At 42.8% G+C, this 54,743-nt stretch carries 57 protein-coding genes, 2 tRNA genes and 2 pseudogenes (1 of these 61 only partly in view); 25 read left to right on the top strand and 36 right to left on the bottom strand.

Translation table 11 applies throughout. The annotated features are described in order from the left end of the window. The 14 genes from NT178_11660 to NT178_11595 all read right to left on the bottom strand — a co-directional run. On the bottom strand, positions 1–724 hold a 724-nt coding region (locus tag NT178_11660; protein ID MCX5813183.1), incomplete at its 3' end, for a class II glutamine amidotransferase. Between the two features lie 122 nt (positions 725–846). Next, positions 847–1,152, bottom strand: coding sequence for a hypothetical protein (locus tag NT178_11655; GenBank protein ID MCX5813182.1), 306 nt, complete (start codon positions 1,150–1,152; stop codon positions 847–849). Positions 1,153–1,164: 12 nt separating this feature from the next. Continuing rightward, positions 1,165–1,488: a hypothetical protein gene (locus tag NT178_11650; protein ID MCX5813181.1), complete on the bottom strand. Its 324-nt coding sequence runs from the start codon at positions 1,486–1,488 to the stop codon at positions 1,165–1,167. A gap of 216 nt (positions 1,489–1,704) precedes the next feature. Next, the gene (locus NT178_11645; GenBank protein ID MCX5813180.1) at positions 1,705–2,055 is read right to left on the bottom strand and encodes a hypothetical protein; all 351 of its coding nucleotides are present in this window, start codon (positions 2,053–2,055) and stop codon (positions 1,705–1,707) included. A 173-nt stretch (positions 2,056–2,228) separates the two neighbouring features. After that, the gene (locus NT178_11640; protein MCX5813179.1) at positions 2,229–2,567 is read right to left on the bottom strand and encodes a P-II family nitrogen regulator; all 339 of its coding nucleotides are present in this window, start codon (positions 2,565–2,567) and stop codon (positions 2,229–2,231) included. 67 nt (positions 2,568–2,634) lie between these two features. After that, positions 2,635–4,512 (bottom strand): amino acid permease, encoded by a 1,878-nt coding sequence (locus tag NT178_11635; protein MCX5813178.1) that lies wholly within the window; start codon positions 4,510–4,512, stop codon positions 2,635–2,637. Next, the gene (locus NT178_11630) at positions 4,505–4,684 is read right to left on the bottom strand and encodes a hypothetical protein (protein ID MCX5813177.1); all 180 of its coding nucleotides are present in this window, start codon (positions 4,682–4,684) and stop codon (positions 4,505–4,507) included. The genes NT178_11635 and NT178_11630 overlap by 8 nt, the downstream gene beginning before the upstream one ends. Before the next feature lie 149 nt (positions 4,685–4,833). Further along, positions 4,834–5,736, bottom strand: coding sequence for a hypothetical protein (locus NT178_11625; protein ID MCX5813176.1), 903 nt, complete (start codon positions 5,734–5,736; stop codon positions 4,834–4,836). Between the two features lie 420 nt (positions 5,737–6,156). Further along, positions 6,157–6,927, bottom strand: a complete 771-nt coding sequence (locus tag NT178_11620) for a hypothetical protein (protein ID MCX5813175.1) — start codon at positions 6,925–6,927, stop codon at positions 6,157–6,159. Between the two features lie 182 nt (positions 6,928–7,109). Beyond that, positions 7,110–8,654 (bottom strand): sigma 54-interacting transcriptional regulator, encoded by a 1,545-nt coding sequence (locus tag NT178_11615; GenBank protein ID MCX5813174.1) that lies wholly within the window; start codon positions 8,652–8,654, stop codon positions 7,110–7,112. Between the two features lie 194 nt (positions 8,655–8,848). Beyond that, positions 8,849–9,370: a sigma-70 family RNA polymerase sigma factor gene (locus NT178_11610; protein ID MCX5813173.1), complete on the bottom strand. Its 522-nt coding sequence runs from the start codon at positions 9,368–9,370 to the stop codon at positions 8,849–8,851. Between the two features lie 3 nt (positions 9,371–9,373). Further along, positions 9,374–11,080 (bottom strand): NAD+ synthase, encoded by a 1,707-nt coding sequence (locus tag NT178_11605; GenBank protein ID MCX5813172.1) that lies wholly within the window; start codon positions 11,078–11,080, stop codon positions 9,374–9,376. Positions 11,081–11,279: 199 nt separating this feature from the next. Further along, positions 11,280–12,512, bottom strand: a complete 1,233-nt coding sequence (locus NT178_11600; GenBank protein ID MCX5813171.1) for a GAF domain-containing protein — start codon at positions 12,510–12,512, stop codon at positions 11,280–11,282. A gap of 38 nt (positions 12,513–12,550) precedes the next feature. After that, on the bottom strand, positions 12,551–13,558 hold the full coding sequence (locus NT178_11595; GenBank protein MCX5813170.1) for an NrpR regulatory domain-containing protein: 1,008 nt from the start codon (positions 13,556–13,558) through the stop codon (positions 12,551–12,553). A 298-nt stretch (positions 13,559–13,856) separates the two neighbouring features. Here NT178_11595 and NT178_11590 point away from each other — a divergent pair, with 298 nt between their 5' ends. Next, positions 13,857–15,530, top strand: a complete 1,674-nt coding sequence (locus NT178_11590; GenBank protein ID MCX5813169.1) for a glutamate synthase-related protein — start codon at positions 13,857–13,859, stop codon at positions 15,528–15,530. Between the two features lie 128 nt (positions 15,531–15,658). On the opposite strand, the gene NT178_11585 is transcribed toward NT178_11590, so the two are convergent. After that, a complete protein-coding gene (locus tag NT178_11585; protein MCX5813168.1) occupies positions 15,659–16,057 on the bottom strand; it encodes a hypothetical protein in 399 nt (132 codons plus the stop codon). A 150-nt stretch (positions 16,058–16,207) separates the two neighbouring features. Here NT178_11585 and NT178_11580 point away from each other — a divergent pair, with 150 nt between their 5' ends. Continuing rightward, entirely contained in the window at positions 16,208–17,308 is a 1,101-nt protein-coding gene (locus NT178_11580; protein ID MCX5813167.1) for a DUF748 domain-containing protein, read from the top strand. 115 nt (positions 17,309–17,423) lie between these two features. Continuing rightward, positions 17,424–18,605, top strand: coding sequence for an aminotransferase class I/II-fold pyridoxal phosphate-dependent enzyme (locus NT178_11575; protein MCX5813166.1), 1,182 nt, complete (start codon positions 17,424–17,426; stop codon positions 18,603–18,605). 4 nt (positions 18,606–18,609) lie between these two features. On the opposite strand, the gene NT178_11570 is transcribed toward NT178_11575, so the two are convergent. From NT178_11570 to NT178_11555, 4 genes are all read right to left on the bottom strand, one after another. Next, positions 18,610–18,735 (bottom strand): hypothetical protein, encoded by a 126-nt coding sequence (locus NT178_11570; protein ID MCX5813165.1) that lies wholly within the window; start codon positions 18,733–18,735, stop codon positions 18,610–18,612. Between the two features lie 29 nt (positions 18,736–18,764). Next, a complete protein-coding gene (locus NT178_11565; GenBank protein ID MCX5813164.1) occupies positions 18,765–19,112 on the bottom strand; it encodes a cyclic nucleotide-binding domain-containing protein in 348 nt (115 codons plus the stop codon). Positions 19,113–19,285: 173 nt separating this feature from the next. After that, on the bottom strand, positions 19,286–20,182 hold the full coding sequence (locus tag NT178_11560) for a YihY/virulence factor BrkB family protein (GenBank protein ID MCX5813163.1): 897 nt from the start codon (positions 20,180–20,182) through the stop codon (positions 19,286–19,288). A gap of 209 nt (positions 20,183–20,391) precedes the next feature. After that, positions 20,392–21,162 carry a Sir2 family NAD-dependent protein deacetylase gene (locus tag NT178_11555; GenBank protein MCX5813162.1) on the bottom strand — a complete coding sequence of 257 codons (771 nt, stop codon included), beginning with the start codon at positions 21,160–21,162 and terminating at the stop codon, positions 20,392–20,394. Between the two features lie 481 nt (positions 21,163–21,643). On the opposite strand from NT178_11555, the gene NT178_11550 reads away from it, so the two are divergent. Continuing rightward, positions 21,644–23,227, top strand: a complete 1,584-nt coding sequence (locus NT178_11550) for a GNAT family N-acetyltransferase (protein MCX5813161.1) — start codon at positions 21,644–21,646, stop codon at positions 23,225–23,227. Here the strand turns inward: NT178_11550 and NT178_11545 are convergent. From NT178_11545 to NT178_11530, 4 genes and pseudogenes are all read right to left on the bottom strand, one after another. Then, on the bottom strand, positions 23,199–23,417 hold the full coding sequence (locus tag NT178_11545) for a hypothetical protein (GenBank protein MCX5813160.1): 219 nt from the start codon (positions 23,415–23,417) through the stop codon (positions 23,199–23,201). The genes NT178_11550 and NT178_11545 overlap by 29 nt on opposite strands. A 173-nt stretch (positions 23,418–23,590) precedes the next feature. Then, a complete protein-coding gene (locus tag NT178_11540; protein MCX5813159.1) occupies positions 23,591–23,971 on the bottom strand; it encodes a hypothetical protein in 381 nt (126 codons plus the stop codon). Between the two features lie 13 nt (positions 23,972–23,984). Continuing rightward, positions 23,985–24,068 (bottom strand): annotated as a pseudogene (locus NT178_11535) (prepilin-type N-terminal cleavage/methylation domain-containing protein). Positions 24,069–24,330: 262 nt separating this feature from the next. Further along, positions 24,331–25,125, bottom strand: coding sequence for an acyltransferase (locus NT178_11530; protein MCX5813158.1), 795 nt, complete (start codon positions 25,123–25,125; stop codon positions 24,331–24,333). 177 nt (positions 25,126–25,302) lie between these two features. Here NT178_11530 and NT178_11525 point away from each other — a divergent pair. The 6 genes from NT178_11525 to NT178_11500 all read left to right on the top strand — a co-directional run bounded on the left by NT178_11525 (position 25,303) and on the right by NT178_11500 (position 31,363). Beyond that, a tRNA-Phe gene (locus NT178_11525) sits at positions 25,303–25,375 on the top strand. A gap of 342 nt (positions 25,376–25,717) precedes the next feature. Further along, positions 25,718–26,626, top strand: a complete 909-nt coding sequence (locus NT178_11520) for a cysteine synthase family protein (protein MCX5813157.1) — start codon at positions 25,718–25,720, stop codon at positions 26,624–26,626. A 650-nt stretch (positions 26,627–27,276) separates the two neighbouring features. Further along, the gene (locus tag NT178_11515; protein MCX5813156.1) at positions 27,277–27,531 is read left to right on the top strand and encodes a hypothetical protein; all 255 of its coding nucleotides are present in this window, start codon (positions 27,277–27,279) and stop codon (positions 27,529–27,531) included. A 29-nt stretch (positions 27,532–27,560) separates the two neighbouring features. Next, positions 27,561–29,657 (top strand): glutamine synthetase III, encoded by a 2,097-nt coding sequence (locus NT178_11510; GenBank protein MCX5813155.1) that lies wholly within the window; start codon positions 27,561–27,563, stop codon positions 29,655–29,657. A gap of 620 nt (positions 29,658–30,277) precedes the next feature. Next, on the top strand, positions 30,278–30,463 hold the full coding sequence (locus tag NT178_11505; GenBank protein MCX5813154.1) for a 2-hydroxymuconate tautomerase family protein: 186 nt from the start codon (positions 30,278–30,280) through the stop codon (positions 30,461–30,463). A 390-nt stretch (positions 30,464–30,853) separates the two neighbouring features. Then, the gene (locus NT178_11500; protein ID MCX5813153.1) at positions 30,854–31,363 is read left to right on the top strand and encodes a hypothetical protein; all 510 of its coding nucleotides are present in this window, start codon (positions 30,854–30,856) and stop codon (positions 31,361–31,363) included. A 421-nt stretch (positions 31,364–31,784) separates the two neighbouring features. On the opposite strand, the gene NT178_11495 is transcribed toward NT178_11500, so the two are convergent. The 6 genes from NT178_11495 to NT178_11470 all read right to left on the bottom strand — a co-directional run bounded on the left by NT178_11495 (position 31,785) and on the right by NT178_11470 (position 37,776). Further along, positions 31,785–32,735 carry a ParB/RepB/Spo0J family partition protein gene (locus NT178_11495; protein MCX5813152.1) on the bottom strand — a complete coding sequence of 317 codons (951 nt, stop codon included), beginning with the start codon at positions 32,733–32,735 and terminating at the stop codon, positions 31,785–31,787. Between the two features lie 292 nt (positions 32,736–33,027). Further along, positions 33,028–34,020, bottom strand: coding sequence for an NrpR regulatory domain-containing protein (locus NT178_11490; protein ID MCX5813151.1), 993 nt, complete (start codon positions 34,018–34,020; stop codon positions 33,028–33,030). A 1-nt stretch (position 34,021) separates the two neighbouring features. Then, positions 34,022–35,377 (bottom strand): NADP-specific glutamate dehydrogenase, encoded by a 1,356-nt coding sequence (gene gdhA / locus NT178_11485; GenBank protein MCX5813150.1) that lies wholly within the window; start codon positions 35,375–35,377, stop codon positions 34,022–34,024. Positions 35,378–35,392: 15 nt separating this feature from the next. Next, complete coding sequence (locus tag NT178_11480) at positions 35,393–35,659, bottom strand: hypothetical protein (protein ID MCX5813149.1); 267 nt, start codon at positions 35,657–35,659, stop codon at positions 35,393–35,395. Between the two features lie 151 nt (positions 35,660–35,810). Beyond that, positions 35,811–36,485 carry a response regulator transcription factor gene (locus NT178_11475; GenBank protein MCX5813148.1) on the bottom strand — a complete coding sequence of 225 codons (675 nt, stop codon included), beginning with the start codon at positions 36,483–36,485 and terminating at the stop codon, positions 35,811–35,813. Then, the gene (locus tag NT178_11470) at positions 36,466–37,776 is read right to left on the bottom strand and encodes a sensor histidine kinase (GenBank protein ID MCX5813147.1); all 1,311 of its coding nucleotides are present in this window, start codon (positions 37,774–37,776) and stop codon (positions 36,466–36,468) included. Before NT178_11470 ends, NT178_11475 begins: the two co-directional genes overlap by 20 nt. On the opposite strand from NT178_11470, the gene nudC reads away from it, so the two are divergent. Further along, positions 37,775–38,605 (top strand): NAD(+) diphosphatase, encoded by an 831-nt coding sequence (gene nudC, locus NT178_11465; GenBank protein ID MCX5813146.1) that lies wholly within the window; start codon positions 37,775–37,777, stop codon positions 38,603–38,605. The genes NT178_11470 and nudC overlap by 2 nt on opposite strands. Before the next feature lies 1 nt (position 38,606). Here the strand turns inward: nudC and NT178_11460 are convergent. Continuing rightward, positions 38,607–38,691: transfer RNA gene (locus NT178_11460), tRNA-Leu, on the bottom strand. A gap of 47 nt (positions 38,692–38,738) precedes the next feature. Between NT178_11460 and NT178_11455 the strand changes: the two genes are divergently transcribed. The 12 genes and pseudogenes from NT178_11455 (at position 38,739) to NT178_11400 (ending at position 48,279) form a co-directional block, all read left to right on the top strand. Beyond that, on the top strand, positions 38,739–39,668 hold the full coding sequence (locus NT178_11455) for a bifunctional riboflavin kinase/FAD synthetase (protein MCX5813145.1): 930 nt from the start codon (positions 38,739–38,741) through the stop codon (positions 39,666–39,668). Between the two features lie 45 nt (positions 39,669–39,713). Continuing rightward, positions 39,714–40,223, top strand: coding sequence for a putative metallopeptidase (locus tag NT178_11450; GenBank protein MCX5813144.1), 510 nt, complete (start codon positions 39,714–39,716; stop codon positions 40,221–40,223). 161 nt (positions 40,224–40,384) lie between these two features. Further along, positions 40,385–41,221 carry a fructose-bisphosphate aldolase gene (locus tag NT178_11445; GenBank protein MCX5813143.1) on the top strand — a complete coding sequence of 279 codons (837 nt, stop codon included), beginning with the start codon at positions 40,385–40,387 and terminating at the stop codon, positions 41,219–41,221. Positions 41,222–41,281: 60 nt separating this feature from the next. Further along, positions 41,282–41,689: an archease gene (locus NT178_11440; GenBank protein ID MCX5813142.1), complete on the top strand. Its 408-nt coding sequence runs from the start codon at positions 41,282–41,284 to the stop codon at positions 41,687–41,689. Positions 41,690–41,839: 150 nt separating this feature from the next. Next, positions 41,840–43,240 (top strand): annotated as a pseudogene (locus tag NT178_11435) (RtcB family protein). 137 nt (positions 43,241–43,377) lie between these two features. Further along, complete coding sequence (locus NT178_11430) at positions 43,378–43,908, top strand: cob(I)yrinic acid a,c-diamide adenosyltransferase (protein MCX5813141.1); 531 nt, start codon at positions 43,378–43,380, stop codon at positions 43,906–43,908. 254 nt (positions 43,909–44,162) lie between these two features. Further along, positions 44,163–44,885: an orotidine-5'-phosphate decarboxylase gene (gene pyrF, locus NT178_11425; GenBank protein ID MCX5813140.1), complete on the top strand. Its 723-nt coding sequence runs from the start codon at positions 44,163–44,165 to the stop codon at positions 44,883–44,885. Next, a complete protein-coding gene (gene rlmB / locus NT178_11420) occupies positions 44,842–45,603 on the top strand; it encodes a 23S rRNA (guanosine(2251)-2'-O)-methyltransferase RlmB (GenBank protein ID MCX5813139.1) in 762 nt (253 codons plus the stop codon). Before pyrF ends, rlmB begins: the two co-directional genes overlap by 44 nt. Positions 45,604–45,617: 14 nt before the next feature. Next, positions 45,618–46,418: an ATP-dependent sacrificial sulfur transferase LarE gene (larE, locus tag NT178_11415; protein ID MCX5813138.1), complete on the top strand. Its 801-nt coding sequence runs from the start codon at positions 45,618–45,620 to the stop codon at positions 46,416–46,418. A 121-nt stretch (positions 46,419–46,539) separates the two neighbouring features. Beyond that, complete coding sequence (locus NT178_11410; GenBank protein ID MCX5813137.1) at positions 46,540–47,754, top strand: MFS transporter; 1,215 nt, start codon at positions 46,540–46,542, stop codon at positions 47,752–47,754. Further along, a complete protein-coding gene (locus NT178_11405; protein ID MCX5813136.1) occupies positions 47,744–47,959 on the top strand; it encodes a hypothetical protein in 216 nt (71 codons plus the stop codon). The genes NT178_11410 and NT178_11405 overlap by 11 nt, the downstream gene beginning before the upstream one ends. Continuing rightward, on the top strand, positions 47,938–48,279 hold the full coding sequence (locus NT178_11400; protein ID MCX5813135.1) for a hypothetical protein: 342 nt from the start codon (positions 47,938–47,940) through the stop codon (positions 48,277–48,279). The genes NT178_11405 and NT178_11400 overlap by 22 nt, the downstream gene beginning before the upstream one ends. 23 nt (positions 48,280–48,302) lie before the next feature. Here NT178_11400 and NT178_11395 read toward each other — a convergent pair whose 3' ends face one another. Both NT178_11395 and NT178_11390 read right to left on the bottom strand, forming a co-directional pair. Further along, positions 48,303–48,719, bottom strand: coding sequence for a hypothetical protein (locus NT178_11395; GenBank protein MCX5813134.1), 417 nt, complete (start codon positions 48,717–48,719; stop codon positions 48,303–48,305). Between the two features lie 114 nt (positions 48,720–48,833). After that, positions 48,834–49,088, bottom strand: a complete 255-nt coding sequence (locus NT178_11390) for a hypothetical protein (GenBank protein MCX5813133.1) — start codon at positions 49,086–49,088, stop codon at positions 48,834–48,836. 359 nt (positions 49,089–49,447) lie between these two features. Here NT178_11390 and NT178_11385 point away from each other — a divergent pair, with 359 nt between their 5' ends. Beyond that, the gene (locus tag NT178_11385) at positions 49,448–50,170 is read left to right on the top strand and encodes a hypothetical protein (protein ID MCX5813132.1); all 723 of its coding nucleotides are present in this window, start codon (positions 49,448–49,450) and stop codon (positions 50,168–50,170) included. Between the two features lie 54 nt (positions 50,171–50,224). On the opposite strand, the gene NT178_11380 is transcribed toward NT178_11385, so the two are convergent. From NT178_11380 to mltG, 4 genes are all read right to left on the bottom strand, one after another. Further along, entirely contained in the window at positions 50,225–50,731 is a 507-nt protein-coding gene (locus NT178_11380; GenBank protein MCX5813131.1) for a PilZ domain-containing protein, read from the bottom strand. A gap of 429 nt (positions 50,732–51,160) precedes the next feature. Then, positions 51,161–51,574: a Zn-ribbon domain-containing OB-fold protein gene (locus NT178_11375; GenBank protein ID MCX5813130.1), complete on the bottom strand. Its 414-nt coding sequence runs from the start codon at positions 51,572–51,574 to the stop codon at positions 51,161–51,163. Between the two features lie 4 nt (positions 51,575–51,578). After that, complete coding sequence (locus tag NT178_11370) at positions 51,579–52,760, bottom strand: acetyl-CoA acetyltransferase (protein ID MCX5813129.1); 1,182 nt, start codon at positions 52,758–52,760, stop codon at positions 51,579–51,581. A gap of 17 nt (positions 52,761–52,777) precedes the next feature. Beyond that, positions 52,778–53,782, bottom strand: coding sequence for an endolytic transglycosylase MltG (gene mltG, locus NT178_11365; GenBank protein MCX5813128.1), 1,005 nt, complete (start codon positions 53,780–53,782; stop codon positions 52,778–52,780). 247 nt (positions 53,783–54,029) lie between these two features. Between mltG and NT178_11360 the strand changes: the two genes are divergently transcribed. Beyond that, positions 54,030–54,743, top strand: partial view of a hypothetical protein gene (locus NT178_11360; protein ID MCX5813127.1) — the 5' portion only. The gene runs 261 nt beyond the window's last position; the window shows 714 of its 975 coding nt (coding positions 1–714); the start codon lies at positions 54,030–54,032; its stop codon lies beyond the right edge, outside the window.

The following is a 54,743-nucleotide window of genomic DNA, read 5'->3' as shown; positions in this document are numbered from 1 at the left end:
CAAGACATTCAACGATACAGGGGTGAGGATCAGGGGAGGCAAAAGAAATTGTCCTTATGTCCTTTCCATCAATCACTACCATTTGACCGGGTTCGACGTCCCCTATCCATTCGAACTGGCTGTGAAAAGCGCATGTTTCAGAGGCTATCGCCCATGTGTAATCACCTTCCTCGCCTCTTCTCGCGATGGAAAGAGGTCTAAACCCGAAGGGGTCCCGGGCAGCAATAAGACTCCCGTTATGGAGGATTATGATGCTGAAGGCTGCCTGTCGGCCCAGAAAGCTCAGTGTCTTCTCCATTTTTTCAAGCAGGTCCGCACCTTCTGTTCGGGCAATCATTTGCAGGATCACCTCAGTGTCTGTCTCCGTCTGGAAGAGACCGCCTAGTTCCTCCATCAACTGCCTGTATTGGGGAATATGACCATTATGGACGAGAGCGATCTTTTCTTTCTTGAAGCTTCCCACTATGGGCTGGCTATTTCTTTCGCTTGCTTCCCCTGAAGTGGAATAACGTACCTCTCCAATTGCCACAGAGCCAGGATGGAATCGAGTGAGTAGGGAAGACTGAAAAATTGATCCCAAGCCTCTCGCCTCCGAGAAGGAACCATCTCGCTTACCGGAAACAATACCCCAGCTTTCTTGCCCTCTGTGTGAGAGATTCTCAAGACCGGTCCTCACTTCGACAAAAGCATTACCCTTACCAATAAACCCGAAGATTCCGCTCATTATACCTCCCTGAGTCTTACAGCCTCCAGCCATTTGGACCGACAAGGTCAGGCTGGCTATCTTAAAGAATATATAATATACTACAAACGAAAACAAAATTGTTGTCATTTACCGGGAGGTGGTCATATTCGTTCCTTCAGACACATTTTTTTAAGGCTTTTTTTCAAGACATTGCTCCCCAAACCCCAACTACGTCTGCGGGTTCTGTCCGTCAGCCGCGCCCTATGAATCGAACGTCTCGGCAGAAGGCTGAAAACGTGCAGGAGTGGCGTTGCAAGCATTACCTCACGTTCTATATCCTTGCCAAGGCCCTCATTACCGGTCATCTCCTCGATATCGATCCCGATGATGGCTGTCAATAGGATCTTCTCTTTTGGAAACTTGCCATAACCACCTTCGGGCTGGTATTTTTCCGTGAGCTCTTTCAATGTGCTTCCAGCCTACATCCTGTTTCCGAACTGGATGATCATAGCCCCGCCAATGATGATGACTAACCCGGCCCAGGTCGCGGTTGGTATGTTCTCCTTGAACACAAATCGTCCGAACAATACGCTTACGAGTGCAAAGATAGCAATATAGACACCGAGCAGTTTAGAAAAATCCCATTTCACGGTATTGACAACCACTCCGTAACAGCCCAATATAACACATCCTATAACAACGATTGTAAGCCTGCGCCCGCGAAGCCCTTTCCTGATAACAGCGTCGCCCCCTACTTCCAGGATCGCCGAGAGGATGAAGATAAGCCAGGTAAAGTATGTCATATGAAACTCCCTTAGGACAAATTATTTAGAGTTGATGCTTCTATGGAACGCACATTTGGATAGCCTCAGTTCATGCTCTGAAGGATTCTGTTCCATATTCATAGTCCTTGTATTTGGTTCACATGTGACGCTTGCTAAACTGGTTTATTTGTCCCCGGTCGACAGTGGCCTCTTTTTTGTTGGGTGGTCATTGTTCATGACCGGGGCTATGGTTTGTCAAATAGCTGCCAGACTCTTTTCCTTTTTTCTGATGCCCCTCACGTCTTCAAGGGAATAGATGAATATCTTCTCGCCTCCATACAGGATGCCCTCCGCGTTCTCTTCTATGGCAGCCAATATTCTTTCCAGGTCATTTTCGGCCACATCCAATTCAATCTTTGTTTTGGCAAGGAACACCGGCTCATACTTGCTTTCATACTTGCCACCTCTACAGTACCCAATGTACCCAGCCTGACCATCGTTTTTGTGTACTTTTGATACTGTCATTTTAGTAATACCTAATCCTGCTAATACCTTCTTTACATTATTGACCTTAAACGAAGAAACGACTATCTCAACCTTTTTCATCTTATGCTCCTTTCTTGCTTTTCCTTTGTGTTAGGAAAACGGTATTAATCCTCCGGCCACCAGTGTGCGGAGTAAGGAATCTCGTCATTGAGATGCCATCATTGACAGCCGGAGGTTGTGATGATCTGTCAAATTGCCGCTGCGGCCGGGATAACCGGCCGCAGCTCTAATCATTATCCGATGGTCTTTTCCCATGCTTTATTGCTGATACGCACAGTGTCAGTAATGTCGTAAATGAAAATTCTGCCGTCTCCTGCTTTTTCAGTTGTAGCAGCCTCACATATGGCCTTGGCTATCTTGTCCACATCTTCATCATTGGCCACAATTTCAAGCTTCGCTTTGGTCAGCAATGCGGTTTTATATTTTTTTCCGCGAAAATCCTGTTCAATACCCTTTTGTTTTCCCTGGCCTTCTATTTCACTAAACATAAGACCCGGACAGCCGACCTTTTCTAAAGCAGCGTATACATCGCCTACTTTAGCGGGACGTATTATGGCTTCGATCTTTTTCATTGCATCCTCCTTAAGAAACATAGTTGTCTATTATCCATTCTCATCAATTGCTGCCTTTGAGATTTCGCTATGGCATAACCGCTTCAATCCCTCGTTCGCCTGTGCGTATCCGCATGGCTTCCGATGCATCGAATACGAATATCTTGCCGTCGCCTACGCTGCCGGTACGGGCTGCTTCCCCCATAATGTCCATGACGGCCTGAACATCCCATTCCCTTACCAGGACATCGACCTTTATTTTAGGAACAAAGGTGATCTGGTCACCCTCAGGACCGCCATTATCCGCACGGCCTTTTTGCCTGCCGAAGCCCTTTACTTTAGTCACGGTCATTCCCATGATGTAGTCTTCTTCTTTGAGAGCATCGACAACTATATTGAGCTGCTCAGGTCTGATCGTGCCGGATACCATCTTGAAGCGGTAAGTCTTCCGGACTGTGGTCATGGCAACATAAATTAAGGCGATAATGGCCCAGCCGCCGGCGATCATGAAACATATCTTTGCCTCTGCCTTTGCGTCGGCATTGCCGGTGGTATAGAGATAAAGGATTGCTCCAACCATCAGCGCGTTGACAATGACACCCACCGAGGGTATAACAGCGTGTTTTAAGGCGTTGAAATCTGACCTTCCCTTAAAGGCAACGATCGTCCAGATACATGTCAGACCATAGAGAATGAAAGTCCCAAGGTTCGAAGCAAGGGCAATGCCCGTTAAGCCCACGACACTCTGTACACCCACAACACCAATGATGGAGACGGCAATTATCAGGGCTACTAATGCCATATGGGGTGTTCTGAACTCAGGATGGATAAAACTTAATCCGGAGGGTAGTTCCCGGTCATCTGCCATACCGGCGGTAATCCTCATAGCCGTATTCATGGCGCTCAGTGTCGTACCAATAATTGCGATAGCCACGGTAACGGCCATAGTGATCATGAGACCGAAACCTATTCCCGGTACAATACTGTCGCCCAGAAGTTTCACCAGGTCTCCAAGAGGAGCGCTCGATGCCGCAGCGGCTGCCAAGCCCACGGTAGTGACCTTGCCGGTAACATTCACCAGTTTATCGCTTATCATGTAGCCTGCGGCGAAATACTGTAAAAGGTAGGCGAAAACCCCCTGAACGAGAAGTGAAATAATAATTGCCTTCGGGATGACTTTGCCGGGATTCTTCGTTTCCGCGGAAAGCGCCGTGCAGCTCTCAAATCCGACGAGGATCAATATAGCTATAGTCGACTGGACTACTATACCGGTCAACGCATGAGGCTTAATTATGTCAAGTCCCCCTGAGAACGCCCATTGGGCGATATGCTGCGGGTTGCCGACCCGGTACCAGATAGCCAAACCACTGAAGACAATCAGGGTAGCCCACTGAATTATGTTGATCCCGATAGAAGTCATTGTCGACCCAGTTACTCCACGGTACGCAATGTAGCCCGTGATGATCGTGAAGACCACACAAATGATGGCCTGGTTCGTGATGGAGAGATCTTGGCCTGTGAACTGGTTGTATATATAGGCAATTAACGTGGCCATCATGGCGGCCATGACGCCTGAATAGGCCCAATAAAAGAGATGTGCGGACCAGCCGGTGGCCAGTTTGGATATACGGGCTATTGATTTGGGGCCGCTTCTTTTTTCACTTTTTGCATCCAGCCACGCCTTTTCTGCAAAATAGGCACAACTGGCAAAACCTGCTTCAGGATAGATCTTCGCGAGCTGCGCGTAAGATAGGGCCGTAAGAAACGCTACAATGAGCGCAAGGACAATACCCATCCAGGTGTCATTTGCTGCTGAAGCCCCGCCTGGAGTTGTCGCCGCAGCCTGTAACTGATAAGAAATCCACAAAAATGCTCCTGGTGCGATGAGGGCCATGGCATTCATACTTGCCCCGACCAGACCTAATTTTGCCACCACTGCTCCTTCTTTTCCTTCTTTGTTAGTCATGATACACCTCCTCTTGCACTTTTAAGCAGACCTTCGTCGCTGAAAGTGCTTCTTTATAATCTGTTGCACCGCGGGAATTAACTCCTGAAATATGAGGCTCCGCCCCAAACGTCACAGCGAGTAAACCGAAAACCATGAGAATCAATACCAAGAGAATCAATTTTCTTTTCACTTTAAACCTCCTTGTTCCAAAAGGTGCTCTATTGTTCTTTTAAACCTGACCGATCAAGCTTTTACCGCTGCATCTCGGGGCCGCGGAGGTGGCCGATCCAACCGGTCAGGGGTCTGAGCCGCCTCATCAGTGCGGCGGCCACACTGAGATCAGAAGCTGTAAGTGAAACCTATGCCGTAGATAAAATTGTTTTTCACAGGCCCGTTGGGGTTATATGAATTTTTTATATCTCCTGCTGTGGCATACTCTTTCTTTGCATCGCTTGAGAGAGGGAACCAGTACTGAACCACAGGCTGAATCGAGAATGCCTTTGTAACCGGTATAGTGAGACCTGCCTTTACCATGCCGTCATGAAATCCCTTATACTTGCTTCCCGTATAGGTTGCCGTTGACTGGTCGTAGGTTTTCCAGTAGTCACTCTCACCGATGAAATAACCGAAGGATGCACCCAGATCAAGGGTTGTTTCCTTGTAGACAGGGAGTGAGTGTGAAAAGGAAAGGTTGAAATATGTTCCCTTATAGTTTGTAATATCCCGATAGACTGCAAGTGTAGGTTTTGTCAGGATATCATAAGTAGCTGATGCAAAGAGTTCCTCTGTCTCATCGGCATATCTTGTTCCGTAGTAAATAAAACCACCTGTTAAAGACAGTTTTTTGATGGCATAAGTATAACTAAGTGTAAGGTCAGTCTCATTCCATCCCTTTTTAAACTGATGATCAGTTCCGGCTGGTTCGTTAGGGTAGAAAGAAGCCGTCTTTGTGTTCCTCTGATTTGTATCCATATTGCCCCATATGGTTGCCGAGAATCCCTTGAATGATGCAGTAAGAGAGGGTTGGACAACAAGGCCGCTTTTGCCGATCTCATATCCACGGAATATGTACTGATTGTAGGCGCCGAGTGAACCACTTCCAGTTACCTTTGCTTCTTCCACTTTTTCCTGAGGCTTTGCGTCCGGAGGTTTTATTTCCTTTACTTCTTCTGCATAAAGAATACCTGTTATAGTAAAAAAAGAAACAACCAAAAACAACAATATACATTTTATTAATCTCATTTTACACCTCCTGAATTTTTCCTGTCCTGCATATGAGGGCATTTTTGCTGTATTTGCTGCCTTCTATCGTCACCTCCTTGAAAATTGAATAAAAAAAGGCGTCTTTATATCCATCATCGGATCAAAGACGCCTACGTCTTGCCTATTATTAATGCAATGTATGTGCCAAATTATGAAACATATTTGACGAAAGTTGCAATATTCCAATATATATCAATGAATACAGATAATTGTAACACGTATTGTCCGATTTGAGTTTCCCCTGCAATATGGTATAGACGATTTGCTTCGATTACCAAACTACATAAATGTAGGAAGTTCAGTATCAAAAGATACGTAAATGTAGGAAGTATGGACAATGCGAGCCTTGCCGGACTCTTTGTGCTCTATCATGGCATTCTTTTAATATAGCGTTTTGATTCATAGCCTAAAGGTATTCCAGTTTTCAACATTAGCAGTAGTTGGGTCCCTGAGAATATGTGCCATTGATTCAACTGCACGCCCGGCATCACCTTCCGGCCTGTCAATAAAAATACCACTTGGAAGACGATGCCAATTCGGATTGCCTTCCCCATCATGGTTCACGATGATATATGAGTACTTGCACGCGCTTGCAAGCTCAGCAAAGGAGTCTTTGGCTCTACCAAGAGCATCCTCGACAAAACAGGCATCAATTGTCTTTCCGTGGTATCTGGCTCGAACCAATTGTTTTTGAAGCATGATCTGACAGATATAGTTTTCCGAATTGATACCCGCAAGCTTCAAGTCCTCGATTTCCTGACGACTGATCGGGGACAAGAAAACAGTCGTGATCTCTGTATGAATGAGAAGTGTACTTTTAATAAGTTGTGCGCCAATAGTGTGATAAATCTCGATAAAAAAGAGGCCTGCATTATTACTATCCTGGATTTTCTGAAGATCGACTGCCTGAGGCAGGCCGAGGCAATTGCCGATAAGATACTGAGTATTGCCGTTGAGTTGGAGGATGTCCTTTTTTGTTCGAAAAAAATCGGGGTTGTTCCAAGCTACCATTTCCTCGGGTCTTGGCCCCTGCGGTCTGGACTCCTTGCTCTTGATAACAGGAATTTTTATGTATTTCACATCAGGATGGAATTGATTCAACGCCGCAATGAGCGGACTTTTCCCTACACATGAAGGTCCTGACAAAATTACAAATCTCTTATCCGACATAGCCCCGCTTGTGATTTATCACTGTATCTAAACAGCGACACATGTACCGTCAGTCATCCGTCACAGAAACAGTCTATCAGAAAATAGTCTATCGTTGGTAACAGAACCGACGTGGCAACAGAGTTGCGAGGAATATTCTAGTTTAAGTATGATGCTGAGGTATAGTTGTTTCCAGGTGGATGTTACTTAAATTGTGTTGAGTTGATCCCATATTTTGCCACGCGAATTCTGATCATTCTCTCGGTGATTCCGAGAACCCGTGCTGCTTTTGCCATGTTACCCCGGGACCGTCTCAACTCATCAAGGATAACCTCCCGCTCCATATTAACGATAATCTCTCTTAATGTACCGTTTATACCGTGAAGCCCGTTGGTATCGCTTTTCTGGAGATTCGGCGGAAGATGATAATTATGGATGATTCCATCGGTACATAAAATGATAGCCCTTTCTATGCAATTCTCAAGTTCCCGTACATTTCCGGGCCAGTGGTAATTAGTTAGAGCATCCGTTGCAGATGTTGATATACTTACTATTTTTTTATCATGTTCCTTGCTGTACTTTTCAATAAAAAAATCGGCAAGAAGCATGATATCCGTCTTGCGTTCCCGAAGCGGCGGGACAACAATTGGAAAAACATTAAGCCGATAATAGAGGTCCTCTCTGAATTTTCCTTCCTGCATAAGGGCCTCAAGATTTCTGTTTGTTGCCGTAATAATTCTCACATCGACTTTTATGGTTGCATCTCCGCCTATTCGCTCAAACTCCTTTTCCTGAAGCACCCGAAGTAATTTTGTCTGAAGAGTCAACGGGATGTCCCCTATCTCGTCAAGGAAGATTGTTCCGGTACGTGCCATTTCAAAACGTCCCCTTCGGGCTGTTACAGCACCGGTAAATGCCCCTTTTTCATGTCCGAAGAGTTCGCTTTCGATAAGCGATTCCGGCAGAGCTGCGCAATTTATTTTTATGAATGGTTTATCGGCACGAGGCGAACTATAATGAACTGCATGGGCCACCCTTTCCTTGCCGACTCCACTTTCACCAAGGATAAGTACTGTCGTATTTGTCTTGCTTACCTTTTCGATAAGGGGGTATATGTCCTGCATAACTTTCGAGTTTCCGATAATTGACTTTGGCCTGTATCTATTCTTTAGGGCATCCTGAAGACGCTGATTTTCCTCCTTTACCTTCTCCAATTCTTCCTGCGCCAGTTGACGAAGGCGCACTGCCTGGGAAATGCTTGATGCTATAATAGTTAGAAGCTGCACATCCTCTTCAAAGTTGACTGGCTCTTTGGATTGACGATCTGCAGAAATTGCGCCAATTACTTCGCTGCCTATCTTTATGGGTACACAAATAAAAGCTATATCGCTTTTATCGAGGTTTCTTCTCGATCCGGTTTTATCAAGGAACAAAGGTTCATCTGAGACCCTGGGGATAACAACGGGATGCCCAGTATCAATTACCTTCCCGGTAATGCCTTCTCCCATGCGGTACTTGCCCTTTGCCTGTTCTTCAGGCTGGAGACCGTATGCTTCTTCAATAACAATATCACCACTGTTTCTGTTCAAGATGGTCAGAGTACCCCTTGGTATTTCCATATATCTGGCCATCATCTGCAGAATAGGCTTGAGCACCGCTTTAAGATCAAGCGTTTCACTCAGTTTTGTACTGATTTCAAACAATAAAGATAGTTCTTTTATTTCTCTCGATTTTTTATTGTCGATCATATAAAGTCACACCATTATAATATATTTCTGTAATTTCAATCCACACCGGAATATTTAACATCTATAAAATGTATGGGAACAAGCCACATTAACAACAAAGGCGTTCTATGGGTTCAGAACGCCTTTGTTATGCCACACCTCAATGTGCTTATACATATATTAAGTAAAATAATCTTAGCCTTTGGTAACTCTCTTTAATTCCTCAGCCAGTTGCCATGCCCTGTGTATTTTTCACGTATCCTGTTCCTGATCTTCAGCACCATTACATGGGATATGGAAAATTTGATGCCTATCTCCCGCATCGACATACCTTCCAGGAGGAGCAGAAGTATCTGCCTTTCCCTCTCTGTGAGGCATCTGTCTGCTGCATCTTCAATATCCATATTGCTTTCGAGATTATCAAATGGGGATTGATCTTTCGAACACAGGATATCCTCGAGTTTTAATCCCTCTTCGTTTATAGGGCTGTCAAGACTCACGAAGTCTGCATTGTCATGCACCTTACGCAGATGATTCCGTAGATAGTAGTAGCAACCCTGCAATATATAACTGTCGGTCTTATCATGAAGCGCACCCTCACTGTAGCGTATCCAAAGGTTGGTCAGCGCCTCCTGATAGAGATCCTCATCATTAAAAAAAGTGAAATGACCGTTCAGTTTCCTTGTAATCTTCTTCAACGTAGGGTTTATCCTTTGTACTAATTCTTCGAAAGGCATGTTTCACCCCCTGTACTTATTTGTTATAGGCATCCTTCTGTCTTTTCCGAATGCCTTAGGAGTAATCTTAATCCCTATAGGTGATTGGCGTCGCTTATATTCACTGTTGTCGACCATAAGGAATGTCTTCTCGATAAATCCACTTGCCGCTATTGAAGATGAAATTTCTCCTGCATGTTTATCTTCTTCAATATAGGCCTTCAGGATCTTATCCAACATCTCATAAGGCGGCAACGTGTCACTGTCTTTCTGATCCGGCTTCAGCTCTGCCGTGGGTTCTTTTATTATGACCCGTTCAGGGATAACCATGCCCAGTTTGTTTCTATAGCGTGCTATTTCATATACCAGCGTCTTGGGCACGTCTTTTATGACTGCAAAACCTCCTGCCATGTCACCGTAGAGGGTTGCGTATCCGACACTCATCTCGGATTTATTACCTGTTGTAAGCACCAGCCAGCCGAATTTATTTGAGAGGGCCATGAGGATGTTGCCGCGGATGCGTGCCTGGATATTCTCTTCGGTTACGTTCTCTGACAATCCCTCAAAGAAAGATGAAAGGGTTAATAGATATGCGCTATAGATGCCTTCTATGGGAATATTGTGAAGCTTGATCCCAAGGTTCAGGGCCAGGCCGTTTGCGTCAACAACAGACTCCTCTGATGTATATCTGGATGGCATAAAAACTCCGACAACATTTTGACTGCCTAAGGCATCTACAGCGAGAGCGGCAACTATGGCGGAATCGATGCCACCGCTCAGCCCCAATGCCACCTTTTGAAACCCGTTTTTCTTCACATAATCACCAATACCCAGCAATAGGGCTTGATATATCTCGGTGATGGGATTTAGCCGATGAACCCTTCTTCCGGGAATCATTACCCTGTTTTCTTCCTTTGTTCCTTCCCCGGGCAATACAATGGTGCGCGTATTAACATCTGCCTGTTGCTGTTTGTAAACCTCGTATGTGTTGTTGTCCACAGGCAGGTCTGCCAGGAGAAGATCTTCCTTGAAGGGCAACGCCCGGGCAATGACCCTACCGTCTGCGTTGACGATCATGCTCTGTCCGTCGAAGACAAGTTCATCCTGCCCGCCTACAAGGTTTGCATAAACAATGGATACCTTGTTTGCTTTTGCCTCCTCTTTTACAATCTTTGTCCTTAAAGCAGCCTTACCTGCATGGTAGGGAGAAGCGTTGATATTCAGGATCAATTGAGCCCCCATAGCTGCCTGTATTTTCGTTGGTCCTTTTCTATGCCAGATATCTTCACAGATATTGACACCGAAATGGAGACCATTGTGTATAAATGTCAGTATCTCTTCTCCGGAGATAAAGTGCCGCTTTTCGTCGAATACACCGTAATTGGGGAGTAGCATTTTATGATAAACGCCGCTGACCTTGCCGTTATAAATAATGGCAGCCGCATTAAAATACTTTTTGTCCTTTCTGTCAACAAAGCCGCAAACTACAACAATCTTTCCGACTGATTTATAGAAACACTGTAATGCCTTGAGATTATCTTCAATAAATTTTGGCTTGAGCAAAAGGTCTTCCGGTGGATAGCCGGTAATAGCCAGCTCAGGAAAGACCGCTATATCTGCTTTCATATCTGCGGCCATTTCCACATAATCTTTCATTTTTTTGCAATTGCCCTCAAGATCGCCAACTGTTGTATTTATCTGGGCAACGGCTATACGATATACTTTTGTCACGACCTTCAACCCCCTGTTCATTTTTGCATCCTTACTCTTTTAAAAATGATTCTTGTGCTAATAAAAAAAGGCGTCCAAATCACCATCAGTGGTGTTTTGGACGCCTAAGTCCTGTCTGCTTGTATTTTTTAGCTCTCTTGGCTATCAGATATCGATGCCTATATTTGGTGAATAATGATAAGCTCATAAATATTTTTTGTCAAGTCCTTTTTCTTATTTCCGAAGAAAGTATAACTGCCTCAGAGACCTCTTTCATGGTCTTCCTTATGTCCATACTCTTTTTGTGTATCTTCTTGTAGGCTTCATCCTCAGAGATGTTCAATTCCTTCATGAGAATGCCTTTTGCCTTTTCCACAATCTTCCTGGTTTCCAGGGCATCTCTGGCGGCAAAAATCTCCTGATTGAGATGAGTATTTTCTATTGCCACGGCAGCCTGGTTGGCAACTGTCTGAAGGATATCTATTTCCTCTTTATTGAAGGCATGTTCTTTGTTGGTATAGCTGTTTATTACGCCTATTACTCTCTCCTTAATCATCATAGGCACAGAGAGAAGCGAAGCAATTCCTTCTCTCTGTGCTATTTCAGGATACATAAACCCCGGGTCTTTCGTAACATCAACAACTGTAATGGGTTTTTTCTTTAACACTACCTTACCGCTGATTGACTGGCCTACCTTTAGATTCGGCTTATTTTTGTAATCATCGCTCAGACTTTGAGTAGCAGAAATAACAAGCTCTTCTTTCTTTTCGTCCAGAAGCATGATGGAACATATCTTTGAATTCATCACCTTTGCAGTCATAGTAACGATTAGTTGCAATATTTCTTTGAGGTAATAATCGGAAACTATTGTCCGGGATACCTCGGATAAAAGATCCAATTGCCGCGCCTTCTTTACGACCTCGTCATAGATGATCGCATTTTCGATAGCACTTCCCAGATAACGGGATACAGTGAAAAGGAGGTCTATCTGAGGTTGCGGGTGCGCGTATTTCTCCTTATTGCGAAGATTCATTACGCCTACAACCTCATCTTTTGAGAGAATAGGCACTGAGAGAAAAGATTCATATTTATCTTCCTCAAGGATGGTGAATGCCTTGAATCTCCTGTCTTTATAAGCTTTGTCCGGTATAGCAACGGGTTTTTTCTCCTTTGCAGCCCATCCTGTTACGCCTTCGCCCATCCTTAGTTTTATCTCGCCGAGATTTTTGTCTTCAGGGTGACTGGAGGCACTGAGAATGAGTTCGTCCTTTTTTCTGTCGTAGAGATAGATCAGGCATGAATCAGCAGTTGTAAGGTTCATAACCATTTCAACAACCCGTTTCAATAATTCTTTCAGTTCAAGGTTACTGCTTATGTCCTTTGCCACCTCGTGCAAAATCATCAGTTCCTGTTCTTTTTGCTTCAATATTTCACGAATGTCGATATTCTCCATTTTATTCTCCTGATTAACACAGTCCTATGCGCCCCGCTTTACAAGTGTACCCCGATTCTGTTATCCATTTCTTCATACCGGAAAAGTCTGTTGAAGTCCACGAGTCCTGCCAGCGCGTGTGAATAAGCTCGTATACCTGTTTCTTCGAGTATTGATACCGGATTGAGTCCGCCGATAACTATTGCACCGACCCTTCCTTCGCTTACTGGAATGTCGAGCAGACTCTGCCCTGGCATACCGACCCTGACAAGTCCTCCGAGGCCGATCCTTTTCATTCTTACATTGAGGTGTTCAACGGCATCTCTGCTGTCGGCCGGGAATTCCCGAAAACTTGCCCCTATTTTGCCGCTGCCTGTCCTGATAGCGCCCAGATAATCGGTCATACCGCTTCGTATAAAAACCTCAAGGGGGTCTATGCTTGTTCCGTCATACATGATAATCTCTATAAATCTGATGGGTTTCTTGTCCCGGAGTTCGAGAAGCCCGCCAAAACGGGAAACTGTGGGGATACCGTGTTTCAGTAATATACCGTTTAAGGTTATCGAGCAAACCGTGCCGACTCCTATCATGCCCTCCGGTACATTAATATGCCCAAGGTTTTCTCCAGGTCCTAAAAACGTCATGAGTTCCCCCATGGCGTATCCGTCAGCGTAGACCTTTTTTATTTCAGGGATGTTTTTTGCAAACAGCCCCGGTTCTACAAGGGTTACATTAATTACTACACTGCCTGATGTGGTATTAAGATCAAAATTCATCTTGTAAGCCATCTGGTCTATCTTTGCAGATAAAAACCCGACCTTTTCAATGATAATGGAGGAGTCCAGCTCTGTCAAGCCACGTTCTGTTATCCTATGACCAAGTTTTCTGTTGCTGTTTGTTAAACCTTCCTGATCCATCTTCTGAAGATAAAGCCTTACTGTCCGCTCACTCATCTCGTGACCAAGTGCTGAGGTTTCTTCAGCAATTCTGTTACTGGTAAGGGGAGCTTCAGAATTTTTCAGTATATTAAGAATCAAAAGTTCTTTTCTCTTCATTTTCTCAAACATGGGCAATCCTTATCTGAATTATACATTATATCAGCTAAAAATGAATTAATCACCTGTCATTTACACTTTTATCGGCAATAAATTATATTTAATAAGGCATCATTGCCGATATTAATATTGTATTAAAGTTTATTGTGTACGGCAATATAAATTTAATTATCATATAACCTAAATGAATACTTGACATTATTAGCGGCTTATTATTACAATTATGTTTACATGATACTATCATATACGGCAAATGAATGCCGATACAATGGCAACACAATGCCGATCAATAAACAAACAGGAGGATCATATGATCGAATGGTCAAAATCAAATGATGCAATCGGAACTATCAACCGCGGTAACCCTGCAGAATCAGGATTATGTACATTATGCCGCGCTGACTGTAAGGGAAGATGCGAAACTTGGTTATCAAGTCTGAAAGGCAGGAAGATTCTCTATCCGAGAGATTTTGGAGCTGTTACGGCTGGCAGTGCAAATACATGCCACATAGGTGTTTCCTACAACTCACTGCGGATTCAGGGGTATAATTATGGTGTGCACGGTCTACCGAACGGGCTTTCAAACTCTGCCGATGATTGCATTTTTCCTAACGTAAATATTGAGACAGAATTCGGGAATGAAATAAAAACAAAGTGTAAAGCCCCAATAATGACCGGCGCCCTAGGATCGACTTTTGTTGCGGCTAAATATTGGGATTCCTTTGCCATAGGTGCTGCCTTAGTGGGAATACCGATTGTAATCGGTGAAAACGTAGTCGGCATAGACAGAGAAGCAGTGATCAAAAACGGCAAGATATTAAAGGCCCCTGAGCTTGATAGGAGAATCAACACATATCTGCGCTATTTTGATGGATACGGTGCAATGATTGTACAGATGAACGTGGAAGATACACGTAACGGTGTTGCAGAATACGTGATTGATAAATATGGCGATAAAATCATTATTGAACTTAAATGGGGTCAGGGCGCAAAAGATATCGGTGGTGAAATCCAGGTTGACAGCCTCGGCTATGCACTATTCCTTAAGGATAGAGGGTATGTGGTTGATCCTGACCCGACAAGACCTGAAGTCCAGAAAGCCTTTGAACACGGTGCAATCAAGACCTTCGCACGCCACAGCAGACTCGGATATACGGATCTGTCATCTGTAGAGAAGGTTCGGGAATCATTTATGCAATCCGTTGAATATCTCCGCAAGATAGGATACAAAAAGATATCCTTAAAAACAGGTTCTTACGGCATGGAGGCACTGGCAATGTCAATAAAGTATGCCACAGATGCGAAACTCGACCTCCTTACAGTTGACGGTTCAGGCGGCGGCACAGGCATGAGCCCCTGGAACATGATGGAAACCTGGGGTGTTCCCTCAATCCTTCTTCATTCCAAAACATATGAATACTCATCAATCCTTGCATCAAGGGGCGAAAAAGTCGTCGACATTGCCCTGGCAGGCGGCCTGGCGCGGGAAGACCATATTTTTAAAGCACTTGCACTGGGCGCTCCATTTGTGAAGCTCATATGTATGGGCAGGGCAGCCATGATCCCGGGTTTTGTCGGTTCAAACATTGAAGGTGTATTAAAACCTGAACGAAAAGAGATTGTAAACGGGAATTGGGATGATCTGGCGCCTTCCGTAAAAGAAATTGGTTCAACACCTGAAGAGATTTTTGCCGGATACCATGATGTTCAGAAAAAGGTCGGAGAAGAAGAAATGAACAATATCCCCTTTGGCGCAATTGCCATGTGGACGCTTGCCGATAAGCTTACAGCAGGGCTCCAGCAGCTCATGGCCGGTGCACGCAGATTTAACCTTTCAGAAATTTCACGGGATGATATATTCTCCGGAAACAGAGAAACGGAAAATGAAACAAAAATACCCTTTATTACCGATGTGCTTGATGAAAGTGCAAAGAAGATACTTAATGCAGGTCTTACCTATGACAAGAAGGTGAATCAGCGCTGATATAGTATGGTTTGATACTCAAAACGGGCAGCCCTTCACATAAATTTATGCGAAGAGCTGCCCGTTTTATTTTGCGCTTCTTAGAGATAAAATAATTATTACCCTGATTATTTACCATTTGTTTGCATTTATAATATGCCTACTATATTCATACCAATGATGATATTAATAAACATTGCCATAAGCATGATCCAGCCTAAAAAGCGGTGTATCGGCCTTATCCTCACCACAGCCTTTCTTTTCTTTAACTGTATGAACCCGAGTACAGGCATTACGACAGCAAGCATCACTATCACAATACCCACATATCCATGCCGCAGTGTGAAAAGAAAGCGTCCGGAAGACAAAAGATCGAATACTATGGCAATAAAACCGAGCATTGTCAATAATGCACCGGAAACACCCAAGGCTCTGTGAGTCTTCAGCCACCAGTTCTTCCTTTTCATATATCGTGCAACGAGAAATCCAAAGAAAAGGATGAAGAAACCGATAATCATAAATCCGGCGTGAATACCACTGAGCAGCATAGAGTCACCTCCTCTGGTTATTGCTCTTCATTTTCTTATAAACAGGAGGTTAATTCAACAAAATACAGCAAATACACTTGTTCCTTGTGAAGAATAAATTGTTGTGGTAATCTTTTTTAAAATCATCATAAAGTTTTTTAGAGGCGCCCGATGAACATGAAGAAAAGAGGATGGGTTAAGATTGTTTTTATATCAATCGGTATTCTCTTCCTGATTACAGGTTCTGCAACCTTGCTGCTTGTTAAAAATTCAAACAGGGCAATTAAACATGTACTTGAATCCAGATTCGGGCATGTTGTTTCTTTTGAAAGGATTGATCTGCGATGGAACCATGTTGATGTTTTTAATGTCTGTCTCAAAAACCCCAAGAACAAAGATATTATAAAAATTGAAAGTATTTCTCTCAATGCCGATTTCATGAACTTTTTTAAGAAGGAATATATTATCTCGAAACTGTCTGTTAAAAATCCTTATGTGCTCATTGAGCGGGACAAAAGCGGGAGGATCATGGGCCCTGATTTACCATCCCGGCCTGTTGCGGAAAAAACGGAAAAGCCGTCCCCCTCGCTTGTAATAAAAAAGATTATTGTAACAGGAGGATCGCTCGATTATGTTGATAGAAAGGTATCTGAAGAGCGGCCTGTGTTCATAAAACTGATGGATACCGAGATTGAAGCCGATGATGTTGTGTTGCCCCCTGACGGGCGTCTTACGACCTATCGGTTAAGCACCGCTATACCGACAAAGGGAGGCAAGGGTACTGTAAAAAGCAATGGAAAAATAAACCTGAAGACAAAAAAAGACTTGGAAGGCAAAATAAATGCACAGCACATTGATATTTCCAATTTTAAGACCTATTTTCAAAAGAAAAATTCAATAGACATTACGAAAGGATTTCTTGATATTGATATGGATGCAAAAGTAGTATCAAATAAAATTAATGCTCCCGGCAAAGCGGTGCTACGAAATCTTGAATTTAAAAGCGGATTCCGGATGGGTAATACAGTCTTTGATGTGCCGCTTTCTGCTGTAGTTTCGTTTTTGAAAAACAATAGAGATGAAATTGCTGTAAATTTTGTTTTGGAAGGAGACCTTAATAACCCTAAATTTAGCCTGAAACAGGATTTTATTAATAAGATCATTGCTGGCATTACCGGACAAATCGGCGGCTCTGTCAAAGGCGCCGGAGAATTGCTCATTGATGGTATCAAGAATATTGGAAGAGGAATAAAAAGGGGATTAATAAAGTAAAACTTATCATAGCTCACACAATAAACCGGATACCCGCTTGTAGATAAGGATCATACAGCCGAGGGGGCGACCCACCTCCGCTGACGCTGCGGAGGGCAGGCGTGAGCCCCGGTAAATGATAAAAAAGGAAGATACAATGAACAGCTTTAGTTCGCAAAAGGCGCTCAGTTTCACGGAATCTGTTATTCGCGAAATGACGAGGATTTGCATTGAATACAAGGGGATTAACCTTGCCCAGGGTTTTCCTGATTTTCCGGCGCCCACAGAGATAAAGGAAGAAGCCGTTAATGCAATCCGGGAGGATTTTAACCAGTATTCCATTACCTGGGGAATGCCCCTGCTGCGCCGCGCCATAGCCGATAAATTCGCTCAATATAACGGCGTTCAGGTAGACCCTGAGAGGGAAATTACGGTTTGTTGCGGATCGACAGAGGGTATGATTTCATCGCTTATGGCCATTATAGACCCGGGAGAAGAAGTGATCATATTCGAGCCTTTTTACGAGAACTATGGTCCTGACTCTATCCTCTGTGGCGCCATCCCCCGTTTTGTTACCCTGCACGAGCCTGACTGGCGGTTTGATGAGAAGGGACTGTCACAAGCCTTCAACAACAAAACTAAGGCCATCGTCATCAATACTCCCAACAATCCCACCGGTAAGGTTTTTTCACGGGAGGAACTGGAGCTTATCGCCGGACTCTGTCAGAAATGGGGTGTTGTTGCCGTAACCGACGAAATATATGAACACATACTCTACGATGGTGCTGAGCATATCAGCATTGCGTCTATCTCCGGCATGGAAGAACAGACAATCACAGTTAATTCAATTTCTAAAACATACAGCCTCACGGGATGGCGGGTAGGCTGGGCAATATCTGCACCGTCTATCACTGCCTCCATACGCAAAGTCCATGATTTCCTCACCGTTGGAGCGCCTCATCCCCTCCAGGTGGCAGCTGCACGGGCATTAAAAACGGAGCAGTCATATTATGAAAGGCTTGCATCAGAGTACAGGCAAAAGAGAGATTTCTTCTTTTCAACCCTGACAGATGCCGGGTTCAAGCCCTTCAAGCCCTGTGGCGCTTATTATATTATGACCGATATAAGTCACTGGGGGTATATTGATGATGTTGCCTTTGCCCTCAAGCTGGTAAAAGAGGCCGGTGTGGCAACGGTACCCGGAAGCGCCTTTTACAGTCATCCCTATTTAGGCAGAGCCAAAGTGCGTTTTTGTTTCCCAAAAAAGATGGAAACGCTGGAGGCAGCGGCAGAGCGTCTACTCAAATTCCGGCCATGACGGTTTACCATGTAGACATTCTATTGGTTTTGATTGCCCCGCGGGTACATACCCCGAAGCTTGCTTCGAGACGATTTCCATGCTTTTGTCTTACCTTTGATACCCAGTGGCTTGCCGCGGGGTAGTTCATTTCCTGTTTGTCAGTGGGTTATAGGTTTTTCACTTCTGTTTTAATCTTAATTTACTGAGAATTTCTGTTGTTTCTGCAAGTCTTTTTGCGAGCATATAAATGATCTTTTTTGCTATTTCAGGGTGTTTTAAAACAATGTCGTCCATTGTTTTCGGGATATGTATGACATATGAGGAAGTTTTGGCTACCACTGAACATGTTCTATGTTCTTTCAGAATATTGCTAAGTTCACCAAAAATAACATTTTCTTCGGTAATATTTGCGATTTTCTCTCCTTTTTTGATAATATCAAGCTCTCCTGTTTGGAGAATGTAGAACCCATCAGGTTCTTCCCCTTCCTTTATAATAATTTCCCCGGGACGATAGTGCCTTGTGATTTCTATATTAACCTCCCTGCAATAATTATATTGGGGCTTACATCGCCCCCTCCACCGGCAAAGCCGTCGGAACCTCCCCTTCTCGCTCGCTGTGCGAGCTATTTATCACACTGACGCTATGTACTCCTGGGCTTACGCCTGTCCTCCGCAGCATTAGCGGAGGTGGGTCGGCCCTATATTTTCTTACTGATTTTTGTTTCTCTTTTTGTCGATTTGTTGTTTTTATGCTCAAGTTCTGCAATAACCTGAGCGCCTAATAAAAGGATTATTGCCGCAGCTTCTGTGGTGAGAAGGGTCACAACTGCTGTGGCAAAGGAACCGTAAATTAAATTTACCATGGATAGCACCGAGTAGTACCAGACCAACACATGGCGGGCGATCTCCCACAAAATAGTTGCGGTTATTCCTCCTATCAGTGCGTAATGAAATGTAATGCGTGCAACGGGCATTACCAGGTATATGGAAGTGAGCATAAGCGCCTCTCCGGCTGTCCCCAGGAGATACAACACAACTCTGGAAGTGCCTTCAAGGCTCAAACTCCATCCAAAAATGATCAATTGTCTTTTTTCAAGGGCGTCCAATGCCCCTGCAATGAATGAAACCAGCAATATACCGACGCACATTGAAAAGATATACGCATAAGGGATAATAGCGGAAACGAGAAAGCGACGGCGAGCCCTGGTGCGAAGAGAAAAGATCACTGACATGGCGCTTTCAAGCACCGAAAAGGCCATGGAACTGAAAAACAACATAACCAGGAATCCAATAATGCCGATCATCTTACGGTGCTCGATGAATACTCTAACCTGTTCTTTTAGAATTGCTGCATAGCCGGGTATCACCATCCCTGTATATCGTGATAAAGTTTGAGACAACTGCTCCTCTCCTACAAAATGCGACAGCACAATAAGGGTAAGGATTGACATGGGCACAATTGAAAGCAGGGTATAATAGGCGAGAGCACCGGATAACAGCAGACCCTGATTACGCTTGAAACCACGTAATACCCTAAGTATGAAGCCGAGAGGCTTTCCTGATACCCAAAGTTCTTTTTGCTGTTTTCTCATCATAGATAAAATTTACACAAATACAAAACGTTTTTTTACTTCCATAACATTTCTATGCAAGATATTATATTATTGAATGTATCCTGAAATCAAATTTTCAGACAGCAATCTCCAGTTGGCGTTATTTGTCCCGGTCCCAATGATTCCATCATTTTTCCAGTGAATGATTAAAGCCGGTATAACAACTTCTTTATATACATAGGACATTTTCCCTATCCGATTAAGTGTTTTACTTCTTCCAGTATTGCAGCCATTGTCGGACCTGCGGGACCGTTTACAATTATGTCAGCCAAATTATCACAGGCCGTTTCATCTCTATTGATGATTACAAGCCTGGCCCCCGATTGTTTTGCAGCGACCGGCATATAAGCAGCAGGCTGTACGACAAGGGATGACCCGATGACGATGAAGAGATCGCATGCTTCTGAGCGCCTGTAGGCTTCAGTTGTTTCCTGCTCAGGCATGGACTGGCCAAAGGAGATGGTTGCGGGTTTGAGAAGACCTCCGCAGACATCACAAGAGGGAGCCTTGCCTTCTTTTACCCGTCTGGCCTGAACATCGTCCCTTTCGTACCTTTTATGACAACTCAGACATGTTACGTGCATAGCCGTTCCATGCAGTTCCAATACTTTTTCCCCGGAGTTGCCTGCTTTGAAGTGAAGCCCGTCAATATTCTGCGTTATCAAACAATCGAGCTTGCCAAGTCTTTCCAACTCCGCGATAGCGAAATGACCTGTATTGGGCAGCGCATCTTTCATGGACTCATACATCTCGGTTGCCATATCCCAGTATTTCTCCCGTGCCGTTTCTTTAGAGATGAAGTTCTGAAAATAGAAGTCTTCCGGGTCGTATTTGTCCCACACGCCTCCGGGACTCCTGAAATCCGGGATGCCTGATTCTGTGCTCAGGCCAGCACCTACAAAGACAACGATGCGCTTGCAACTTATTATCCATTCAGCTATCTGTTGAATTTTATCTTCCATTCCTTTGCTCCTTTGCCTGCCGCATCAGGCTTTAAATATAAAGTTCCATTTTTTGAGGCCGGGGCTTTCAGGGAAGTAAGGTCTTTACTGTTTCCCACAAAGGCATAAACCCATGGGAATCTAAAAAACAAGGTTTATCGATATGCCCCGGTAAGAATCAAGAATATTACGACATGAGGAAGGAGTCAAGCTGGTTTTTATATAAAAAGGCAAAAAATGGATCTACGGTGTTTTGTTTTTGCGATTAGAGCTTGACTTTTCCAGAAAAAATGCTACACTGGAATCCATGATAAGAAGGAAAGGCTGGTTCAACTTTTATTATTTTTATTATTACAGCTTTAGGGACAGGTCTGCCTTCCTCTGTCAAATCACATAATTAACAGAGAAGAGGTCATGGGCAGGCTATAACGGGTGCCCATGGCAGGATTATTAGATTAGGGCCATGGGTTAAACCCATGGCCTTTTTTTTGAGGTATGAAAAATGACGCTTTCGGATCAATTTATCGAAATAGGAGAAAGGATCGTAAAGACCGGGATTCACCTTAAAGATGCCTTGTCGGTCATTGACATGACTTTCGAGGATCAAATGAACAGGCTTGAAGACTCTTCTCCTTATGAAGCGTTCACCGGCCTCAATAAATTGATCGACCGGACTGTTCGCGGAACCAAGATTGAGCACTTCAGGCCAAGGGAAGCCTGCCGGCATTTTCACACAATTGAGATTCATACCGAAGAAGGAGAAATCCTCGGCTATCTGAACATGTTATACCTGAAAAGGTTTGTTCCGTGCTACTACCTTGTCTATGTAGAGGTCATGCCGTCGTTTCGGGGTTTAGGCCTAGGAAACATGATTCTCAATGCCTTCATGGAGTTTTTAAATGATAGAAACGCCGTTGGTCTTCTCGATAACATCGTTCCTCATGGTGAATCTACATATGAAATTTACACAAGACTCGGCTGGAAAGACCTTGCGGATTTTATAGGAAATGGTGTGCCGGACGAATGGAGGAATTTTATGGTATTCATCCCGGATTCTGTTCAATCTCAAAATCTTAAAGACCGTCTGATCCGGACTCTTTTCAACCTCAAAAAGAGGAAACCGGTCATTGATATGCATGATAACGAGGATATGGTCAAAAGGACAATTGAAGAATTTCGTTCAGTCTATAGGACCTTAACACAGCTTTTTAATGATGAGCTTTTGTCAGGGGCTTCAAACCCTCTCATGCACTTTATGTTTACCCGGCTTACAACAAAATTGATCGGGTTCCATAGACGCATCTCTACGCTTATTGGTTACACCGGAGGAGAATCCCTCGAGCAGATTTCCTTTTCGGACAGAATCAGGGAGTTACCCGTTCAGCCTTATTCGCCGTGGAACCTGGACGAGGAGGATGCAGGCATATGGGGGGACGAGGGGATGCTTCGAAGTTTGCCGGGCAGTTTGAAAGGAGAACCGACCTCTTTTATCGAAGGCCTTCCTTTTTATAAAAGACCTTATCTGCATAATTGCCTGAAGAACAGGGAAACCCGGACATTGCAACCGCTGAAGATATCAGATCTACTTAGCTTTGGTTTTGATCCTACCAGATTGAAGGAATTTCATCATGAAGGCGTAGACTATATCTTCGAAAGGATATCACCGCTTTTCTTTTCTGCTCTTGTTAAACAGCGAACATTTTTGAAAAAAGTAGAGAAGTCCGTATCCGGACTGAGGATTCGAGGAGCAATTGTCAGGGTTAATCCAATACTTCTGATATTTCGGGACAGAGGGAACATATATGTCCTGAGAAAGAAAGTGGACGGGGTACATTCTCAGGAGGCCCTGGATCAGATAAAGACGGTTCCATATTTACAAGAGATGAATCGCGGTATAGGGATTGACAGGGCCATGATCAGTACAATCAGCGATATAAGGGATTTACTGAAGAAAAAGTTTCATTCCGGTTTTAAACAGGAAATTGAAGATCTAACTTACTTTGTACCATGGGACATTGAAAATAACATTCCCAGGATTCATGTACATGTTTCAGAAATTACATTGGGCATAATATGGATCGCATGAAGGTCCTGAGGATTGAGCAAATATGTATGAATAAAATAGGGCAGGGGTTTGCAATCTGATGGACGGGATGACTCGATGCGGCAATAATACCTTTGAGCTGAATAGAGAGTTTACTTTCCTTGATCTTACTGAGTTCTTTTTCTGCTTTTCTTACGGTTTCTGGATCAATATTCAATTTCGGTCGTGGCATATTCATCCTCCCTTACAGAGACTGTTATAAGAAGGATTGTGCGTATCATAATATCATGTCAAGGAGAATATGATATTACTTGATGAAAACCATAAATTTGTTATGCATTATTTTGTTAATAGATTTTTAAATTATTACGGAATAAACGAATTTATTTTTATCCCCTTCGGATTCTACAACGACCCTTTAAAATCCTGATATGAAGGGGTTAGTGAAGGACCATCACGGTTAAAATTTACAATTAAAATTGCTCCGATTTTAAATTGAAATTGCATTTGCCTGCAACCGCCGTCAGGACAGGGATAGTCTCTAATTGTTGAAGGATTAGCAATTTGTAAAATTCCGGTAAACTGTTTATCCATAATTAAAGTTTCTCTTCCGGTAACGCCCATACTATCGTTAGGCACTTTCACAAAACTTGAAATCGCAACCTGATCCCGAAAATATCTTAAATTTCCTCCTTTTAAAATATAGTTAGAAAAATAAATATTCAAAGCAGACCTCATTGCACCAAAAAGGCCGTCTGCTGCACCTTTTTCACTGCTCCTCCTCATCTAAATATTTGTGAACCGCGACCGCCGCCAGAATACCAAGGATTACAATAATTATAATGAGTTCAATTAAAGTAAAACCTTTGTTGTTGGTTTTCAACAGACCCCCCTATATTAATTTTTTATAAAGCAATATTTATACCATATCAATAATTATTTAAAATCACTGAAGAGAGGTATTTTACAATTAAGCTACTATTAAAAATCCTATTAAAAAACACGATATTTTGTTAAATAACTACAAAAAGTGTAGTTTGCTGACTGGACGTACCTGTAAACCCCGGCTGCTGTATGAATGGACATAAAGTAATAGCGGTTCATCTTTATTATCGGTAGCGCTGTCATTCACAGGAGCAAGGCAATCAGGCATTCCGATACATACCGGGTCTTCTGTCGCGAAACAGATCGTTGAAGGCGTTCAGGGATTTGTCTTTGGCCTTTTCCGGGGCAATGTCAACTATTCCCAACGACTCTTCGTTTTCCGGAGCCTTAGCGCATAAAGTGCTATCCGGCGACACAATCTGGCTTGTACCTATAAAATTAAGGGTTTGCCCTTCTTTTCTGCTTTCTGTGCCTATTCTGTTCGCTGTTACGGCATAAACCCTGTTTTCAAGGCAGCGGATAGGCATGGCAGAAGGACAGTAGGGTAAAACAAGATTGGCCGGGTGTGCCACCACCTCTGCACCTTTAAGGGCAAGAGTCCTCATTGATTCCGGGAATATCCAGTCAAAGCAAATCATGATGCCGATCCGACCGATGGCTGTATGAAAGACCTCGAAGCCGGTATCACCAGGAGTAAACCAGATATTTTCCTCAAAAAAAAGATGTGTTTTACGGTAGATGCCAATATATCCGTCGGGCCCGGTCAGAATGGCCGAATTAAAAAACTTCTCCCCATGTTTTTCAGGAATTCCTGCCACAATATACATACCCTTACTGCGTGAAAGTCCGACCAGTATCTCTGTAGTATAACCCTGAGGCACCTGTTCCGAGAGTCGGTCAACTTCTTCATGTGAGATGAACTGATAACCGGTGGCAAAGAGCTCAGGCAGCACAATAAGGTCAGCGTCAACATCCTTGAGGGCATGCAAGACCTTCTCAATGTTTCCCTCTTTTTCCCCGAAAACAGGCTCAAACTGGTAAAACCCTGCCCTCATAGCATCAAATCATAACATCATAATGTTTCTGCGACAAGTCCCAAATTCCTCATTAAAATAATAAAAAACATTGTATATAGATTCCTCTATATTGCAAGATAAAAAAACAGATGATGGATTTGAGTAGCATGAATATCTTGACATACACTGGGCAGTTATGTTTTAAATAAAATCGATGCCGAGGTAGCTCAGTCGGTAGAGCAGGGGACTGAAAATCCCCGTGTCAGCGGTTCAATTCCGTTCCTCGGCATTTCTTTTTTTCTTAAAATTCCGCACGAAATAGAGTTGTTACTTGAAGACCCCTGATAATGGGGTTTTTTTGTGGGGATGTTTGGACAAATCTATAGTGTCTTGAATGTGATACCCGGCTTGTAGCCAATATAAGGTGCGGACACTGGAAGGTTTGTGCGAACTGCAATGAAGAAAAAAATCCTTGGAGATTGCGGTACAGTACCATGGGAGCGCAAACACATCAAGCTGTGGCTTATGAGAAACTATCCTACGGTATAAGGTGTTTCTCTTGTGAAATATAAATTATTCTGGTAATCTCTTTTGACTGAAGGCGGAACACTAATTGCGGGAGGTAAAGTTTATGAATATTTTGTCTGCAATCGGGAATACACCCCTTGTGGAATTGATGAACGTCAATCCAAATCCGAACACAAAGGTATTATGCAAACTTGAAGGATGTAATCCCGGAGGGTCGGTAAAAGACCGTCCTGCCCTCTATATGATAACAAAAGCGGAAGCACGCGGTGAATTGACTAAGGATAAAATCATTCTTGAACCTACTTCCGGTAACACAGGCATCGCAATTGCGATGATAGGCGCCGCGAAAGGATACAGAGTTAATCTATGTATGCCTGAATGCGTCAGCATGGAGAGAAGGCTTATACTCCAGGGTCTCGGTGCAGAGGTTTTCCTTACCTCGGCAAAGGAGAATATTGACGGTGCGATTCGGAGAGCTTACCAGTTGTTTGAAAAGGAGCCGGATAAATATTTTATGCCAAACCAATATGACAATAACGATAATGTTCTTGCACACTATGAAACAACAGGCCCTGAAATCTTTGCACAAACAAATGGGGAGGTTGATATATTTGTTGCCGGTATGGGAACTACAGGGACACTGATGGGTACTTCGAAATATTTAAAAGAAAAAAAACCTCAAATAAAGGTTATTGGTGTTGAGCCGACTATGGGTCATACGATCCAGGGACTGAAAAATTTGACTGAATCTATGGTGCCAAAGATATATCAGCCCGAAACACTGGATGATAAGATTATTGTTGGAGATGGTGAGGCCTTTGAAGTAACAAAACTGCTTGCCCAGAAAGAAGGGATTTTTGTCGGAACATCAAGCGGGGCTGCTGCTGCGGTAGCATTACAGATAGCCAGAAACATAGATCATGGTACTATTGTTGTCGTATTGCCTGACAGGGGCGACCGCTATCTGAGTACCATGCAATTCAGGTCTATTTGTGCGAAATGTCCACCGTAAGAAGCAATGATTTATCTATTCATTTGAAAAGATACGAAAAAAATTGTCCATGATGAAACATATCGTGTCCCTGTTAACGTGTAAGGGCTCTCTGCCTTCGGTAAATAAGGATTTGCCGAGATTGCTCTGTTCACATCCCCGTTTTCGTTCACATAAGGTCCTGATGGAAGACAGATAAGGGAGCCATCTACCTGTTCTCCCATATCTCGGTAAGACCGAGGGCCAAAATAAGAACCTCCGCGTCTTTAAGTGCCGTACATGAAACAAGGCAATGTTTTTAAAAATCAGCTTCCGGCCTCCATTGATTTGTAAAGAATGATTATACCTGGATGATGTGGATGCAGGCGCTCTCCACCAGCGTAAATCCGGTTTCCATGTCTCAAAGTTGTATTCAAATTATTGATGAATCCGTAAGATTGTCTTGTCTGTCATTTCGTCGTTCCTCATGATGCATAACTCATGCAGGTTAACAAAAAGGATTCATTTGTTACTTGTAATTTTATACTAGCATGTCTGCACATCGAAGTGCAGATTTATCGTCCCTCACCGATCTAAGAGGACTTTTTTAGAAGAATCGAACAACGCTATTCAAGATAGCCAAGGTTTGGACTCCATAAAACAGTTTAATAACTCCGCATAGGAGGTGGCATATGGAATCAATAAATAATATAATAACTTTAAAGAATACATGCACATCAACAGTCCCCTTGAGAAGGGAAGAGCAAAAAGAAGAGCTTGGCAGAGAAGAATTGGAAGGTCTTGTATATAGCATGCAAAATGTTCTGGATCATATGGAGTCAATATGGGAGAATAATCACAGTACGGTTGAATTAAGGGATAAATTTCATTTATTACACTGTTACTTTGGTTATATAAATCAATATTATGAAAGGTGCCTCCCATAGGGTGGTATATTCTACAAAAGGAGGAAATTGTGGAGCTTACGAAGATATTTGGATCTAACGTTTTTAATGATAAGGTCATGAAGGAGCGGCTGCCCAAAGAGATTTATAAGGCATTAAAGGAAACGATTGAAAAGGATGTGCCATTGAGGCCTGATGTTGCGGACGTGGTTGCCAATGCCATGAAGGATTGGGCTATCGAGAAAGGCGCAACTCACTATACGCATTGGTTCCAGCCCCTGACTGGAGTAACAGCCGAAAAGCACGATTCCTTTATATCCCCGGCAGACGATGGTAGCGGGATTATGGAATTTTCCGGCAAGCAACTGATTCAGGGTGAACCGGATGCATCATCCTTTCCAAGCGGCGGTTTGCGCAGCACATTCGAAGCGAGAGGATACACGGCCTGGGATTGTACCTCGCCCGCGTTCCTGAAAACAGACGAAGCCGGTAATGTTACCCTAACGATTCCCACAGCCTTCTATTCATATTATGGGGAGGCCCTTGATAAGAAGACTCCTTTGCTGCGATCCATGAAAGCTGTATCAAAACAGGCCCTCCGTGTTTTGAAGGCTATGGGCAATACAAGCTCCACAAGGGTTACCTCCACCGTAGGCCCTGAACAGGAATATTTCCTGGTTGATAAAAAACTGTATCAGGAGCGGATTGATCTTATGTTAGCTGGAAGAACAATATTTGGTGCTCCCGCACCTAAAGGCCAGGAACTTGAAGACCAATATTTCGGTGCAATTAAGGACAGGGTTTCCGATTATATGAAGGACCTTAATACAGAGCTATGGAAAATGGGTATTACATCAAAAACTCAGCACAACGAAGTAGCACCGGCGCAGTATGAAATGGCCCCTCTTTTCACTACAACGAACATTGCCACCGATCACAATCAATTAGTCATGGAAACCATGCAAAAAGTTGCCTTACGTCACGACCTGGTGTGCCTGCTTCACGAAAAACCTTATGCAGGTATTAACGGTTCCGGCAAGCACAATAACTGGTCTCTCTCAACGGATGACGGCATAAATTTATTGGAACCAGGCCATACACCCGGTGAAAATGTCCAGTTCCTGATATTTTTAAGCGCCTTGCTCAAGGCTGTCGATACCCACGCCGATATACTGCGGGCTACCTGCGCGCATGCCGGCAACGATCATCGCCTGGGAGCCAATGAAGCACCACCGGCAATTATATCCATATTTATGGGCGAAGAATTGACGGAGATTCTGGAAAAAATCGCAAAAGGCGAAAAGATCTCCACCAAAGACGCGCAATTTGTAAATGTCGGTGTGGATACACTTCCTATGTTCCCCAAGGATAATACAGACCGCAACAGAACCTCTCCCTTTGCCTTTACCGGCAATAAGTTCGAATTCAGGACGGTTGGATCGTCACAGTCAATTTCAGGACCCAACGTGGCCTTGAATACCATTGCAGCCGAAGCCCTTGACGAAATAGCCACCCGCCTGGAAAAAGCTAAAAACAAGAATGCCGAGGTAACAGCGATTGTCAGAGAAATTTACAAGAAACACAGCCGGGTTATTTTTAACGGGAACAACTATGCAGAAGAATGGGTAGATGAGGCTAAAAAGAGGGGGCTGCCCAATGTCACAAATTCTGTTGATGCATTAAAGGCTTTTGTTGCGAACAAAGCCCTGAAACTTTTTGAAAAATATGATGTACTGTCGCATAAAGAATTACATTCACGCTATGACATCTATGTCGATGCCTATGCAAAACAGATCAACATTGAAGGTCTGGCAGCAATAGATATGGTTAAGAAACAGTTTATCCCGGCAGCAACGGAATATGCGACATTCTTGGCCAATTCCATATCCAGTTTTAAGGCTGTATCAGTTCCTGCTTCTGTTCAGGAAGACATTCTTGGAAAGCTGAGTGCCTTGCTTGTGTCATCATATAAGAGCCTATCAAAGCTTGAAACTGCATTAAAGAAGGCGCAAGACATTGACGATGTTGTTAAAAAGGCTGAAAGCTGCCGCGACAATATTGTTCCAGCAATGCAGAGCCTGCGCACAGATATTGACGCTATAGAGATGATTGTTCCTAAAGATATGTGGCCTGTGCCGAGTTATACGGATCTGTTGTTTAAACTGTAAACTCTGTTGTTTTAAAAGGAGATACAGAGAATTAAACCTGCTTAAGCTTTTCTTAAAATTAATTAAAACAGGCAATCCCCCGGCTCTGCCGGGGGATTTGATTATGTTTGACAGAACGGTCAGCATACAGTGCCTTTTCCATCCTTCTTCAATCGGTCTTCCTGGTTTTATCCCAAACTTTCCATTAAGATAAGTATCGATGCCGGACTGTCCCCGGCAAACACGCTCAGTACGCTCCGGCGGCTTCATTCGCTCGTGTTCGGCTTCGAAACTTTTGCTTATGCAAAAAACCAAGCTTCCTCGCCTTACGAAGGTTTGCTTAGAACAACCCGACACCGTTGCCAATGACATATCCGGGTTTATTATGAGAAATGGCGAATCTGTCCCAAGAACAGAAGATTGCCTGAGGGGGATTGTCATGTTGTCCGCTAAATATTTCTTGACAGCTTGTTAAAATAGCAGGAAAATGGAAAGAAAAAAGAGAAGGAATCTCGATTTTGCAAAAATAAGCTTGACCCCATTGGACTTTCTCTCAAAAACCTTTTCATGACTGCGGGGTTATATGGAGAGAGAGCTTTATATAGCCCGTAGGGGTATATTAATAAAAAAAAGGAGGTCTCATGCCGATCATTCAGGTCAACTTAATTGAGGGAAGAACAGTGGAACAGAAGAGAAAACTCGTGGCAGGAATAACCGATGCTGTGGTAAAAAGTCTCGATGTGGAACCGGATACTGTTAAGATTATCCTGAAGGACATGGCAAAGCATGATTACGCAATAGCAGGCGTACTTTTCGTGGACAAATAATAAATAAGAACCATGTCCTCATGCTAACTCACAGAGGAATCAAATTAGTGAGTATTACAAGTTAGAGGGGGGGAGTCCGGGGCACCCTCTTGCGATGGGGAGGGAAACAGTATACCGGCCTTGCTCCAAAAAGTCAGGAAACTCCAGTAAAAAACAGTTGCATTTTTATTGAGTTTGAAGGAAAATAGAAAGAAAAAGGGCAGGCAGAATTAAATGTCTATAATTTGGGGGATTGGTGAGGGCGTGCAATAATGCCATAATGGGTGAAAAGCATAAAACATTATCTTTGTTTCTTCTCAACGAATTACCCCTGTATTTTCCTATTTTGCAGCATATTAATTGCAGCATATTAGTGCAGCATATTAATTGTTAGGTAAATAAAAGGAGGCTATGATGAAAGGTGTGTGTGTTGTTTTTGATATTTATGAATTGGGTGGAGGCTTCTATGGAGCAAAGTCATGGGATATTTTTATGCGAAACATTAGTCCCGAGAAGATCGTCGGTTGCACGTTGCGGTCGGGTGACACCACTGAAATGATGAAAGGCGGCAAGCGTGAATTCTGCATCGCTGTTTTCGGTGACAACCTGAATGTCGAGGCTATTAAGGAAGTCTTTGCGGCTTCTTCAGAAAAAGGACTTGCTCCATCAGACCGTCGTTTCATGCTTAGTCCACAATTGGATTCAGAATCCTTTGCGGAAACCGGAACGATTGATCCTGTTGGCAGGTTGGTTCAGAAAGAATGGAGTCGTGCGTTCCATGACCGCTGCAAAAAATTTGAATGGGGATACATGCCAAATAAAATGCCGGCCGATCTTTCTCCGGAACTTAAGACCGAACTGGAGTTTTTGCAAAGCAAGATAATTAAGGTGAAAAAACCCTGGTGGAAATTCTGGGATTAAATTATGCCTGAGGGACGACAAAGAGCTGATTTGCCTCCCGAAAACGGCTCAGGCAACATGGATAAACCGTGTGTCTGAGCCGGGAACGTTATATAAAGTACAGAACAGGCATATATATATGCCTGTTCTGTACTTTTATGATGCACACATCTAACCAGAGCTTTAGTAATTATAAGGTTTCTAAGGTTTTCAAAGGCAGGAGGGTGCCCGCCGCACAAAACCGTATGTTTAATTTATTTGCCTTCTGTAAATAAAAGCTTACCCGAATACAGCTTTCCAAGGATCTTCTCTTAATGGCTTTAGTATGGGCTGTTATTTAACTAATGATGGTAAAATGGTATTAATATTATTACGGGAGCATAGTTTTCCTGCATACTCATTATATTAACCTCTTATAATTAGATTTTCTTTACAAGTTTCCTCATACCTGCGGGGGCGGTTTCCTGACTGAAGTATTATTTGCCGGGGTAGGCATTGGGGCTGTCAGTACCCGCTTTTGTACCAAGGAAATTAAGGATCGAAGTTCATCAAGGAACATCTCAAAGTCAGGTTTTGTGTATGTTATAGTGCCCGTCTCAATGTAAGACCTGATAGATCGTAAGTTGGCAACCTGCTGCGTCATGGATATGGATTTTGTGTCATTTTTTATCGATTTTACTTTCTTATGTGCCGTGAGCATCTTCTTTAATTTAAGATAGGTTACCGGTTTCTTCGTAATATCCTGGAATATTTTTGCCATGTTGGGGCAATCTAAGTTGGCAGCAAAAAGATAACCTTGCGAAACAGGGAGATTTCCTTCCCGAATTGCTTCCTGAATCTCAACGGGATTTTTTAAAAGTGAAATCATCCTAAACAGTGTGGGATAAGACTTTCCTGAGATTTCAGCAATTGCATTCACATTGAATGCAAAATCCTCAGAAGCACGATCTGGCGAGCGCATGACAGTTACAAGCACGCTCGTTACTCTGTCCACATTAAACTCCATATTGGGGTGTTTTGCCTGTATATATGCCAGTATGCCCTTAGCCTGGTCAATAGGGTTGAGGTCCTCCCGCTGGAGGTTTTCAGTTAGTTGAAAGGCAAGGATCTCATCATGCTGGGTAATCGCATCGACAACCATTGCCGGGATGGATTCCATGCCCAACTTCGAAGCGGCAAGATACCTCCTTTCCCCACAGAGGAGTAGGTACTTGCCGTCTTTCGGTGTTACAAGGACGGGTTCAAGTATGCCCCGGTTTTTGATTGATTTCATGAGGGTTTTAAAAGACCCCCCTTCTATATCTATTCCTGATCTGATCTGTTCTTCAACGACAATATTTTCCAAAGGCAGATATAAAAAATCCGGGCTACCAGTCATCTTTTGTACTGTCATATTTTACGTCCTATTTTTTATTTGTATACATAAGGAATATACCTTTTAAACATAAAAAATACAAACAAATATTTATTAGCCAATTGAACAATATAAATACTCGGAAGCGTAACTTAACAGGACATATTGTACAAATGTAAAAAAAGATTATAAATGTAAAAAAAGGGAAGAATATAATAAGGGGAAAATCTCCATGACTGCTTTACGAAAAATGCCAGAATGCCCACTCTGTGAATGGAAATGAATGGCGGATATTTTTCGCCCGCAGGCTAAGGCCTGCGGGCGTAATTCTTCATTGATATAAAATAGAGCTTACTGCATCATTAAAACTCAATAGCTTGGAATACTCATAAAGGGTGGACATTGCCATACTTTCCGTGTGTATCCCGGACTCCTCTGCGGCGGCGATGGGGTTAAGACCGCCCACTGCTATCATGCCGACTTTATCGGCCCCTACCGGGATATCCAGTAAGGGCTGATTCGGCTTGCCAAAGATGATTTTGCCTCCGATACCTTTCCTTATCATCTTATTACTTAAGTTTTCTGCCTCATTTACGCTGACTACAGGGATTTCCCGGAAGCTTGCAAGTATTTTTCCGGAATTTTGTTTTATAACACCGGTAACATCAGTCATCCGGCTACGGATAAAAATCTCAAGCGGGTCCAATGAAGACCCCTCATAGCTGATCAGCGAAACAAATCTTTTTAGAATCCCTTCCTGAATTTCTATTACGCCACCATATTTAGAAGCAACAGGTATCCCTGTCTTCAGGAATATGCCGTTTAATGTAATACTACATACTGTCCCTAGTCCGATTGTTCCTTCAGGGATAACAACATCTCCAATCCTTTCCCCGCTCTTTGCCATTATAATTTTATTGCACATAACATAGGGTGAATTGAATACCTCTGACATCACCCTTAATGCGTCCCTCAGTTTCTTTTCAGGGAAAAAGGATATGTTAAGTATGATATTCCCTTTCATGGCATCTATGTTGAAATCAGTTAAATAGGAAAGACTGTCCATCTTACTGATAACGAAATTTACCCTTTCAGAGACAAAGGAATTATTCAGCTCTGACCTTCCTTTTTCAGTGATAGTCCTCCCCCTCTTGCCCTGGACAAAAGTTAATCCATTCTCGTCAAGCATCTTAAGGTAATGACGCACCATTCTCTCGGAAAGCTCAATCCCGTGAGGCAGCAACTCTCTCGAGAGTTCTGTTGAACCCATGATATTCTGCTGCCTGTCCAGGACTCTGAGAATGGAATACATTACCTTGTTCATATTAAACAATTCCGTATGCGAGCATCGCCTTGGCAACTTTTACAAATCCGGCAATATTTGCGCCTGCAACATAATCTCCTTTTTTTCCATATGCTTCACCGGCTTCAATGCATGACTTGTGTATACTTTTCATGATATCAAGTAGCATCTTGTCGACTTCTTCCTTTGACCATGAAAGTTTAAGGCTGTTCTGACTCATCTCAAGCCCTGATACGGATACACCTCCGGCATTGGTTGCCTTGCCGGGTCCGAATAGTACGTTGTTTTCCTGAAAAATCTTAACAGCCTCAGGAGTTGAAGGCATATTAGCCCCTTCTGCGACACAGATACATCCGTTCTTTACAAGGGCTTCCGCATTTTTGCCGTCAAGTTCATTCTGAGTGGCACAAGGCAGGGCGACATCTACTTTAATTCCCTGCTCCCTTATAACATCCCAGACATTGTCTCCCATATAGCAGACCGTCCCGAACTTATCTGCATATTCCTTAATTCTTCCTCTTTTCACATTCTTCAGTTCCATGACATAATCAAATTTTTCACCGCAAATACCTTCATCATCAACTATTGTAGCATTGGAATCGCAGAGCGTGATCACCTTGCCCCCGAGTTGATTGACCTTTTCTACGGCATATTGTGATACATTCCCTGAGCCACTCACAGCAACAACCTTTCCGTTGAAATCCATACCCCTTGACGCCAGCATCTCGGCTGTAAAATATACGGCGCCGTATCCTGTGGCCTCAGGCCTTATAAGGCTACCGCCGTATTCAAGACCCTTTCCTGTAAGCACACCTGTATGTTCATTCACAAGTTTTTTGTAATAACCGAACATATAACCTATTTCACGTCCCCCTACACCGATGTCTCCTGCAGGTACGTCTATTTCAGGGCCAATGTGTCTGAAAAGCTCTCTCATAAAGGCATGGCAGAATCTCATAACTTCGTTGTCGGACTTTCCCTTCGGGTCAAAATCCGAGCCACCCTTGGCACCGCCCATAGGAAGGGTGGTAAGAGAGTTTTTAAAAATCTGCTCGAAACCTAGAAATTTTAAAATACTAAAATTTACCGACGGGTGGAACCTTAAACCGCCCTTGTAGGGTCCGATGGCATTATTAAACTGTATCCTGAACCCCCTGTTTACCTGAACTTCGCCTTTATCGTCAACCCAGGGAACCCTGAAGATAATCGTTCTGTCCGGTTCAACTATACGCTCATATATCTTTGCCTTTACAAATTCCGGGTGTTTGCTCTCGGTAGGCTCAAGAGATTCCATTACCTCCTTTACAGCCTGTTGAAACTCCGGCTGATTCGGGTCTTCCTTTTTTACTTTTTGAAGTGCATCATTGACGGCTGACATGTTAATCCTCCTCTTTTATTGATTTTTAATATTGTCTTCACAGCTTTGCCGGCGCATTCTATTTAAGTAGTAGCGCAACAGGTGCATTTTATCTCTCAGTTCAACGGTCCCATGATCAATTTCCCACAGTTCTTCCATATCATCGAGGATACTCCTTGCCTTTCCGACAAGTGTTTCCTCTTCTTCAGCGCTTACGGCCTTCTCCGATACATCATCATTTGAGGTATTATGCAGAGTCTTTCCGAATGTCTTGAATGCTATAATTTTGTTTGATGCTTCCATATACCACCTCGGTACTGAACATAGTAAGCTTACAGTTTAAATAAAACCTATAAGACCCACTTTGCACAATCAGGCGCAAGCTAATTTATAGATAAGGGTTAATACTATCTTTTAAATGGGGATTTACACTATACGTGTTGTAGACCTAATGTTATCTGCTCCCTACCCAATGTACAGCATGTTTCATCAGTTCGGTTGCGTTTTTAAGCTTTAATTTTTCTTTTATGTTTGCACGGTAAGATTCAACCGTTTTTATACTGACATTTAGACTATCCGCTATCTGGCGTGTTCCTATGCCCTGTCCTATTAATTGAAATACTTCAAGTTCCCGGTCACTCAGAACTTCAATGGTAGATTGAGTGTTCGCGGCCTTTCCGTCAATAAACCTTTTTACGATATTTGCGCTCACCCCCTCGCTGATATACAATTCTCCCCGTAATACCCTGCGAATAGCCTCCATCATTTTTTCTATTGCTTCCTGTTTCATAATATAACCTCTTGCGCCTACCCGTAAGGCGCGTTCGGCAAACAGAGACTCATCGTGCATGGATACAACCAGTACCGGCAGAGTGCCGTAACGTGCCTTGATAATTTTGATCAATTCTATACCGTCAATTCCCTGGAGGGAAATATCGACAATCATTAAGTCCGGTTGAGACTTTTTTAAGGATTCAAGTGCATGCTGTGCACTGTCCGCCTCACCGCAAACCGTCAGGTCTGTTTCCTGATTGATCATCTGGGAAAGGCCTTTGCGGACGACAGGATGATCGTCTACAATAAATATTTTTCGTTTGCGTTTTATGGAGTCATTCTGCTTTCTGTTCATACTTGCCTGCCCCCCCTTCCCCTTGTTTATTTTCGAACAAACATGTGACTATGGTGCCGCCTTTCAAAAAGTTTTTAATATCAAGGTATGCTCCTATCATATTCGCACGGTGCTTCATAATGCTGATGCCCATACCCATGTTTTCTTTTACAATATTATGGGCACTGCGACCATTGTTTTTAATTGTAAGAACCGATACTCCGTTATCATCACTGAATTTGATTACAATTTTTGTTGCCTTTCCGTGTTTAATGGCATTGTTAACCGCCTCCTGGATAATCCTGTAAATATGAATGGCCACCATGTTATCATAAAAAAGCACGGGTTTATCATATTCAAAAATGCACGTTATACCGAACATCTTTTCCATATTCCGCGACAATTCGGAAAGCGCTGCCATAAGACCATTCACCTCAAGTCTCACCGGATAAAGTCCCTGTGCAATTCCTTTTGTCTGTGTAATGGCCTCGTCAATCAAGGATACCATTTCGCCGGCGTTGCGTGCTTCTTCAAAGGATTTTCTTTTCATCTTCTTCTGTAAAACTTTGCCGAGGAAGGCAATGCCTGTAAGTTGCTGGCATAAACTGTCATGCAGGTCCTGTCCTATCCTCTGCTGTTCACGTTCACTGATTTCAAGGACCTGTTTTTCCAAACGTTTTCTTTCAATAATGTCGCCGATGCGCTTCGCGATAGCGTTTATGAGGCTTCTTTCCTCTTTAAGAAAGGGTCCTTCACCACACTTAGGCCGCTCTTCGAGGTAATACACATCCAGAGAGCCTTCTTTTACCCTGTGAATCAATATATTAGAGGATTGTCTCCATGGTGTTTCTGTAAAGTTTGACGTTACATAAATCTGCTGCCCGATGTTGATTCTTGCACAAGTAATATCAGGGTACTGCCAGGCAGGGGGGATAATATCCACAATGCCTCTTAGGATCCTGTCAAGAGAGATGGGGTATTTTTCAACAAGATTGGAAATGGTATAGAGGCAATTCAATTCTTTAACCCTCTCCCCCAATGCATGTGTCTTTTTTTGCAGCATCTCTTTTATACGTTTATTTTTTCGTTCGGATACCTTTAATTGAGCAACCTCTCTGCGCAGAACTACCATCTGGCTGGAAGCGGGGGCTTTACCTTTTTTGTCGAGCCTCACGATTTGCTTGTTGCTATGATCGCCCGAACCTGTTTTTCCTTTAAATCCTGACATGTTAAAACATATACCATAATTGAGTTTAAAACGAAAGTCGATGCTATTGACTTTGCCTGTCATAAGAAGTATTTTTTTCAGCATGTCAGGGCAATTTATCCCTTCTATAAATCCGCAGCACGAACAAACAAGGTCTGCCGCTTTGTGGTTTATTTTTAAAGAGCACAGGATGCTTGTCAGGGTGGCCGGAGACGCGGTATCCGTACCTTTGCTAACAATACCTGCCGAGCTTGGATTATCCATAGTACATCATCATTATCTAGGGATACTTGATGGGCGTGATTGTTTTTCTGCGGAATTACCTGATACCTGTGACGCTCCTGAAGGTACTATGTTTCAGGGCCTGTGGAAACTCTATGGACATCTGGAGGAAAGTCTGTATAAAGTTGCTGTCAGAGCAATTCAGATAGCTGACTGGGATAGAACGCACCAATTCTGCGGGAGATGCGGGGGACAGACAACAAACAGAGAGGATATACGGGCGAAGGAATGTCCGAACTGCCATTTTATAATGTTTCCCAGGATTTCACCTGCCGTTATCGTCCTCGTTGAGCATGAAGATATGGTATTGCTTGCCCGGGCCAAACGTTTCCAGGGTGACTTATATAGTGTGCTTGCCGGTTTTGTCGAGCCAGGCGAAACCCTTGAGGAGACGGTACAGCGAGAAATAAAAGAAGAAGTCGGCATTGATGTGAAAGACATACGTTACTTCGGAAGCCAACCATGGCCCTTTCCTGATTCTCTTATGATAGCCTTTATTGCAAGCTACGCAGGGGGCAGGATAAAAATCGACGGAGAGGAAATAGCCGATGCAGGGTGGTTTAAGGCAGGCAATCTGCCTGAAATTCCTGGGAATATAAGCATTGCGAGGAGATTAATAGACTGGTTTACAGCTAAACATACGAAAATTTAAATGCCGAAGACGGGACTCGAACCCACACAGACTTACAGCCTACTAGACCCTGAATCTAGCGCGTCTACCAATTCCGCCACTTCGGCACAATGTTTAACTTATATGGATATGATGCATATGTCAAGAGGAGTGTATGAAAACTTTCGAATCTCTCAATAATTTTGATAATTTTCCGAATCCGGTTCTTACGATAGGAAACTATGACGGCATCCATCTTGGTCATAGAAAAATCATTGAAATGGTGAAGGCACGGGCAGCAGAGATATCCGGTACGTCAATGCTCATGACCTTTGATCCCCATCCGCTGAGTGTTTTAAGACCCGACAATCACCTTGGACTTATTACGCCGGTCAATATAAGAAAAAGGCTTATTGAAGAGAACGGTATTGATGTATTGCTCTTGCTGCCCTTTACAGATGAATTCCGTTTAACAGACCCCGAGGTGTTTGTTAGAGATATTCTGGTTGGAAAGCTTGGGATTAAAGGACTGGTGGTAGGGTATGATTTTAAGTTTGGTAAGGGGGGCAAAGGTAACACAGATATACTTAAAACCCTGTCCGGCAAATACGGGTTCTTCTTTGATATAGTGGAGGCTATCACCTTAAACGATGAAAAGATAGGGAGCAATAGGATAAGAAAGCTGATTATGACTGGAGATGTCAAAAAGGCCGAGGTATTTCTCGGGAGGCCCTACATAATAGAGGGTCGGGTATTAAGGGGGTATGGCAGGGGGGGTGGCATTGGTTTCCCTACTATAAATATTGAAACCGAATTTGAGGTTATCCCAAAAAACGGCGTCTATATTAGTGAAGTCAGAGTTGATGATAAAACATACCGGTCGGTTACAAATATTGGATACAATCCTACCTTTAACAACAGGGACATATCTATTGAGACATTTATATTGGATTATTCAGATAGCCTTTACGGGAAGGAAGTTTCTCTGTATTTTCATGAACGAATCAGGGACGAAATAAAGTTTAACAACGTTGATGAACTGAAGCACAGGATCAACATAGATGTTCAGGTAGCCAGATCATATTTTGAAAGGGCAGGACAATAGTGTTTTTCGGATAAAGTTAGAAATCTATTTACAGGAGGCAGTTGCATGGGACTCAGATACGAGGAAGTGAGCGACGAGGTAGTGACAATGCTAAGGGAGATAAAGGCTCAGTATTTTCCTGAGTTAAAAAATGCACAGATCAAAGTGCTTTTTGATTTAAGAAAGAGAAAAACAGGTGGAATGATGGTTCTCGGTCGGATCATGAGAACAAATGACCTCTTGAGGCATTTGACAATCGATGAGGCTGGGGCAGTTGAAGGATATGATTACATTATAACCCTGGACAAATTGTGTTGGGACAATATTACAAAAGCCGATAAAGAAAGACTGATCCGGCATGAGTTGAGGCATGCTGTCTTTGACCTTGAAGCCGAGTCAAATCCGTACAAGCTCCAGGACCACACCATATCGGATTTCTATGAAGAGATAGAGTACAACAAGGATGATCCGCGCTGGCGGGAGAGGCTTTCCACACTTGTGGATGATATCTACGAACAGCAGAAGGAAGCCCGGCTTGATAAAAAGAAGAAGAAAGTAGGAACAGGGCTAAGCTAAGAAGCATGTCAATCCTTTCCGGGTATTTTAGCATTTTAATTCACAGTGGATAAAACAGCCACAGGTACATCCTCCATTAGTGTGAAAACTTTTTCCCTTTATCATTGCGAGATGATATAATTGTTTTCTTTCATCACAGTAAATATTAAAAAGGAGGGTGCATGGAACCGAAAGAAGTAAAGTTGAACAGGCTGTTTCAAACAAACGGGAGAACCCTGATATTGCCTTATGATCAGGGACTCGAGCATGGTCCGAGAGACTTTTTTCAAGCTACATTTGCACGGGATCCGATGCATGTTATAGAAATTGCAAAAAAAGCAAAATATAATGCGGTTGTTATGCATATAGGCAATGCAAGGAGGTACTTTAAAGACATATATGGAGAAGTGCCGCTCATATTGAAGGTGAATGGCAAGACGGAGATTCCGCCTGATGATGAGCCTCTCTCCACGCTTACGGCAAGTGTTAATGATGCACTCTCCCTTTCGGCTATAGCAATCGGCTATACCCTCTATGTCGGCTCAGCAAGACAGGATGAGGATATAGAACAATTTTCTGAAATAAGGGAAGAGGCTCATCGATATGGATTGCCCGTGATAGTCTGGTCTTACCCGAGGGGCGAAGACATTAAAGAAAAGGGCGGTAAGGACAGCCTTTATGCCATAGAGTATGCAGGCCGTGTTGCCGCAGAGCTCGGAGCAGACATGGTAAAGCTGAATGTACCTTCCCTGAAAAAGAATGATAAAATACCGGAGCCGTATAGAAGCTATGATATAGGGTTGAGCGATGCAATAAAGCAGATTATCGCAAGCACCGGCGGCGTCCCTGTAATCTTTGCAGGAGGCGAAATGGTTTCTGATAACGACCTTATCCGGAAAGCCGAGGTATGCATAAAAGCCGGTGCTTCAGGGCTTATATTCGGGAGAAATATATGGCAGAGGCCGCTTAAAGAAGCAGTGGGGATAACAGGGAAGATTAAAGAAATTATTAAAGGCTGAAAGTGAGAAGACGGTCACCTTTTAACAAATCATTTTATTAATCAGTCAATGGGCTTTTACATGGAACATTATAAAATCATAGATCACGAAGCCGATGTCGGGTTTGAAATATATGGAAAAACACTGGAGGACCTCTATAAAAACGCTGTAGAGGCCCTCTTTTCACTCATCATTGAGCCAGGAGAAAGGAGACCGGAGAAAGGAAAAAGATTCGATCTAACAGATGACCAAGGGCTTCTCATTGCTTTTCTCAATGAACTTCTATACCTATGGGATATGGAAGGTTTTATACCAAAAGACCTGTCCTTAAAGATTGAAAGCAAGAAACTGACGGGTACTGTAATTGGTGGAATATATAACCCCTCAAGAGACAAGATAAAACGGGAAGTCAAGGCGGTTACCTATCACAAATTTTCTATTGAAGAAACAAATGATATGCTTAAGGCAACGATAATAGTTGATGTGTAAGGAAAGCAATGTTTTAAACGTTGAGTACGTAACACCACTTTTGTTTAAAGACCAACCCCTCATTGCAGGAGGGCTTATATCATGGAAAATCTGCGGAAGCATTTAAGAAAACTTGACGACAACAGATATCTGGTAGAAAGGCATGACCGTATGCTTGTGGACGGACTTGTTTATCTGAATGAAGAACTGTTCCGTGTGATGGGAACAGACGAGAGCATCAAACAGGTAGAGAACGTTGCCTGCCTGCCCGGCATTGTAGGCATGTCCATGGCAATGCCCGATATCCACTGGGGCTATGGTTTCCCTATCGGCGGGGTAGCTGCATTCGATACAAATAAAGGCATTATTTCTCCCGGTGGTGTCGGTTATGACATAAATTGAGGCGTGAGGCTTATGCGCTCCGTGTTGAGCGTTCAGGATATTAAGCATAAAATTGAAGATCTTGTCGACAAGCTTTACCTTAACATTCCAAGTGGAGTAGGGTCTCACCGAAAGGATTTTAAACTTTCAAGGGATGAATTAAGGAAGGTGCTAAAAAAAGGTGCGCGCTGGGCAATAGAGAACGGGTATGGGACACATGATGACTTGCCGTTCATTGAAGATGAGGGACAGATTGGATCTGCATTACCTGAAAATGTATCGGACAGGGCTTGCGAGAGAGGCAGGGATCAGCTCGGGACTTTAGGCTCCGGCAACCATTTCGTAGAGATTGGATGTATAAAAGAGATATACGATGAAGACATCGCACGTATCTTCGGATTGTTTCAGGATCAGATAACAGTCATGATACATACCGGCTCGCGCGGCCTTGGTTACCAGATATGCGATGATTATATAAAAGAGATGTTCAGGGCATCTGAAAAATACGGCATATCGTTGCCCGACAGGCAACTTTGCTGCGCGCCAGTTGAATCGCCGGAAGGGCAGAAGTATCTGGGGGCTATGGCATCTGCAGCAAACTATGCCTTTGCAAACAGACAGATGATTACACACTGGGTGCGAGAAACATTCGAGTATATTTTCAGAATGAGTGCAAATAAGATCGGTCTTTCACTCGTTTACGATGTGTGCCATAACATCGCAAAGATAGAAAAACATCATATCCAGAAAACCGATAAAGCTAAAGGCGAAGGAACAACCCTCTGCGTCCACAGAAAAGGGGCAACAAGGGCTTTTCCGGCAGGCAACCCTGCACTGCCCGAAAAATATATGAAAGCAGGTCAGCCGGTATTAATCCCCGGAGACATGGGCCGGGCATCTTACGTGCTTTGCGGCACAGAGCGCGCTATGGAAGAAACCTTCGGGAGCACATGTCACGGTGCAGGACGTGTTATGAGCAGGAGCCAGGCAATAAAGATATCAAAAGGACGTTCTGTCTCGAAAGAAATGGAATCCAGAGGCATATATGTGAGGGCTGCAAGCAGGGCAACACTTGTCGAAGAAATGCCGGAGGCATACAAAGATGTATCAAAGGTTGTTCAGGTTGTCCATGATGCAGGTATTTCCAGACTTGTCGCAAAGATTGTACCGCTGGGACTGATAAAAGGCTGAGAAATAGTGAATAGTGAAAAAATAATACCGGAGCCGGAGTATGGGAATTCTTAAATTAACCGGATCTCACTGGCTGCGGGAAATGTTCCAGCAAAACCGTTCACTGTTCACTATTCACATGCTTTAAAGGGGGATTTATGAAAAAAAAGAAAAAAGGACTTATTGTAGTTTTTACCGGGAACGGCAAGGGTAAAACAACAGCCGCACTCGGTGTTGCGCTGCGTGCAAGTGGTCATGGTATGAACACACTCATGATAGAATTTATGAAAGAAGAAGGTAAATCGGGAGAGCAGAAGGTTTGCCCGGCAATGCTGGAAAAAATAGATATATACCTCTTTGGTATGGGTTTTGTATTCAGAGGAGATGACCCGAGACCGCATATGGAAATCGTTGAAAATGCATGGCTGTTCATGGAAGAGATGCTCTCAAAAAAGAAATACCAGATTCTTATTCTCGATGAGTTATCCGTTGCATTAAGTCTGGAGCTATTCCCTGTTGATAGCGTGATTAATTTTCTCACAATGAAAGATGATGCACTTCATGTGATCATAACCGGCAGGGATGCGCCACACGAACTTATCAAAATAGCGGACATCGTTACAGAAATGAAAGAGGTGAAACATATATTTAAAGAAGGTACAGCAGCAACACTTGGGCTGGATTACTGATACCAAATAGATTTCAGAAAAGCCTTAATCACTAGGTGGAAGCGACATGTACTCAAATGTATAAAAGTACAAAAACACAGAAAATCTTTCAAAGGTATCTTTACATCTTCTCAAAAAAAGAGTAAAAGAAATAAAATATGTTTCAAACAACAAGCTTGAATAATTGCCGGTAATCCTTTCAATACAGGTTGTGAACGGCTATGCCGGAAACAACAGATTTTATATTGCCTTATAAATTTTAAACAGGAGACGATATGGATCCGAAGGAAAAAATCATCCTTGCCCTTGATGTAGAACATTTTGAGGAAGCACGCAGAATTGTTATGGAGTTTAGAGGCCATGTCGGAATGTTCAAAGTCGGCAAACAGCTATTTACCCATTGCGGTCCAAAGATTGTAGATTTTATAAACATGAAAAATTCCAAGGTTTTTTTAGATCTCAAGTACCACGATATACCGAATACTGTTTCAAAGGCTGTTGTTGAAGCGGCAAGGCTTGGTGTTGATATGTTGAATATACATACGTCGGGTGGATTTACCATGATGAAAGACGCAAGGGCTGCACTTTTCAATGCTGTGAAAAGGTTTCAGCTGCAACGTCCGAAGATCATCGGAGTTTCGGTGTTGACAAGCATAGATGATGCTGAGTTAAAGCGTATGGGCATAGATATACCTGTATCTCAATTAGCCCGGAATCTTGTCCTGCTTGCAAAGGAAGCTGAACTTGACGGTGTTGTTGCAGCAGGTGAAGATATCGCAATGATACGGGAACTGTGCGGGAACGATTTTATCATTGTAACTCCCGGCGTAAGGATAGAATCAAAAAAGGACGACCAGAAAAGGACAATTACGCCAAAAGATGCAATTCGTATGGGCGCAAATTACATTGTGCTCGGCAGGGCAATAACGGATAGTGAAAACCCGCAATCCCTCCTTGAGAAAGTCTGCGAAGACATCAAAAATGCCTTACCTCACTAACAAAAACAGTATTATCGAGCTTATTAGAAGCCATCCGGGATCTGTCAGAAGGCTCTGGATAGAACATGGTTATGAGACTGTATCGGATGAAGTCATTAAAGAGGCTAAGAAACAGGGCATTTCTTTCAAGGTGCTTCAAAAAGACATCTATTTAAAAAAATTCAGTGATATAAAATCCCACATATGCCTTGAAAGGGATGAAATCTCATATACGGACCCTGATGAGCTTTTGCATGATCTTGAGCGCATTAAAAACCCTCTCTTATGTGCCTTTGACGGCATTTTTGATCCGCAGAACCTTGGTAATATTTTGCGAAGCGCAGCCTGTTTCGGAGTCAATGCGATTATTATTCCGAAAGACCGCTCATGCGGTATTACACAAACCGTTGCGAGCATATCGCGAGGGGGCATTGAGCATGTAAAGATAGTCAGGGTTGTCAACCTTGCACGATACATTGATATGCTGAAAAAGACCGGTGTTTTTTGTTATGGTCTCGATGAAAAAGGGGTAGCGCCTATATGGAAAACAGACCTGCGGGGCGCTGCATGCCTTGTCTTTGGCAGCGAAGAGGGTTTGCGGAGGCTCACAAAGGAAAAATGTGATGAAATCATAAAAATTCCCACTGAAGACAACTTTTCTTCTTTAAATGTTGCAACCTGTTTTGCTGTTTCTGTCTGCGAGGTAAAACGGCAACGAGCTGTTACTCAAACAATCTGATACAGGCTAAAATTATGAATATTGAGCAGAAGTTAGACAAATTAGAAGAAACTATTAAAGGCCTTCAGAAGGTTGTTGTTGCGTTTTCAGGAGGTGTAGACAGCACATTTCTTCTCAAGGTTTGCGTAGACGTTCTCGGCAGGGAAAATGTGCTTGCCTTTATCGGATTGTCCCCTACATGTCCCCAAGGAGAAATAGAAGAGGCCGTGACTCTGTCGAGACTTCTCGGAGCTGAATATATCATTGAAGAAACTTCCGAAATGGAAGACCTTAATTTCATTCAAAATACCACCTCCCGCTGCTATTTCTGCAAGACCCATCTTTTTGATAAGGCATGGGACATTGCAAAGGATAGAGGGTTTCTTCACGTGGCAGAAGGATCGAACCTCGACGATATGGATGACTTCCGGCCCGGAAGAAAGGCCTGTGTTGAACAACATGTCCTGAGCCCCTTGTTGACGGTTGAGCTTAGAAAAAGTGAAATACGGGAGCTATCAAAAACACTTTCTCTTCCGACGCATGACAAGCCTTCCCTTGCTTGTCTTTCATCAAGGATACCCTACGGTACGTCGATCAATATTGAGATTCTAAAAAAGATAGAACGTTCTGAGGAATTTATCCGAAGCCTGGGGACACGACAGGTTAGGGTACGATATCATGGGAATGTTGCACGCATCGAGGTCATGGTGGAAGATTTTGATACAATAATGGCCAATAAAACCGGTATAGTTGAAACGCTAAAACAGTATGGATTTTCTTATATAACGCTTGATTTGAAAGGATACAGGAGTGGAAGCATGAACATTGAAATATGAATCACATTGATGTTCTGTCAATAGCTGATTTGATCATAGGTTTTTAAGGCTTATATTAGAACAATATTTGCATGATTTTTTATTGAAAGCAGGTTATCCTTTTACAAGTTAAAGCTCATCTATGAACAAAACGATAACATCCTGGTGTTTTTTCGACTTTGCCAATTCAAGCTATTCAGCCGTAATAGCAGCTACAATCTTCCCTGTTTACTATGCAAATATAATTGTCGGTAATACGGCTGGTATGGGAGATGTATGGTGGGGAAGGGCAATATCGGTAAGCATGGCTATTGTTGCCATAACATCTCCCTTTCTCGGGGGCATTGCCGATTACGCAAAGATAAGAAAGAAACTGCTTCTATTTCTTACGCTTTTGTGTATCGCTGCCGTGGCTTCCTTTTCTTTTCTCAGCAAAGATATGGCCATTGCAGGGTTTGTTTTAATTGTTCTTGCAAATGTGGGAATGGAAGGCGGTCTTGTTTTTTATAACTCTTTTCTGCCTGAAATTGTTCAACCTACGCACCAAGGCAGGGTTTCTGCATGGGGTTTCGGGATCGGATATGCAGGCTCAATATTTTCGCTTCTTCTTGCACTTTTCCTTGTTCGCTATGGGATGATTGACATTGTATGGCTTATGGTAGCGTTGTTTTTTGCTGTATTTTCTTTACCTGCCTTCATCTTCCTCCCGAAAGACCCGAAGGGTGGAACAAAGATATTTGTTTCGGCCATAGACGGTTTTCGCCATACATGTGGGCAATTAAAGAAGATGTGGCTCAATAAAAATCAGAGAAGGTTTCTAATAGCCTATCTCATATATGAAGACGGGGTAAATACTGTAATAGTTTTTTCAAGTATTTTTGCGGCAACCACCCTCGGTTTTAAATCCGAGGAATTGATCTATATGTATCTTATTGTACAGGCCACAGCCCTTGCCGGTGTTTTTTTGATGGCCAGATACATTGACTACTGGGGCCCCAAAAGGGTTATTCTACTTTCACTGACTTTATGGATTGCCATATCAATTGCCATATTTTTTGTTCATGCAAAATTACTGTTCGCAATAATTGCTTCTATTGCAGGGTTTGGACTAGGCACGGTTCAGGCTGCAACAAGGGCTTTTTACACCCAGTTCATAGTGCCCGGCAAGGAATCAGAATTTTTCGGTGTTTACAGCTTTGTGGGTAAATCATCTGCTATAATGGGACCACTTGTTTTCGGGTATCTTTCATCGACTTTCGGGAGCCAGAGACCCGCTGTTCTTTCAATAGCCCTGTTTTTCCTTCTGGGATTTATTATCATAAAAACTGTCAGCGGCGGACAACCGAATGTTTCTTGAAAATTCAATAACCCATAGATATACTAAAATATATTTCTACGGGCTTTTGCCGGTGGAGGGGGCGACCCCCCTTACTGGGACAGGTGCAATCCCCTGTATAATAGAAATTAAAACAGGGAAACTGGGAAAAGTAGACTTGATAAAAATTCCCGATTTGCCGATCAATAAAAAAGGGGTAAACAAATGGCTCTCATTGACGAACTGAAGAAAAAGACCGAAGAAGGATTGAAGACACTGAAGGAGACGGCACAAGATTTAGCATTTAATGTAGAAAAACAGGCAAAGATTGGTAAAAAAAGGTATATTGATATTACAAAACTTCAGAGGAATATTCAAAAACTGTACACGGAAATGGGTCAGCACGTTTACAATGAGCTTTCCATAGGAAAAACTTTGAGTAAAGACGACATCTATCTGAAAGAAAGGATAAACTCAATCACAAGATTTAGCCTGGAGATAAAGGACATAGAAGACGAAATAGACGAAATACAGAAAAATGTTCCGCCTAAAAAGGATGATCAATAGGCTTTTCACATATTGACCAATATCTACTTTGAAGTTATTAAATTTTTACAAACAAGCTTACTGAGGAGATAAACTTCCGAGTCTGGTGGTGTCATGATCCACTTTCCAGCAATATAAAAGTTACTTAACCTGTTACCCCAGAAATCAACAGAGTTCTCCATGAGGTGAAACATGCTGCTTGCACACGCGATCTCAAGATGTAACAGTCGCGGTTTGTTGTATGGCGAGACTGTCTTCATCCAGACGTTTACCTGGTTATCGGAAATATATCTTACGGTCTCCGAATCATAGTAGTATTTCATGTCTGCCTGGTCTATATCATTGCAGATAAATACCCATCTGTTGTTTTTATCAGATGCTTCGATTATTTTAGATAATGCAATAATGTTTATAACAAAAATAATCACTATCAAAACAGCATATTTTAATAAAGTTCTCACGTGCCCTTGCCCCTCCTAAGCGTTTACACCTTAATCCCTTGATATATCCAATGTTCTTCGGCCTGCCTTAAGGACATTTAGATATCCCGCCACGTGCAATTTACAGTTCATTGTTTACATGCCACACTGTACGCTGTCTCTCCGTGCCTTGCCCTGTCTGTGTTCTCTATCTCTTCTTATCTTGTTCTTACACTCCTGGCATACAATCCCCAATTCATCTTGTTTAAAACTAAATATTTTGCCGCAGATATAGCAAACTTCCTGGTTGCCGTTTCTGCGGGGATAATCAGGATATTCCCTGTGCAGGCAACTTGGGTTGGAACACACAAGAACCCTTACCCTGTTTGTATAATCATATTCAGGTAACATCTCAGACTCACATCTCCTGCATATCACAGATTGCCTCTGTTTGATTCCTACTATCTGCATGATAGAATTATCGGAAAATTATCAAATTTATTTAGCTAAAAAATAGAATTAAATTATTGCAGCTTTTTAATCATGTACTTTTAAAAAGAATATTGTTAACCGGAAAGCTTCGCCTATCTTGTATTTCCGCACGGCATGCGTATGGGATTGCAATATTTGGCTACAATATTTGCTTAATATAATGGCAGGTTTATCCGAAGATATTTATGGAGCCATGGAATGAAATAATATTTGACAGAAATAATATTTGACTTGACAATTGTATTACAATGTAATATATTAAAATGTGGAGTTAATAAGTGAGCATTTATAAAATGAGCAGCAAAATATATCAAATTACCGTATTGGCAATATCAATCTTTACTCTTTGTGCTTTTTGCCCGGCTATAGGCTACGCCGATACAATTACCGGAGATGCCTCGAGAAGCACCGAAAAGCTCGGTGATTTTATCGGTGAATTTACATACAGACTTTTCTCGCCAACAAGGGCGGAACTGGATGTTACTTTAAAAAACACAAGCCCTTCAAGTAATGGCGGTTTTTTAACAGGGTTTGTATTTAATAATCCGAACAATTATATTACGAATGTAAGTCTATCTGGTTCAAACTCTTTTTTTAGCCTCCTTGGTGGATCAAGCTTTAAAGACACTATCAGTGCATCGCCATTTGGCAAATATGATATTGGTGCAGCTTTAAAAGGAGACTTTCTGGGTGGTGGCGACCCATCCAAGGGGATTAGTGTTGGCGGAAATGCAAGTTTTGCTTTTACTCTAACAGGAAAGAATCTGGATCAACTGAATACGGGCAGTTTTATGCAGGCAAGATCAGACGAAGGTGAATTTTTTGTTGCCCGTTTCAGAGGGTTTAACGACGGTGGCAGCGATAAGGTACCCGGGGTCGCCGCAACAGTCCCTGAGCCGAACATTTTTTATCTGCTTCTTTTTGGTTTGGCAGGTCTTGTGATCTACAGGAAGAAATTAACGAAACTTTGTAATGTAAAAATGCCCTCCAATAAAAAATAGTAACCCTCACACCATAAAATAAACAATTCAAACCCTTATAAATGTAGTTGCAGATTAATTAATCAGGTAGCTCTGGAGTGTTTGACAACCCGCAAAATCAGTATCAACAAAATTCGCCCCAATATTGGTCTCATCTTTGGAATTATACACATGTCGAGGCGTGCATTGCATGGTTAGAAGTTTTTTACTGTCAGGTAATGTAAAGATAATAGATATCTTCGGAGTATCACCATTTTCAGCGTTTTCTTGTATACTATACTTATAATTATTGGGGATTGAAACCTGTATCCCGTTAAGAGATAAATCTAAGACTATCCCGGCCTGTATTGTATGATCGTTTGAACCGGGTTTACTAACCAAGGCAGGAAGAGAAACCTGCTTTCGCGGATAGCGACGTTTTTCTTCGTTCATATTTTGATCTTTTTTCCCGTTCTGCAAATACTGATAAATAATAGTCTCTATTGTTGAAGACAAAGTCCTTCTTTCTTCCTTTGAAATCTTCTTCAATTCATTGCGTAAATCTTCACTGGTACGAAAACATATAGTGATATTTTTACCCATGTCCATCTCCAGTATTTAAGAGCCTATCTTTTATTGAATATTTAAATTGCCTGTCGTAATACATAGCAATACAATGTATTACATTATGGTGCTCAATTTGTCAAGAATTATTTAAACTTGATTATTTCCTGCAAGTTTGCAGCAGGGAGACTCCTTGTATGCTTCTTGGAGTACATATCGTATATTTTTTTACAACTTGTATTGCCTGTATAACATTTTTATTCAATAAAGTATGCGAAGCAACAGCCCTGCGCGGCAGTTCGACCAGAGCTTAAAGGTTCGGCATTGTCCCTTATAGAAATAGTGCTCATGGGAAATTTGAAAAAGCGTAATAAAAAAGGCTGTCCGAAGGCAGCCTTTTTTATTATGTACTGATTTTTACCCGTTACCGGCAAATACTTTCACCGGCAGGGAGATATATTACAATATCTACGCTTTTGCAATCTCAAATGACATCTGACCGTCATCATACTTCAACGGTCTGATCGTTACATCCATTCCAACTTTTGCATCTTCCGGTTTAATATCGCTTGCAAGACGTGCAAAAAGTTTCGGCCCGGCGCCGAAATCAACAACACCCATAATATAGGGACAATCCTTCTCAAAACCGAAGGGTGCATAGTAAGCAGTTGTAAAGGTCTCAAGCTTGCCGCTTTTCGGCATTTCAAACCAGTCCATATCTTTTGACAGACATGCAGCACAATCGGCCCTTGGCGGGAAATACTTTGCGCCGCACTGTTTACATACCGTACCTTGAACCTTTCCTTCTCCTAACAAATCGACGAACTTTGCCATTTTTGTCATAGCTGTAAAACTTTTTCTTCCAAATTTTTCGAATCCCATCGTATCACCTCCCAAAGATTGTAACATTGCCATACAGGCCAACGCCGCCGACATTGTGAACAAGACCTATTTCCGGGCTTCCCGGTACCTGCATGGGGCCTGCCTCGTCTCTTAACTGCAGAACTATTGTACGTATCTGTGATCCGCCTGTTGCGCCGATTGGATGACCCTTGGAAAGGAGACCACCATCAACGTTTACAGGAATCCGACCTTCCTTGTATGTTGCTTTTTCACGAATAAGCTGCTTGCCGTCGCCCATGGGTGCAAATCCAAGTCCTTCATATGCCATAATCTCTGCGATGGTGAAACAGTCATGCACTTCAGCAACTTTTACATCTTTTGCGGTTATACCGGCCATTTTGTATGCCTCTGCCGAAGCTTTATAGCCGACGCTCAGGCCCTGAGCAAAATCAGGCCTTGCAGCCATATTGACTGCTTCGGAAGCAGCGCCTATACCGAGGATCCATACAGGTTTCTTTGAAAAAGCCTTTGCTTTTTCTGCATTTGCCAGAATAACGCAGGAAGCGCCGTCTGCATTGGCGCATGCATCACCAACCCGTAATGGCCATGCTACTGCACCTGCCATCTTAGCATCGGGGTTTGTCGGATCAAAGTCTGCTGCCTTAATGCCCTTACGGTACACAGCTCTCTCGTTGACCTGGCCATAAGTTGCTGATTTTAAACGGACATCTCTCAGATCATCATGCGTTAAACCATTTTTTGCCATATATGCCTGTGCATAGAGCGCATAATAGGCAGGCATCATAGTGCCAAATGGCGCTTCCCACTGAATATCAGCGCCGCGGCCCATTCTTTCCTGTGATTCTGCGGATGTAATCTCCGACATCTTCTGGAAGCCGACAACAGCCACTACATCATGTAATCCGGCTTTAATCATGCTGTATGCCACCTTTAAGCCGCTGCTGCTTGATGAACAAACAGTCTCAATATAAAAGGTCGGCTGGGGAATGAGTCCCAGATACTCTGCCAGAACGCCTGCAGGCGATCTCTGTTTGTCGTATTCAGGCGCCGAACAAAAAATAGAAGCTGCAATATCCTTTTGCATGATGCCTGCGTCCTGCGTCGCTTCCCTGAAAGCCTCAAAGGCCAATTCCCTGATCGAGCCTTCGTAGCCCCTGACAAACGAAGTCTGACCAACTCCAATAACTGCTACATCTTTTGCCATAAACTTCCCTCCTTCTTTTACTGTTTTTTTGTGTTTTTTACTCTCTGGTATATGTGTACAAAATGGTTATGTGTATTCATGTCATTTGAAAAGACATGGGTGCCATCATTTCTGGAGACAAAAAATAGATAATTCACAGGTGCAGGATAAAGCGCTGCCATAATTGAATTTTTATCGGGTATGCAAATCGGACCCTTTGGCAGCCCTCGGAGCTTATATGTGTTATAAGGGGTATGGGTTGCCAGATCTGATTTTGTTATCGGCCGGTAAAATGCACCTGTTCCATATACCACGGTGGGGTCACAATCGAGCGACATATCCTTTTTGAGCCTGTTATGAAAAACTGCCGAAATCAGTGGTTTTTCTTCTTTCATTTTTGCTTCTTTTTCTATCATTGATGCAAGGGTTAATGTTTGGTAAATATCCATTTTTAATTCTTGCATCCTGTCCCGTATACTTTCTTTTTCAAAAAACTTAAAAGTTCTCTGCACTATCCTTTCTATAAACTTGTCTACATCGGTTTCTTTGCTGTAATAATATGTATCCGGTGAAAGATACCCTTCCAAGGAACCGGAATCTATTTTTAATCTGCCGAGAAAATCACGGCTTGTTGCGAGGCGTATGAATTCATCTTTTTTCGTAATTTTTGCATTTTGAATTGTTTCCGCTACATTGTATATATTGTAACCTTCAATAATCTTCAATGTATATATATTTCTCTCACCATGTTTCATTTTCATGATAATATCAAAGGTAGACATGTTCTTTTTCAGCTCGTATTCGCCTGCTATCAGCTTACTTCTGGTAAGAAACGAATAAAGCATAAAAAGATGGGATGAGTATATGATACCGTCATCTTTCAGCAGACCGGCTATGTTGTTCAGGCTTGTCCCGCTTTTTACAATAACATTTACAGGCTCATTTTCTGTACTCTTGGGTATACTTGCAAAGATCAGGGTTTGCATTATCAGGAATGACATTACTGCGATTATTATTATTATTTTATGTTGTTTTGCGGGCATCCAAGTATCCCTGTAGTATTATTCGTGATGCCATTACGTCAAGACATAAAGTGCGCATTTTTATATATCCGCTGTATTATAGCAATTTTTGGTTAAGATTCAACAGTAAAAGTTAACGGAATATTACAACGAACCTCCCTGCCTTGTAAAATGAGGAGATTCACTGTTCTAAATTTATTGGCATTGACCTTTCTTGCAAAACGTCTATAATATAGTATTACTTAATGCAAGGGTCCGGATTTATATTGTGAAAATCGTAGATCAAATCACTGTAATGGTCTTTTTAGTTTTTGTTATATTAGGGTGTTTTTTTACGCCTGTGGTTTGGGGACAACAGCCCCCCGAAAGCTCCCGGATTGAAGTAGAAAAGCGCACCGACATTGAAGAGCTTTCACAACTGGGACGCAAGGCAACGGAAGTTTTTAAGCCCAGACCGGAAGACATAACCGCCCCTGTCTCGCCCGGAGACGATGCGTTAGGACAGCAATATATCCTTAAACGAAAATCCGAATACGAACCTTTTTCCGTTTTCGGGAATCTTGCAGGAAACTGGACAAGCAACGTAGCCCTGACAAAAAATAACCCGCAGGATGATAATTATATTGTTACCACTACCGGGATTTCGTACCAGCCCATAATACGTCCCAACCTGCTTGGCGAAATTACCTTTGTACAGCAATGGTTCCGTTATGACAGGTTTAAGGATATGAATTTTGACAGCTTAAACGTGGGGGCCGGACTTTCTTATGCCATACCCGAACTTTCCAACCTGGCAGTTTTTGGCCGTTATAACTATAACAGGCTTACCAATGAAGATGGGGTAGGCGAGTATTTTCGCAACCACAGTATAACACTTGGTTTTTTTAAAACCTTTCCCCTGTCCCGGGCGCACTATCTCTATGGAGGCTATTCAAGCCAGTTAGGTTTTTCAGACCCGAAAATTTATCAAAGGGACTATCAT

Source organism: Pseudomonadota bacterium, from assembly GCA_026388255.1.
Classification (GTDB): Bacteria; Desulfobacterota; Syntrophorhabdia; order Syntrophorhabdales; family Syntrophorhabdaceae; genus JAPLKB01.
This window is presented reverse-complemented; position numbering and strand designations above follow the sequence as displayed.

What these genes read in the sequence shown, in the direction of transcription:
- NT178_11610 (MCX5813173.1), bottom strand. Translation starts at nt 9,370, where the DNA reads ATGCCTTTCGAAGAATTAGTACAAAGGATAAACCCTACGTTGAAGAAG.
- larE (MCX5813138.1), top strand. Translation starts at nt 45,618, where the DNA reads ATGAATATTGAGCAGAAGTTAGACAAATTAGAAGAAACTATTAAAGGC.
- NT178_11600 (MCX5813171.1), bottom strand. Translation starts at nt 12,512, where the DNA reads ATGGAGAATATCGACATTCGTGAAATATTGAAGCAAAAAGAACAGGAA.
- NT178_11480 (MCX5813149.1), bottom strand. Translation starts at nt 35,659, where the DNA reads ATGGAAGCATCAAACAAAATTATAGCATTCAAGACATTCGGAAAGACT.
- NT178_11440 (MCX5813142.1), top strand. Translation starts at nt 41,282, where the DNA reads ATGGAACATTATAAAATCATAGATCACGAAGCCGATGTCGGGTTTGAA.
- NT178_11515 (MCX5813156.1), top strand. Translation starts at nt 27,277, where the DNA reads ATGGAATCAATAAATAATATAATAACTTTAAAGAATACATGCACATCA.
- NT178_11495 (MCX5813152.1), bottom strand. Translation starts at nt 32,735, where the DNA reads ATGACAGTACAAAAGATGACTGGTAGCCCGGATTTTTTATATCTGCCT.
- NT178_11555 (MCX5813162.1), bottom strand. Translation starts at nt 21,162, where the DNA reads ATGGAAGATAAAATTCAACAGATAGCTGAATGGATAATAAGTTGCAAG.
- NT178_11620 (MCX5813175.1), bottom strand. Translation starts at nt 6,927, where the DNA reads ATGTCGGATAAGAGATTTGTAATTTTGTCAGGACCTTCATGTGTAGGG.
- NT178_11615 (MCX5813174.1), bottom strand. Translation starts at nt 8,654, where the DNA reads ATGATCGACAATAAAAAATCGAGAGAAATAAAAGAACTATCTTTATTG.
- NT178_11640 (MCX5813179.1), bottom strand. Translation starts at nt 2,567, where the DNA reads ATGAAAAAGATCGAAGCCATAATACGTCCCGCTAAAGTAGGCGATGTA.
- NT178_11450 (MCX5813144.1), top strand. Translation starts at nt 39,714, where the DNA reads ATGGGACTCAGATACGAGGAAGTGAGCGACGAGGTAGTGACAATGCTA.
- NT178_11405 (MCX5813136.1), top strand. Translation starts at nt 47,744, where the DNA reads ATGTTTCTTGAAAATTCAATAACCCATAGATATACTAAAATATATTTC.
- mltG (MCX5813128.1), bottom strand. Translation starts at nt 53,782, where the DNA reads ATGCCCGCAAAACAACATAAAATAATAATAATAATCGCAGTAATGTCA.
- NT178_11560 (MCX5813163.1), bottom strand. Translation starts at nt 20,182, where the DNA reads ATGATGAGAAAACAGCAAAAAGAACTTTGGGTATCAGGAAAGCCTCTC.
- NT178_11500 (MCX5813153.1), top strand. Translation starts at nt 30,854, where the DNA reads ATGATGAAAGGTGTGTGTGTTGTTTTTGATATTTATGAATTGGGTGGA.
- NT178_11455 (MCX5813145.1), top strand. Translation starts at nt 38,739, where the DNA reads ATGAAAACTTTCGAATCTCTCAATAATTTTGATAATTTTCCGAATCCG.
- NT178_11390 (MCX5813133.1), bottom strand. Translation starts at nt 49,088, where the DNA reads ATGTTACCTGAATATGATTATACAAACAGGGTAAGGGTTCTTGTGTGT.
- nudC (MCX5813146.1), top strand. Translation starts at nt 37,775, where the DNA reads ATGTCAGGGCAATTTATCCCTTCTATAAATCCGCAGCACGAACAAACA.
- NT178_11445 (MCX5813143.1), top strand. Translation starts at nt 40,385, where the DNA reads ATGGAACCGAAAGAAGTAAAGTTGAACAGGCTGTTTCAAACAAACGGG.
- NT178_11410 (MCX5813137.1), top strand. Translation starts at nt 46,540, where the DNA reads ATGAACAAAACGATAACATCCTGGTGTTTTTTCGACTTTGCCAATTCA.
- NT178_11505 (MCX5813154.1), top strand. Translation starts at nt 30,278, where the DNA reads ATGCCGATCATTCAGGTCAACTTAATTGAGGGAAGAACAGTGGAACAG.
- NT178_11540 (MCX5813159.1), bottom strand. Translation starts at nt 23,971, where the DNA reads ATGAGGAGGAGCAGTGAAAAAGGTGCAGCAGACGGCCTTTTTGGTGCA.
- NT178_11595 (MCX5813170.1), bottom strand. Translation starts at nt 13,558, where the DNA reads ATGTTTGAGAAAATGAAGAGAAAAGAACTTTTGATTCTTAATATACTG.
- NT178_11520 (MCX5813157.1), top strand. Translation starts at nt 25,718, where the DNA reads ATGAATATTTTGTCTGCAATCGGGAATACACCCCTTGTGGAATTGATG.
- NT178_11545 (MCX5813160.1), bottom strand. Translation starts at nt 23,417, where the DNA reads ATGCCACGACCGAAATTGAATATTGATCCAGAAACCGTAAGAAAAGCA.
- NT178_11490 (MCX5813151.1), bottom strand. Translation starts at nt 34,020, where the DNA reads ATGAACAAGGTAATGTATTCCATTCTCAGAGTCCTGGACAGGCAGCAG.
- NT178_11650 (MCX5813181.1), bottom strand. Translation starts at nt 1,488, where the DNA reads ATGACATACTTTACCTGGCTTATCTTCATCCTCTCGGCGATCCTGGAA.
- gdhA (MCX5813150.1), bottom strand. Translation starts at nt 35,377, where the DNA reads ATGTCAGCCGTCAATGATGCACTTCAAAAAGTAAAAAAGGAAGACCCG.
- NT178_11585 (MCX5813168.1), bottom strand. Translation starts at nt 16,057, where the DNA reads ATGCTGCTCAGTGGTATTCACGCCGGATTTATGATTATCGGTTTCTTC.
- NT178_11550 (MCX5813161.1), top strand. Translation starts at nt 21,644, where the DNA reads ATGACGCTTTCGGATCAATTTATCGAAATAGGAGAAAGGATCGTAAAG.
- NT178_11570 (MCX5813165.1), bottom strand. Translation starts at nt 18,735, where the DNA reads ATGAACTACCCCGCGGCAAGCCACTGGGTATCAAAGGTAAGACAAAAG.
- NT178_11380 (MCX5813131.1), bottom strand. Translation starts at nt 50,731, where the DNA reads ATGGGTAAAAATATCACTATATGTTTTCGTACCAGTGAAGATTTACGC.
- NT178_11635 (MCX5813178.1), bottom strand. Translation starts at nt 4,512, where the DNA reads ATGACTAACAAAGAAGGAAAAGAAGGAGCAGTGGTGGCAAAATTAGGT.
- NT178_11430 (MCX5813141.1), top strand. Translation starts at nt 43,378, where the DNA reads ATGAAAAAAAAGAAAAAAGGACTTATTGTAGTTTTTACCGGGAACGGC.
- NT178_11625 (MCX5813176.1), bottom strand. Translation starts at nt 5,736, where the DNA reads ATGAGATTAATAAAATGTATATTGTTGTTTTTGGTTGTTTCTTTTTTT.
- NT178_11575 (MCX5813166.1), top strand. Translation starts at nt 17,424, where the DNA reads ATGATAAAAAAGGAAGATACAATGAACAGCTTTAGTTCGCAAAAGGCG.
- NT178_11645 (MCX5813180.1), bottom strand. Translation starts at nt 2,055, where the DNA reads ATGAAAAAGGTTGAGATAGTCGTTTCTTCGTTTAAGGTCAATAATGTA.
- NT178_11470 (MCX5813147.1), bottom strand. Translation starts at nt 37,776, where the DNA reads ATGCTGAAAAAAATACTTCTTATGACAGGCAAAGTCAATAGCATCGAC.
- NT178_11400 (MCX5813135.1), top strand. Translation starts at nt 47,938, where the DNA reads ATGGCTCTCATTGACGAACTGAAGAAAAAGACCGAAGAAGGATTGAAG.
- NT178_11370 (MCX5813129.1), bottom strand. Translation starts at nt 52,760, where the DNA reads ATGGCAAAAGATGTAGCAGTTATTGGAGTTGGTCAGACTTCGTTTGTC.
- NT178_11580 (MCX5813167.1), top strand. Translation starts at nt 16,208, where the DNA reads ATGAACATGAAGAAAAGAGGATGGGTTAAGATTGTTTTTATATCAATC.
- NT178_11475 (MCX5813148.1), bottom strand. Translation starts at nt 36,485, where the DNA reads ATGAACAGAAAGCAGAATGACTCCATAAAACGCAAACGAAAAATATTT.
- NT178_11590 (MCX5813169.1), top strand. Translation starts at nt 13,857, where the DNA reads ATGATCGAATGGTCAAAATCAAATGATGCAATCGGAACTATCAACCGC.
- pyrF (MCX5813140.1), top strand. Translation starts at nt 44,163, where the DNA reads ATGGATCCGAAGGAAAAAATCATCCTTGCCCTTGATGTAGAACATTTT.
- NT178_11530 (MCX5813158.1), bottom strand. Translation starts at nt 25,125, where the DNA reads ATGAGGGCAGGGTTTTACCAGTTTGAGCCTGTTTTCGGGGAAAAAGAG.
- NT178_11375 (MCX5813130.1), bottom strand. Translation starts at nt 51,574, where the DNA reads ATGGGATTCGAAAAATTTGGAAGAAAAAGTTTTACAGCTATGACAAAA.